At 50.0% G+C, this 57671-nt stretch carries 45 protein-coding genes and 1 pseudogene (1 of these 46 running past the window's edge); 14 read left to right on the top strand and 32 right to left on the bottom strand.

Going from position 1 to position 57671, the window contains the following annotated elements:
- The 7 genes from DQW12_RS07165 to rplU all read right to left on the bottom strand — a co-directional run.
- On the bottom strand, positions 1-497 hold the 5' portion of the coding sequence (locus tag DQW12_RS07165) for an ABC transporter ATP-binding protein (protein ID WP_113907140.1). 238 nt of this gene lie to the left of the window's left edge; the window shows 497 of its 735 coding nt (coding positions 1-497); it begins with the start codon at positions 495-497; its stop codon lies beyond the left edge, outside the window.
- Between the two features lie 9 nt (positions 498-506).
- Positions 507-1955, bottom strand: a complete 1449-nt coding sequence (locus DQW12_RS07160; RefSeq protein ID WP_113907139.1) for an alpha/beta hydrolase — start codon at positions 1953-1955, stop codon at positions 507-509.
- A gap of 174 nt (positions 1956-2129) precedes the next feature.
- Positions 2130-2519 carry a DUF3718 domain-containing protein gene (locus DQW12_RS07155; RefSeq protein ID WP_113907138.1) on the bottom strand — a complete coding sequence of 130 codons (390 nt, stop codon included), beginning with the start codon at positions 2517-2519 and terminating at the stop codon, positions 2130-2132.
- Positions 2520-2622: 103 nt separating this feature from the next.
- Positions 2623-3120, bottom strand: a complete 498-nt coding sequence (folA, locus tag DQW12_RS07150) for a type 3 dihydrofolate reductase (protein ID WP_113907137.1) — start codon at positions 3118-3120, stop codon at positions 2623-2625.
- 13 nt (positions 3121-3133) lie between these two features.
- A complete protein-coding gene (gene cgtA / locus DQW12_RS07145; RefSeq protein ID WP_113907136.1) occupies positions 3134-4300 on the bottom strand; it encodes an Obg family GTPase CgtA in 1167 nt (388 codons plus the stop codon).
- 184 nt (positions 4301-4484) lie between these two features.
- A complete protein-coding gene (rpmA, locus tag DQW12_RS07140) occupies positions 4485-4742 on the bottom strand; it encodes a 50S ribosomal protein L27 (protein ID WP_113907135.1) in 258 nt (85 codons plus the stop codon).
- Between the two features lie 17 nt (positions 4743-4759).
- A complete protein-coding gene (rplU, locus tag DQW12_RS07135) occupies positions 4760-5071 on the bottom strand; it encodes a 50S ribosomal protein L21 (RefSeq protein WP_113907134.1) in 312 nt (103 codons plus the stop codon).
- A 246-nt stretch (positions 5072-5317) separates the two neighbouring features.
- Between rplU and ispB the strand changes: the two genes are divergently transcribed.
- The 4 genes and pseudogenes from ispB (at position 5318) to DQW12_RS07125 (ending at position 8100) form a co-directional block, all read left to right on the top strand.
- Positions 5318-6289 (top strand): octaprenyl diphosphate synthase, encoded by a 972-nt coding sequence (ispB, locus tag DQW12_RS07130; RefSeq protein WP_113907133.1) that lies wholly within the window; start codon positions 5318-5320, stop codon positions 6287-6289.
- A gap of 170 nt (positions 6290-6459) precedes the next feature.
- Entirely contained in the window at positions 6460-6729 is a 270-nt protein-coding gene (locus DQW12_RS13635) for a hypothetical protein (RefSeq protein WP_232819916.1), read from the top strand.
- Between the two features lie 15 nt (positions 6730-6744).
- Positions 6745-7005, top strand: a pseudogene (locus DQW12_RS13700) (cache domain-containing protein); the annotation flags it as partial.
- Positions 7006-7041: 36 nt separating this feature from the next.
- Positions 7042-8100, top strand: a complete 1059-nt coding sequence (locus DQW12_RS07125; protein ID WP_269800930.1) for a methyl-accepting chemotaxis protein — start codon at positions 7042-7044, stop codon at positions 8098-8100.
- 348 nt (positions 8101-8448) lie between these two features.
- On the opposite strand, the gene mdh is transcribed toward DQW12_RS07125, so the two are convergent.
- Positions 8449-9384 (bottom strand): malate dehydrogenase, encoded by a 936-nt coding sequence (gene mdh / locus DQW12_RS07120; RefSeq protein WP_113907132.1) that lies wholly within the window; start codon positions 9382-9384, stop codon positions 8449-8451.
- A 145-nt stretch (positions 9385-9529) separates the two neighbouring features.
- Between mdh and argR the strand changes: the two genes are divergently transcribed.
- Positions 9530-9994, top strand: coding sequence for a transcriptional regulator ArgR (gene argR, locus DQW12_RS07115; protein WP_232819913.1), 465 nt, complete (start codon positions 9530-9532; stop codon positions 9992-9994).
- On the opposite strand, the gene DQW12_RS07110 is transcribed toward argR, so the two are convergent.
- From DQW12_RS07110 to DQW12_RS07095, 4 genes are read right to left on the bottom strand one after another with little or no spacing between them, the layout of a single operon-like run.
- Positions 9991-10932 (bottom strand): Dyp-type peroxidase, encoded by a 942-nt coding sequence (locus DQW12_RS07110; protein ID WP_113907131.1) that lies wholly within the window; start codon positions 10930-10932, stop codon positions 9991-9993. The two genes, argR and DQW12_RS07110, sit on opposite strands and share 4 nt — an antisense overlap.
- Positions 10932-11840 (bottom strand): glycosyltransferase family 2 protein, encoded by a 909-nt coding sequence (locus DQW12_RS07105; protein WP_113907130.1) that lies wholly within the window; start codon positions 11838-11840, stop codon positions 10932-10934. Before DQW12_RS07105 ends, DQW12_RS07110 begins: the two co-directional genes overlap by 1 nt.
- A 43-nt stretch (positions 11841-11883) precedes the next feature.
- A complete protein-coding gene (locus tag DQW12_RS07100; protein ID WP_113907129.1) occupies positions 11884-13149 on the bottom strand; it encodes a nucleotide sugar dehydrogenase in 1266 nt (421 codons plus the stop codon).
- Complete coding sequence (locus DQW12_RS07095) at positions 13139-15118, bottom strand: acyltransferase family protein (protein ID WP_157957870.1); 1980 nt, start codon at positions 15116-15118, stop codon at positions 13139-13141. Before DQW12_RS07095 ends, DQW12_RS07100 begins: the two co-directional genes overlap by 11 nt.
- A gap of 225 nt (positions 15119-15343) precedes the next feature.
- Here DQW12_RS07095 and DQW12_RS07090 point away from each other — a divergent pair, with 225 nt between their 5' ends.
- From DQW12_RS07090 to DQW12_RS07075, 4 genes are all read left to right on the top strand, one after another.
- On the top strand, positions 15344-16018 hold the full coding sequence (locus DQW12_RS07090) for a TetR/AcrR family transcriptional regulator (RefSeq protein ID WP_113907127.1): 675 nt from the start codon (positions 15344-15346) through the stop codon (positions 16016-16018).
- 36 nt (positions 16019-16054) lie between these two features.
- The gene (locus DQW12_RS07085; protein ID WP_113907126.1) at positions 16055-17209 is read left to right on the top strand and encodes an efflux RND transporter periplasmic adaptor subunit; all 1155 of its coding nucleotides are present in this window, start codon (positions 16055-16057) and stop codon (positions 17207-17209) included.
- A 24-nt stretch (positions 17210-17233) separates the two neighbouring features.
- A complete protein-coding gene (locus DQW12_RS07080; protein WP_113907125.1) occupies positions 17234-20344 on the top strand; it encodes an efflux RND transporter permease subunit in 3111 nt (1036 codons plus the stop codon).
- A 180-nt stretch (positions 20345-20524) separates the two neighbouring features.
- On the top strand, positions 20525-22432 hold the full coding sequence (locus tag DQW12_RS07075; protein ID WP_113907124.1) for a propionyl-CoA synthetase: 1908 nt from the start codon (positions 20525-20527) through the stop codon (positions 22430-22432).
- Positions 22433-22501: 69 nt separating this feature from the next.
- Here the strand turns inward: DQW12_RS07075 and DQW12_RS07070 are convergent, their stop codons facing one another.
- From DQW12_RS07070 to DQW12_RS07040, 7 genes are all read right to left on the bottom strand, one after another.
- Complete coding sequence (locus tag DQW12_RS07070) at positions 22502-24004, bottom strand: S10 family peptidase (protein ID WP_232819924.1); 1503 nt, start codon at positions 24002-24004, stop codon at positions 22502-22504.
- Positions 24005-24133: 129 nt separating this feature from the next.
- Positions 24134-24475: a type II toxin-antitoxin system RelE/ParE family toxin gene (locus tag DQW12_RS07065; RefSeq protein WP_113907122.1), complete on the bottom strand. Its 342-nt coding sequence runs from the start codon at positions 24473-24475 to the stop codon at positions 24134-24136.
- A 3-nt stretch (positions 24476-24478) separates the two neighbouring features.
- Entirely contained in the window at positions 24479-24745 is a 267-nt protein-coding gene (locus DQW12_RS07060; protein WP_113907121.1) for a type II toxin-antitoxin system Phd/YefM family antitoxin, read from the bottom strand.
- A 219-nt stretch (positions 24746-24964) separates the two neighbouring features.
- Positions 24965-27553 (bottom strand): bifunctional aconitate hydratase 2/2-methylisocitrate dehydratase, encoded by a 2589-nt coding sequence (gene acnB, locus DQW12_RS07055; protein ID WP_113907120.1) that lies wholly within the window; start codon positions 27551-27553, stop codon positions 24965-24967.
- A gap of 144 nt (positions 27554-27697) precedes the next feature.
- Positions 27698-29506, bottom strand: a complete 1809-nt coding sequence (locus DQW12_RS07050) for a glycerophosphodiester phosphodiesterase family protein (RefSeq protein ID WP_113907119.1) — start codon at positions 29504-29506, stop codon at positions 27698-27700.
- Between the two features lie 25 nt (positions 29507-29531).
- Positions 29532-30014 (bottom strand): alpha/beta fold hydrolase, encoded by a 483-nt coding sequence (locus tag DQW12_RS07045; RefSeq protein WP_113907118.1) that lies wholly within the window; start codon positions 30012-30014, stop codon positions 29532-29534.
- Complete coding sequence (locus DQW12_RS07040) at positions 30015-31556, bottom strand: cation:proton antiporter domain-containing protein (RefSeq protein ID WP_113907117.1); 1542 nt, start codon at positions 31554-31556, stop codon at positions 30015-30017.
- Positions 31557-31665: 109 nt separating this feature from the next.
- Here DQW12_RS07040 and DQW12_RS07035 point away from each other — a divergent pair, with 109 nt between their 5' ends.
- Positions 31666-32127 (top strand): ion channel, encoded by a 462-nt coding sequence (locus DQW12_RS07035; RefSeq protein ID WP_113907116.1) that lies wholly within the window; start codon positions 31666-31668, stop codon positions 32125-32127.
- Between the two features lie 2 nt (positions 32128-32129).
- On the opposite strand, the gene chrA is transcribed toward DQW12_RS07035, so the two are convergent.
- Genes chrA through DQW12_RS07020 form a run of 3 tightly spaced genes read right to left on the bottom strand, consistent with a single transcriptional unit; the run spans position 32130 to position 34766 of the window.
- Positions 32130-33419 carry a chromate efflux transporter gene (gene chrA / locus DQW12_RS07030; protein ID WP_113907115.1) on the bottom strand — a complete coding sequence of 430 codons (1290 nt, stop codon included), beginning with the start codon at positions 33417-33419 and terminating at the stop codon, positions 32130-32132.
- A 28-nt stretch (positions 33420-33447) separates the two neighbouring features.
- On the bottom strand, positions 33448-33813 hold the full coding sequence (locus DQW12_RS07025) for a hypothetical protein (RefSeq protein WP_113907114.1): 366 nt from the start codon (positions 33811-33813) through the stop codon (positions 33448-33450).
- Positions 33814-33872: 59 nt separating this feature from the next.
- Positions 33873-34766, bottom strand: a complete 894-nt coding sequence (locus DQW12_RS07020) for a LysR family transcriptional regulator (RefSeq protein WP_113907113.1) — start codon at positions 34764-34766, stop codon at positions 33873-33875.
- Positions 34767-34868: 102 nt separating this feature from the next.
- On the opposite strand from DQW12_RS07020, the gene DQW12_RS07015 reads away from it, so the two are divergent.
- Positions 34869-36017: an efflux RND transporter periplasmic adaptor subunit gene (locus tag DQW12_RS07015; protein WP_113907112.1), complete on the top strand. Its 1149-nt coding sequence runs from the start codon at positions 34869-34871 to the stop codon at positions 36015-36017.
- Positions 36018-36019: 2 nt separating this feature from the next.
- Positions 36020-39106: an efflux RND transporter permease subunit gene (locus tag DQW12_RS07010; protein ID WP_113907111.1), complete on the top strand. Its 3087-nt coding sequence runs from the start codon at positions 36020-36022 to the stop codon at positions 39104-39106.
- Here DQW12_RS07010 and DQW12_RS07005 read toward each other — a convergent pair.
- A complete protein-coding gene (locus tag DQW12_RS07005; RefSeq protein WP_113907110.1) occupies positions 39103-39675 on the bottom strand; it encodes a hypothetical protein in 573 nt (190 codons plus the stop codon). The genes DQW12_RS07010 and DQW12_RS07005 overlap by 4 nt on opposite strands.
- Positions 39676-39679: 4 nt before the next feature.
- Positions 39680-40159: a methylated-DNA--[protein]-cysteine S-methyltransferase gene (locus tag DQW12_RS07000; RefSeq protein WP_113907109.1), complete on the bottom strand. Its 480-nt coding sequence runs from the start codon at positions 40157-40159 to the stop codon at positions 39680-39682.
- A 182-nt stretch (positions 40160-40341) separates the two neighbouring features.
- Here DQW12_RS07000 and DQW12_RS06995 point away from each other — a divergent pair, with 182 nt between their 5' ends.
- Together DQW12_RS06995 and DQW12_RS06990 are read left to right on the top strand one after the other, a co-directional pair.
- Entirely contained in the window at positions 40342-42855 is a 2514-nt protein-coding gene (locus DQW12_RS06995) for a zinc-dependent metalloprotease (protein ID WP_113907108.1), read from the top strand.
- Between the two features lie 19 nt (positions 42856-42874).
- Positions 42875-44080 carry an Nramp family divalent metal transporter gene (locus DQW12_RS06990; protein WP_113907107.1) on the top strand — a complete coding sequence of 402 codons (1206 nt, stop codon included), beginning with the start codon at positions 42875-42877 and terminating at the stop codon, positions 44078-44080.
- A gap of 93 nt (positions 44081-44173) precedes the next feature.
- Here DQW12_RS06990 and DQW12_RS06985 read toward each other — a convergent pair whose 3' ends face one another.
- The 8 genes from DQW12_RS06985 to pdhR form a co-directional block, all read right to left on the bottom strand.
- Complete coding sequence (locus tag DQW12_RS06985) at positions 44174-46222, bottom strand: M13 family metallopeptidase (RefSeq protein ID WP_113907106.1); 2049 nt, start codon at positions 46220-46222, stop codon at positions 44174-44176.
- A gap of 53 nt (positions 46223-46275) precedes the next feature.
- Positions 46276-46890, bottom strand: coding sequence for a GTP cyclohydrolase II (ribA, locus tag DQW12_RS06980; protein WP_113907105.1), 615 nt, complete (start codon positions 46888-46890; stop codon positions 46276-46278).
- A 77-nt stretch (positions 46891-46967) separates the two neighbouring features.
- Complete coding sequence (locus tag DQW12_RS06975; RefSeq protein ID WP_157957869.1) at positions 46968-49715, bottom strand: putative bifunctional diguanylate cyclase/phosphodiesterase; 2748 nt, start codon at positions 49713-49715, stop codon at positions 46968-46970.
- Between the two features lie 72 nt (positions 49716-49787).
- On the bottom strand, positions 49788-50765 hold the full coding sequence (locus tag DQW12_RS06970) for an aspartyl/asparaginyl beta-hydroxylase domain-containing protein (protein WP_198683919.1): 978 nt from the start codon (positions 50763-50765) through the stop codon (positions 49788-49790).
- A 124-nt stretch (positions 50766-50889) separates the two neighbouring features.
- Positions 50890-52320 (bottom strand): dihydrolipoyl dehydrogenase, encoded by a 1431-nt coding sequence (lpdA, locus tag DQW12_RS06965; RefSeq protein WP_113907102.1) that lies wholly within the window; start codon positions 52318-52320, stop codon positions 50890-50892.
- 158 nt (positions 52321-52478) lie between these two features.
- Entirely contained in the window at positions 52479-54167 is a 1689-nt protein-coding gene (gene aceF / locus DQW12_RS06960) for a dihydrolipoyllysine-residue acetyltransferase (protein ID WP_113907101.1), read from the bottom strand.
- Between the two features lie 10 nt (positions 54168-54177).
- Positions 54178-56844, bottom strand: a complete 2667-nt coding sequence (gene aceE, locus DQW12_RS06955; RefSeq protein WP_113907100.1) for a pyruvate dehydrogenase (acetyl-transferring), homodimeric type — start codon at positions 56842-56844, stop codon at positions 54178-54180.
- Positions 56845-56907: 63 nt separating this feature from the next.
- Positions 56908-57660 carry a pyruvate dehydrogenase complex transcriptional repressor PdhR gene (pdhR, locus tag DQW12_RS06950; RefSeq protein ID WP_113907099.1) on the bottom strand — a complete coding sequence of 251 codons (753 nt, stop codon included), beginning with the start codon at positions 57658-57660 and terminating at the stop codon, positions 56908-56910.
- Positions 57661-57671 lie beyond the last annotated feature (11 nt).

The following is a 57671-nucleotide window of genomic DNA, read 5'->3' as shown; positions in this document are numbered from 1 at the left end:
ATCACATCAAGCCCACGGCTGGGCTCGTCTAAAATAAGGTTCTTAGGTTGATGCACAATCGCCTGTGCTAGCGCAACTTTCATTCGCTGGCCTTGCGAGAAGCCCTTGGTTTTGCGGTCGGCTAAGTCTTCCATACCGAGGTCTTGTAACACTTGATTGACCTTGCGTTCCAAGCTATCGCCTCGCTCTCCATGCAGCTCTGCAATATATTGCACATGTTCCCGCGCTGTCATTCGCTCATAAAGGCCAAACTTGTCGGGAAATATGCCAATGCCACGGCGCACATTAATCGGGTCTGTCGTCGCCGACACTTGATCAATGAGTGCCTCGCCTTGGTCGGGCTTAATGAGGCCATACAAACTCCGCAAGCAGGTTGTTTTACCCGCACCATTGGGGCCCAGTAAGCCGGTAATTTCGCCGTCTTTTGCCCCGAAGCTCAAGCCATTCAGTGCTTTTACGTCGTTGTAGGACTTGTGTAAGTTATTCACTTCAATCATGGTTCACTCCTACATTCCGCTCGCGTTCACATTCAACAAATAAGGCAGTTCCGGTGTTTCGGCTAGGCAGCTTGGGTCGATGGTGCTGTTCGGGTCTTGAATAAACTGAGCAACCAGCCTGTTTGCACAGGTGTGGCTGGCAATAGTATGGCCGCCAGCAGCAGCTACATAATGTTGTGACGCGCTAAGAGTTGTCGCTGTTAGCTCCCCCCATGCCGGCGGAGTTACGGGGTCTAAGCCGCCACTGAGCAGTAAAGTCGGGATATCGCTTACTACCGGTTGGTCAATAGGCTCTTCATTCGCCACCACAGGCCAGCCCGCACACATACGCTCGAAGTTGCTCAACATCATGTTGCCCATAAAGGTCGAGCGTGCTTCAGTTTCACGTTCTTCATCGGTAATCCGCGGAATATCTTCTTGGCACACAACAGAGAGCGTGAGGCCTAAGTAGAGCATCGGCTCTTGTTCAAAACTTCCCACTAAACCGGTTAAAGGTATATAGTTGCCCGCCGCGGCTTCGCTTATCACGAGGGGTAACATTTGCCGCATTCGTGGGCTATAGAGCGCCGGAAACATCATCTGGTTTAATCGGTTTGCTGTCATTCTTACATTAGCCAAGCGGTAGCTACGCGGGTCCCGGAGTTGCAACGTAATGGGCTGGTTTTGCAAGCTGTCAACCAGCGTTCGGTACCGGTCACGCAGGTTGGGGAATGCGTTTGCACATGCCGTTTGTATTTCACAATCGGCGAGCATTTTCTCAAATGCGTGTTGTGAACTGGTGCCGAACAAGCCAATTTTTACCTGGGGAGGCGCCAGGCCATCGAGCACCGCAACTCGCACTGAGTCGGGGAAGTCGCGTAAATAAGCAAGGCCTGTGCGGGTGCCATACGAGCCGCCATATAAGTTAAATTGGCTATACCCGAGCGCTGCACGTACCGCGTCAAAATCTCTTACCGCATTGCGCGTGGTATAAGCTTGGAAGTTTGCTTCGAGTTCCCCTGCACAGCGTACAATTTCGCCGGTTAAGTCGAGCTCTTCATCGGCAACCGCTAAGTGCGCATAAACAAGTTCTAAATCGTCATTGGGGCATTGTAATGGGTTCGACTTGCCGGTGCCGCGCTGGTCAATAAAGATTAAGTCTCGGGTTCTACGCACGTCGCGAAATACATAGGCCATTTGCGCCACAAGTTCAGTGGCAGCTTGTCCGGGACCGCCGGCAAGAAACAGTAGCGGATCATGTTCTTTGGCAGAGGCCACCGCCGGTACACGCACCACATGAATATCAATACGTTTACCGTCTGGGTTTGCGTAATCTTCGGGCACACTCAACATACCGCACTCAACGCGCTCGTCGAAACCGGAAACATGACAAGAGCTCAAAAATGAGCCCTCGGCGATCGGTACGGCACTGGCGGCGAAGGTCACCAAGGCACCGAAAAACCATGCATTTAATTTCATTCTTGCCTCTAGGTTCAGAAAGGATGTGGTTTTGTAACGATTTCGTTAGCAAATTGCAAGGCAAAACGGCTGTTTCACACAGTCTGTAACAATTTCGTTACGTTCTAAACAGCAGGATCAAAAAAGCCTCACTGCAAGCAGTGAGGCTTTTTCGGTTGTTTGCAACCTTAGTGGTTAGCTTCCAATGCGCTCGCGAATGGCCTGTGCAATGGCAGAGTCGCCATGGCCGTTACTTTCTGCCCATTCTAAATCGCCAGACGATTCAAAGGTTGAACCTGGCAACTGCGACACAATAAACTCGCCAATGTCGTCTGAACCTGACACCATCGCAAACTGTAATAAGGTCATCTCATTGCACAGAATAGACTCATAAACACGCCGCAGTTGCACCCGATCTTCCCGCAAGCGTTGGCGCATGCGCAACCGGTCGTTACCCTGCACGTAGGTACAGAGGTTAATGGCTAATGGATCGGCTTGAACCGTACCGGTAACACTCACGTTCGCAACCATTCCTGCTGAAGCTACTGCTGCGGTCGCTGCCACAGCCACTAAAAATTTCTTCATTATTCGCCCCCCACGGACATCATTAACTCACTAGCGATACACTACAAGTGTACAAAACTTTAGCTACTTGAACAATTAAGACATATGTTTAGCTTTTTGGAATTTATGACTCTTTTGTTAATTTTTCGTACAAAAAAGCCTCAAAGCCCGGTTCTCGGCCTGTCGCTTCCTGAGTACGTAAAAGCCGCCCAACCCAATCGTCTGCATTCCAACTTGGGAAATGGGTGTCTCCATCAACCTCAAGATCGATATGCGTTAAATATAAACGCGTTGCTTGCGGTAAAAAAGCAGTGTAAATCTGGCCTCCGCCAATCACCATAATTTCGTCGTACTCAGCGAGCAGCGCTAGCGCCAAGTTGGGCGAAGACACCCCTTCAACACCCGTTGGCAACTGCTCTGGAGTGCGCGTAATCACAACATTACGCCGCCCCGGCAAGGGCCGACCGATCGACTCGAACGTCGTACGGCCCATTACAATCGGCTTACCCATGGTAATGTCTTTGAAGTACTGCAATTCACTAGGCAAGTGCCAAGGCATTTGCCCGTCTTTTCCAATTACATTGTGCTTGGCCATGGCGGCAACCAACGAAATATGTTGCATCGGAGCTCAATCCTTACCGTTCGTAAATAACATGGCCATCGTCGGGCTCGTCATCGTCGAAATCATCTTCGTCTTCATCGTCAAAGTCGTGGTTCAACTGTTCTTCATGGTGTTTGACCCACTTAAACTCAACGGTTTTTTCTTCTTCCGGTTGCTCTTTCGGTTGCTGCGCCCACAAATCTTCAAGGTAGCGCATAATGTCACTCATGAGCTCCTTACAGGCCTTGCCGGTTAATGCCGACAGTTCAAATATGGGGCCCTGCCAGTCCAGCGCTTGAGTAACTCGCTCACGCTGCTCGGCAAGCTGCTCCTCTGTGAGCAAGTCGGTTTTATTCAACACTAACCAACGCGGCTTGGCTGCCAACGCAGGACTGTATTGTTCAAGCTCACGAATAATTTTCACCGCGCTTTCTGCGGGATCAGTTTCATCGTAAGGTGCAATATCCACAAGGTGCAACAACAAGCCACAACGCTCAAGGTGCTTTAAAAACTGAATACCTAAACCGGCACCATCAGCGGCGCCTTCAATCAGGCCTGGAATATCTGCAATAACAAAACTTTGGTGCCCATTCACGCGCACCACACCCAAGTTCGGCGTAAGTGTGGTGAACGGGTAATCCGCTACCTTCGGCCGCGCCGCCGATACCGAACGAATGAGCGTCGATTTGCCCGCATTTGGCATGCCAAGTAAACCCACGTCGGCTAGCAGCATGAGTTCCAGTTCCAGCACCCGATGCTCGCCTGGCGTGCCGTCAGTTTTTTGCCGAGGCGCTCTGTTTGTACTGCTTTTAAAGCGCGTATTTCCTAAGCCATGGAAACCGCCTTTAGCAACCATGATTTTTTCGCCATCTTTGGTCAGATCACCAATCACTTCACCCGTGTCTTTGTCGCGAATACGGGTACCTACAGGAACCGGAAGCGTAATATCGTCGCCTCGTTTACCGGTGCAATTGCGGCTTTGACCGTTCTGCCCGCGGCCAGCACGGTGGGTACGTTCAAAGCGGTAGTCGATTAAGGTGTTTAAGTTCTCTGTGGCTTGCAGATATACATCTCCGCCGTCGCCGCCATCTCCACCGTCGGGGCCACCCTTGGGAATGTATTTTTCACGCCGAAAGCTCACGCAGCCATTGCCGCCGTCGCCTGCTTCCACGCGAATTTCAATTTCATCTACAAATTTCATAATCGAACTACCTGCTGATCCGTAGGAACCGCTATAAACTTACGCTGTGGTGGTATGAGATACAACTGTACCACCGAATTTTTCATCACCAACAATCTTGTAAGAACAACAATGGGGTAATAAGAGTAATCTTGTATAAAAAAACCCCGCTCAAAGGCGGGGTTTTCGTCAAAACCGGTAAAACTTATTCAGCTTCAATGCTAATAAATTTACGGTTTTGTGGTCCGCGTTGGCTGAAGCTTACTTTGCCATCAACTTTTGCGAACAAGGTGTGGTCACGACCAACACCAACGTTATCCCCAGCGTGGAACTTAGTACCACGTTGACGAACTAGGATGTTACCAGCAAGAACTGACTCACCGCCGTAGCGCTTTACACCAAGGCGTTTTGATTCTGAGTCACGACCGTTACGGGTAGAACCACCAGCTTTTTTATGTGCCATTTGTCGCTACTCCTCTATTACGCGCCGATTCCAGTGATCTTCACTTCTGTGAACCACTGACGGTGCCCCATTTGCTTACGTGAATGCTTCCGGCGACGGAACTTCACAATCTTAACTTTCTCACCACGACCGTGGGTAACAACTTCCGCTGTCACTTTGCCGCCAGAAACGAATGGAGCACCAATCGTTACATTTTCACCATCAGAGAGCATGAGCACTTGCTCAAACTCAACGGTATCACCGGTAGCTACTTCTAGCTTTTCCAGGCGAACGGTCTGGCCCTCGGTGACACGGTGTTGCTTACCGCCACTTTGAAATACCGCGTACATAGCTTTTCTCCAAAATACCCTATAAAGGGCGCTTCAATCTAAATTCAGGTCGCGCATTTTACGTAAAACCACCACTCAAGGCAAGCCAAGCGGACGAAAAAAACGCAATTTGAGGATCATTTACGATCAATCTTTGATCACAAGTAACAGAGTATACCTGAATAATGTCGGAAGGGCTGGAAGAATTTGATAATTACGGTAAAATCACCGCTCAATTTGTAAGGAATCCGAAAAGGGTTGGACTCTATGGATCTGCCAGCGATTCGCTCGCTCACCGAACACGACATGAACGCCGTGAATCAGTTGATCACCCAACAACTCCAGTCAGACGTTGTGCTCATTAACCAACTTGGGTTCTACATTATAAACAGCGGTGGCAAGCGCCTGCGCCCTATGCTCGCAGTACTTGCCGCCCGCGCTCTCGGTTACCAAGGGCAGCATCATCATACCGTTGCGGCCATTGTTGAATTTATTCATACCGCTACGTTACTGCACGACGACGTGGTAGACGACTCCCATTTACGCCGCGGGCAAAAAACCGCTAACGCCTTATTTGGCAATGAAGCGTCCGTATTAGTAGGCGACTTTCTTTATACCCGTGCTTTTCAACTCATGGTTACTACCGGCACCATGCGGGTAATGGAAGTGCTTGCAGACGCCACCAATGTCATTGCCGAAGGGGAAGTGATGCAGTTAATGAACTGTAACGATCCCGACACCTCCGAAGCGAGCTACTTCGAAGTAATTTACAGTAAAACAGCGCGTCTTTTTGAAGCGGCGACACAGCTCGGCGCCATTTTAGCAGAACAACCGGAAGAAATTGAAAAAGCCGCCGCAGATTATGGTCGCTATTTGGGCACGGCGTTTCAATTAGTAGACGACTTGCTCGACTATACCGCAACAGCCGAAACCATGGGTAAAGAGGCTGGCGACGACCTTGCCGAAGGAAAGCCGACCCTACCATTGCTTTACGCGATGTGGAATAGCGAACCAGAAGAAGCTGCCCTAATTCGAGCAGCCATTGAAAACGGTGGCGAACGCAACAAACTCGAGCGCATTTTAACCACGATGAATAACACCGGTGCACTCGATTACACCCGCGTCAAAGCTTTAGAGCAGCGCGACCTCGCCATTGCGGCACTGGCACCCTTCCCCGAGTCTGATTTTAAAGAAGCACTCAAAACATTGGCTCATTCTGCGGTAGAGCGCGTTCAGTAATTACTAAAGGGCAACCCCTGTGGTCGGGCTGTTTTGTACTGTTCAATTCAGTCCCATTGCGGCGATACCTGTTACTTTAGAACTTTTCGCAATCAAAAAAGCTCTAGAAATTGCACATTGAGCCGATTCAGTTACTATATCAACAGTCTAGTTTTGATAGGGAAATACCTATGCGCGTGAACTTCTTCAATCGCCTTACCATAAGTGCACGTTTGCTCACCCTCATCGGCATTGCCGCTGGCGGTACTTTTCTGCTTGTCGCCTTTACCATTTTTACCATTCGTGGCGTTATTATTCAGGGCCAAGCACAAAAACTCGACGCTATTAACGACACATCCGTTACGCTCGTGCGCGGCCTGTACGAGCAAGTAACGCGTGGCGAACTCACCGAAACCGAAGCACAGCAACGTGCTATAGCCTTGTTAGATGGCATTCGCTAGGAAGGTCAGGAGTATGTATTTACGCTGAATCGCCAAGGTACGTTGATTCAGCACCCATTTTCAGGCCAGCGTGGCCGCGATGTGCGCAATTTTCAGGACCCTGAAGGTACACAATTGTTCCGCCTCATGCTCGAGCGCACCCGCAACCAACCACGGGCCACAGTGAACTATATTTGGGAACTTCCGAACAGTAACGAACTCGCTCCAAAAATAACGCGTGTAGTGGTTTTTGAACCCTGGGGCTGGGTGATTGGCAGTGGCGTTTATCTAAACCATGTGGGGGAGCAACTGTTCTCCCAGTTTGTGCGTATTATGGGCTTTGCCGTGCTCCTCAGCATTCCGCTTTTGTTGGTATTTTGGTTGATCATTCGTAGCATTGTGGCACCGCTGAATACAACCATTGCCGCAATGGACAACATTGCCTCCGGCGAAGGTGATTTAACACAACGTTTGCATGCAAACGGTCATGATGAAATAGCACGCCTCGGTGCGAGTTTTAATCTGTTTGTGGAGAAGATTCAAAATTTAATTGGCAGCGTTAAAACTTCAGCTGAACATGAAGCGGCTGCTGCAGAGCGGCTCAAAGAGCTGACCGAAAGCAGCCGTTATTTGTCGAACGAACTTGCGGGTCAGGCCTCCTCGGTAGCCACTGCGGTAAATGAACTCAGTGCATCGTCTATGCAAGTTGCCGAAAACGCCCGCGGTGCTGCCGATTCGGCACATAGCGCAGATCAAGACGCAGCCTCTTCTGCGGAAGTTCTCAAGCGCACCGTTCTGCATATTGAGTCACTGGCAGAGCAATTAACCACAGCTTCAGAGCAGTCGGAACGGCTCCAAGGAAGCTCGGACAAGATCGGCAAGATCTTGAACGTTATTGTAAATATTGCCGAGCAAACCAATTTGTTGGCACTGAACGCAGCGATTGAGGCGGCTCGAGCCGGAGAGGCCGGACGAGGGTTCTCTGTGGTGGCCGACGAAGTGCGAACGTTGGCAACCCGAACGCAAGATTCGACTCGCGAAATCAATCAATTAGTGGAAGAAATTCAAGGCGCGATCAGTGGCGTTACCCAGTTGGTATTGAGCTTACAAGAAGAGTCTCGAACCACCCGCGAGGAAGCTATTTCCGCCGAACAAGCATTGCATAAAATTCGCGGTGCGGTTGAAAATATTTCTGAAATGAATGTACAAATTGCGAGCGCTACCGACGAACAAAGTCGAGTCACGACTGACATTAGCCAAAGCATTACGGATATTAGTGATCTCAGTGGCCGAAATGAGGAAAGCAATGTGTCGTTAGGCCAGTTGAGCGAATCGCTGATTCAAAGTAGCCGTGAACTCAACGGTATTGTCAGCCAGTTCAAAACACAGTAGACGCTGCAATGCAGCGTTTCCAAGACTGCCTTTTCGTACGTGTAACCCTACGCTCACCCGTACCGGCAGCGCTAACCAGAATCTGTCGAAGCAGCTGAGCTAGAATTCAAAGGTCGCCTGTGGGCGTTGGAATTTCGGGGGCAGGCCCTGTGGAGGCATGGATGCCGGAAGAGGAGCGCCCATGGATGGCTCGAGCGTGCCTGCACACGAAATCCCAAGGACCGCAGATGAGCGACCGTCTCACTCCTTATCGAAGCAGATCATGCAAACGCTCCGGGAGGCGCAGAAAACAAAAAGGCCAGGTAAATGCCTGACCTTTCTCTATAGGCTAACGGAGCTGTGCGGCATTTAGCCCTGAACGAAATCCACACCCATTTGAATGTCTTTTTTAAGACCGTCGAGCATGTCGGTTTTCGACTTCTCTTCAAATGCAGAGAGCTCGCCGTATGGCAAAATTTCAACCACGCCGTCTTTATTCAAGCGTACCGCCTGCGCAAAGTAGTCTGCGTCGCCGCCGTCGTTTTCAACATAAGCGTATTCAATAACGTCTTCACCTTGAATAGCACGCGCCAAAGAAAAACAGAATCGTGCCGCAGCTTGGCCCATCGACAAGGTTGCAGAGCCACCGCCGGCTTTTGCTTCCACAACTTCGGTTCCTGCATTCTGAATACGGTGCGTTAACGACTCGACTTCTTCTTGGCTAAACTCAACGCCTTCTACCTGAGAAAGTAAAGGCAAAATCGTGGTGCCACTGTGGCCGCCAATCACTGGCACTGTAATTTCTGCCGGGTTCTTGCCTTTCAGTTCAGCAACAAAAGTTTCCGCACGAATAACGTCGAGTGTGGTGACACCGAACAAGCGGTTTTTGTCGTACACGCCTTTTTGCTTCAACACTTCTGCAGCAATAGCAACGGTCGTATTTACAGGGTTGGTGATAATTCCGATAAGTGCTTTCGGACAAGTGTCGGCAATGTTCTCAACCAAGTTGCGAATAATACCGGCATTCATGTTGAACAAATCTGAACGATCCATGCCTGGCTTACGCGGCACACCCGCTGGAATTAAAACAATATCGGCACCTTGCAAGGCGTCGGTTAGGCCGTCTTGGCCATAACCCTTAACGGATACCGCTGTAGGAATATGGCTTAAGTCTACGGCAACTCCTGGGGTAACCGGCGCAATGTCGAACAGCGCTAAATCGGTACCTGCTGGTAATTGGGTTTTCAAAAGAAGAGATAACGCCTGACCAATACCGCCAGCGGCGCCTAACACTGTTACTTTCATATCGCACTCCATTTAGTCAGTTGCGGGGGGCTAAACAGTATACGAAATGGGCAAAAATTACAATGCTGAACGCAGCGCAAAGCTCGCTGAAAGCGAGGATATACGGTACACTGCTACGCATGAATAATCACTATTAATGAATATAATGACAAGTTCACACCAAGACCCACTTACGGAAGCCTTTCGCGCACTGCTGAAAGAAGAGGCCTATTCGTCGCAGGCTGAAATTGTGGAGGTTTTACAGCAGCAGGGATTCCACACCATGAATCAGTCGAAGGTGTCGCGTATGCTCAGTAAGCTTGGCGCAGTTCGGGCACGCAACGGCAAGGAAGAAATGGTGTATTGTTTGCCGCCGGAGTTAGCAATGCCGTCGGCGCGCAGTTCGCTCAAACAGCTAGTGCTGGATGTTGAACACAACGACATGATGATCATTGTGCGCACCACCCCAGGAGCGGCGCAACTCATTGCGCGCTTACTCGACTCGGTAGGCAAAAAGGAAGGCGTTTTGGGCACTATTGCAGGCGACGATACCATATTTATTGCACCGGTCGACATTAAAACGATCGACTTTACCCTCGAGCGCATTCGCGAATTGTTTGAAAATAATTAACGGCCAGCGCTCTCGCTTGCTAAGCGTTCAAACCAATTGCGCGCGGGCGCAAAAAATACCGCATTTTTAATCACCTGTTCATACGCCAGCAACGGATCGGCACTCACCGTTTCTTGTTCGTTCGCTATAGCACCAAAGCGCTGCTGCACATAAGCCTCAATGTCGGCGAGGTCACGGCTCCAATGCAACACCATTTCGCCACCGGTTTGCACGTTCGCTAACGGCATTTGCACGCGCCATAACGCCAACGCACCACGCGCGCTCTTCTCGGCATGATTCGGCAAAGCTGTTGGCCAAGGTTGGCCACTCACTTTTTCTCGCCCCATAATTTCGCGTTGTTGTTCAACACTAAGTTGCTCCCAGCGCTTTAAATTCACTTGAACACGCTGCAAACACAAATAGCTTCCGCCCGCATAGAGTGAATCGTGCCCAGCAACATAAGCAAGTTCGCGGCGTAAATTACCGTGCGGCATATCGGGGTCAATGCGAAAGCCAAAGAGATCGCGCCCGTCTAAATAGCGAAACCCTTGTATGTCGTCTTGTACAATCACCAAGTCGCCGAACCACTCGAGCATTACCCGCACGGCAAAATAATTTGCATCAAGACGATCAGCGCGGCAAATGAGGGCAAAATCCGCATGGGTTTGTGGCAGCGCAAACTCTCCTACGGTGTTGGTTTCTATGCTCTTTAATCCGCTCGGTGGCTCACTATCTGGCGCCAGAATGGGCCAATATTCTGCCCCTATTGCTAACACCACATTCAAGTTTGCTTCGGAAAAACGTGCGCTTAAACTGTCCACTAAACTTGGAAAACGAAGCAACAACCCCTGCAACGCGGCAACGTCGTCTGACACCACGTCGAGCAATAAAGTCCAGCTATGAATAGTTGGCTCTGCACACACGCCTTCTTGAGGTCGAACACTAGGCCGCATTGTCATTACTGTTCGCGCGCTTTGTCTTGCACTTTACGAATGTTTTGGCGCATTGCAGTGCTCGCTTTGCCACCATGGTAGCGCCCTTTTTCAATGTGCCGAATACGGTATACCGACGGCACCTGAATAGGCTCACCATGCGTGCCAATTAACCAACGAAAAGCGCGGTCTTCAAAGGTCTTTTTCCAACGGTCGGTGGGCCGCTGATACGCCGCTACATCGTCGCAATATCCCATTTCACGGCACAAGTCGCCATGTACAATTTGGTAGGCGCCTACCGCGCGCTCTAATGTTCGCAGGGTAAAATCGCTTTCGTTCACTTGTACTACTTTTGGAGCCTTCGCTGCTTTCAGCATTGGGCTGTCGTTACTGAGGAGCGGTGTAATCCGCTCTTGTGCCGGGAAATACAAGTAACCGCTTTTACCTTGCAGTGATTCCGCTAAACCGTCTAAGCAGCCCGCGCCAAAAATAAGGTCGCAGTCGGCGAACCAAACCCAGTCGGCGCTGGTATTTTTTGCCACTCTGTTTCGACCTATCGCGCGCCGAAATAATTCGGGTGGCGGCAATGCTTGGAAGTTCCAACGCACGTTTTCAACCTGTTGCTCAGCAAAGAATTCGAGCAACTGGCTCGTCGCTTCGTCTTCCTTCGCGTAGAACACAGTCATAACTATATTGACGTTTTTTGGCACATGGGTAACCAGCGAACTCAGTTGATACGCATGCAGGTGTGCATAGCGCCAGCAGTGACTTACTATTTCAATCGTCAGTTGGCCTGTTTTCGCCTGCGGCTGCACACGCGGCTTTTTATACAAAAACCGCAGTGGCAATAATTTGCTCACCGCCAAGCGCAGGGCGTGCTCCTGAATTTTCTGGTACCAAGGCATTTTTACATCGTAAACAAGCTTTTCAGTCATTTTCTATCCTTCTGCGCCACCGTGCGCTCGCCGAACTGTGGGCTTACAAGCGCCATGAGGGCTTTGGAATTACGCCTTTAACATCAATCAGCAGGGGCGCGTCTACACACAATGCTTCGAAATCTTGCTGGCTCATTTGATAATACGCTTTATGCCCCACGGCCAAGATCACTGCGTCGTGCTGGCCTTTTTCTGCAGCCAAGTCTGTTACCACGGCTACCGGATACCGGCTTAACTCTTGAGGGTCGACACCCGCGTCATGCACACTCACTTGCACACCGTAGTCGTGCAGCTCGTTCACCATATCAATCACTTTAGTATTGCGAATGTCGGGGCAGTTTTCTTTAAACGAGAAGCCGAGTATCAGTACCTTTGCGCCTTTGATCACCTTGCCAGCTTTGATCATGAGCTTTACGCTCTGCTCGGCAATGTATTTGGCCATGCCGTTATTAATCTGCCGCGACGACAAAATCAAGTTGGGCTTGTAACCTAACTCTTCTGCTTTAAAAGTTAAATAATAAGGGTCAACGCCAATACAATGGCCTCCCACTAAGCCGGGAAAGAGCTTAATAAAGTTCCACTTAGTGGCCGCGGCTTCAATAACTTCGCGCGTATCAATACCCATTTCATGAAAAATCAGCGCTAATTCGTTAATCAGCGCTATGTTCACGTCTCGCTGTGTATTTTCGACCACCTTGGCAGCTTCGGCTACGCGAATACTTGACGCTAAATAGGTGCCAGCGGTCACCACGCTGCGATATAAGCTATCGACTCGCTCTGCTACCTCCGGCGTAGAGCCTGAGGTTACCTTTAAAATGGTTTTAAAGGTGTTTGTTTTGTCGCCCGGATTTATCCGCTCGGGCGAATAACCACAGTGGAAGTCTTGGTTAAAAACTAAGCCAGAAACCTTCTCCAGCTCGGGCACACAAACTTCTTCAGTAACACCAGGGTAAACCGTAGACTCGTAAATCACTAAGTCGTTAGGTTTCAGCACTTGCCCTACCGCGCGCGACGCCATAATGAGAGGGTTTAAGTCGGGCCGGTTCGCACTGTCTATCGGCGTTGGAACGGTAATAATAAAAACCGTACACTGCTGGCATTTTTCAATTTCGCTGGTAAAGCTCAATTGTTCCGAAACCTGCTGTAGTGCTTCAGCTGTAACTTCATGCGTGTCGTCGCGGCCTTGTCGTAATGCGCTTATACGGCTTTCGTTTATATCGAATCCAATCACCGAGTATTGCTCGGCAAACGCCACGGCTAAAGGCAAACCCACATAACCTAGACCAACGACACATATTTTATCGTTCATTGCGCATCTCGCTGTTTAACATACGTTCAAATTCGGGGCGCAAAAAGTCTGCGCCATATTCACTTAAATGGTCGTCATCAAAATACAAAGGACGCCCGTTTTTATCGCCCCAACAAAAGTTATCGTCGCAGAAAGTTGGTTCTACGTCGAGTAACACCACGCCACACTGCTCCGCGGCTTGGTTTTGCGCCTCCACAACATAGCGTTGGCGTTCATAATACTGGTCGAGCGGCAGCCGCACCCGTTCAACGTCCCCCCTAAAGAGTAGGCTACGGGCCATCACTTGCGGCACGCTCACCGGCATTTCTGGAATCGGCCGCAGCATATACACCGGTCTTGTTTGGGCGAAATAGCAGGCCGCCTCCACAATGCCGGCGTTCATCTCGTTATAATAGGCGTCCGATTTCTCTGCAAAAGGTTGGCTTCGATAAGCGGCCGGTGGCGCATTTGGTGCACTCATTTCGCCCTCTATGGTTTGCGCGAACCGACTAACAATGAGCAGCGGCGCCTCACTTGACAAGCTTAAATGTGCGCGTTTGGCGTAGTCGATAAACGCCGCGCACGCGTAGCGATTGGTGTCGCTGCGCTGAATATCGGCAATAACCGGGCAAGCGCTCGCGGTCCAGTCTAGTATGTGATGCGTTTCAACACGGGGGCCTAGGGCGCGCTCTACGGCTCGCACTACCGCGCCAGCATGGCTGTCGCCCAGCACAATGGCGGCAAGTTGCTCGCCGCCGTAGGTACACCCGATTGGTTGGCCGCTTGAACGGCTGGCTTGGCAACGATCGCGCTGTGCATTGTAGTTATTCGTTTCGGCCGCGATTTGGTCAACCTGAGGGTTTACTCGGCCGCCAAAATGGTGCTCCTTCACTACAGCCGCGGGCACGTAGGCTAAGAGTAACACGGCAACTAAGCCTGCACCTGCCCAACGCTTGTTAAAACGCCCAAGCCAACGCCGGCTCGGATTTTCAATCCAGCGATACGAAAGGTCACCCAATATTAAACTGAGTACCAGCATGATCCCCACCCAAAGCCACTGGTTTTGGCTTTGAGTGAAAAACAACAGCACTGCTAACGGCCAGTGCCACAAATAAATACTGTAGGAGCGGCTCCCTAGCCATTGTGCCACTGCTGTTCGCGTAAACAGGCTTTTCTCCCGCGCTGCGAGCATCACCAGCATAGTGCCAAACACAGAGCTCAGCGCCCAAGGTGCTGGCCATTGTGAGCTACCATTAACCGCAAAGAACGGCACAATAATGAGTAGCCAACCCAGGAGAAAACTCCAACGTGGGAGTTTGAGTGGCCGTGTTAACTGCGCAAGAAAAAATACCAACCCGCCTGCCAACATTTCCCACGCCCGAGAAGGAAGTAAGTAAAAAGCTTCATTGGGCGCCGCGATACTTAGCGCCCAACTCCAAGCGAAGGACGCTAGCGTTGCCAACACAAAGGCCACGAACAAAGCGGTTAAGTGGCCACGAACGGCTTTGTAAAGAAGCCAAACGACAACAGGGAAAAGTAAATAAAACTGCCATTCCACCGCTAACGACCATGTATGCAGTAGCCACTTTTCGTGCGCATTACTGTCGAAGTAGCCCTCAGCCCCTGCAAACTCAATATTCGAAATAAAGCCTAAGGCATAGCCGGCTTGCGAACCGAGCGCTTGGTAGTCGGGCGTGGGGAGTACGAACCAGCCGGCGGCGAGCAACAGGAGCACCAAGGCAATTAAGGCGGGAAAAATACGTTTGGCACGGGCAAAGTAAAAACTACCAAACCGAAACTGTTTATTCACCAAACCTCGCACAACAATATCAGTCATGAGAAAGCCGGAGATTACGAAGAAAATATCAACCCCTGAAAACCCACCACTAAAGCCAAAAAGCGAAAAGTGGAATAGCACCACAGACACCACAGCCCAGGCGCGTAAACCGTTGATGTCATTTCGAAAGGAAGATGGTTTTAGTGAAAACAAACTGGCGATCCGTCGGGTTATTGAAGGTTCATATCATAGCGCAGACATGCCGCCGATGCACATTTTCAGTATCAACGATTGCAATTGAAATGCAGCTTGCATAAAATACGGACTGACTGGTCCGTCCCATATATAGCTAGGGTGTAGAAACCATCGTTTTTACTCACATTGAATTTACAAATTTCACTGGAGTGAGTGGCCAGATAAGCAAAACAGGTAAAGAGAATGAGTATGAACGAGGCAACACCAGTACCCACAAACACGGGTGCTGAAGAAAAGAAAAAGCGCGTGCACAAAAGCCCCGAAACACGCAAAGCGGAAATACTTGCGGTTGCAACTCAGGTCTTTGCCGAACGTGGGTATCAGGTTGCAGACACGCAAACCATTGCCGACATGGCAGGGGTAGGAAAAGGAACGCTTTATCGCTACTTCCCAACGAAAGAAACCCTGTTTAAAAGCGCCTTGAGCAGTCAGCTCGACAAACTGCAAAAGCGTATGGCAAAAGCGCGAGAAAGCAGTGCTAATCCATTGTGTGCACTACGCAACGCTATGGGCGAATACTTTTTATTTTTCGACCAAAACCCAGAAATTATCGAATTGTTTGTGCAAGAGCGCGCGGAGTTTGGCGTAGAGAATACACCGCTTTACTTTCAGCGCATGCGTGCTCGCGACCCCGAGTGGGTTGCCTTGTTTCAAGCCATTCGTGATCAATTCCCAGTTCGAGATATGCCTATCGACGCCATGATGGCGCGTGGCAGTGAAGTGATGCATGGCGCCAGCTACTTAAATTGTGCGCCACATCGCAGTCGCTCAGCCTACGAGCAGCTCGACGAAATATTTGAATTTTACTTGCACGGTATTTTGCAAGTTGAGAACCCTTTACGTTTACTTGTTTCTTGAAGTGAGTGTTCACTTCATTTTTAATTGGAGAACTTTATGAAGTCCGTTTCCGTTCAGTCATTACGCAGCACCACTCTTTTTTCTGCTGCTGCGTTGCTGTTAGTTGCATGTAGCGGAGAACCCGAGAGCAATGCGGGCCAGCAGGGCGTGCCCCCTGCTCCAGTTACCGTAAGCACTCTAAAATACGAGGCCGTTGAGCAACGCGCAACTTATCCGGCACGCATTCGTGGCTCACAGGAAGTTGAAGTACGTGCCCAAGTTACCGGCATTTTGCAAGAAAAGCGCTACACCGAAGGTGCCTACATTGAAAAAGGGCAAACGCTATTTCTCATTGAACCCGAACCTTTTGAGCTGGCTCTACAGCGCGCAACGGCAGATTACGAAAATGCAGAAGTCACTTTTGCGCAAGCGGAGCGCGAGTGGCTACGTATCCAAGAACTTTATGAGAATAACACCGTAAGCCAGCGCGACTTCGAGCAAGCACGGTTAGCTGTGCAGCAAGCTGAAGCGATATTTAGCCAGGCCGATGCAGCCAAGCGCGATGCAGAACGCAACCTACGCTACACCCGCGTAGAATCGCCGATTAGCGGCTACACCGGCATTGAAACAGTTTCTGCTGGAAATCTTATCAATAGTGGTGCGGTTTTAACTTCCATCACCCAAACACAGCCGGCTTATGTTCACTTTTCCCTACCGGAAAGCGATGCCATTGCGTTTCGTCGGTTAGCCCGCGGAGAGCCAAAGCAAAGCCAAGTGTATGCGGTTCAAGTTGAAACCCGAGGTTATGAACGGAGTGAGTACCCCGCTACTATTGAATTTATCGATCCGGTAATCGACCCGCAAACTGGTCAAGTGCAGTTTCGTGCTACGGTAGAAAACGCCGAGAACACATTAATTCCGGGACAATTTGTTCGCGTTAGCTTAACACTACGTGAATTTAATAACGCCATTTTAGTGGCTGAAGACGTTATTAGCCAAGGCCCGCAAGGCGCGCAGGTTTATGTGGTAGGTGAAAACAACAGTGCGGAGCCACGCGTTGTTGAGTTAGGGCCGCGTATTCAAGATCAATACGTTATTTTGAGCGGTTTGGCAGAGGGTGAGCAGTTAATCGTCAATGGTCATGCGGCCTTGCAACCCGGTGCACCCATTCAAATTGCTCAAAACACCGACAATGGTAACGAAAGCAACTAAGCAACGCCCAAAAAAGGAATAAACATGTTACGTTTTTTCATAGACCGGCCGTTGTTCGCAGCGGTTATCTCTATCATTATTATGATCGCCGGTGGCGCGGCATTGCGTATTTTGCCCATTGAGCAATATCCAAACGTAGTTCCGCCGCAAGTTGTGGTTACCGCCGTTTACCCTGGCGCATCTGCCGACGTACTGGCAAACTCGGTAGCGGCCCCACTCGAGCAGGAAATCAACGGCGTCGACGACATGCTCTATATGGAGACCACCTCAACCGACGCGGGCTTCTTGCAAATCTCAGTTTCATTTGCAATGGGAACTGATCCCGATCAAGCCACCATTAACGTGAACAACCGCGTGCAAGCAGCAACCTCGCGCCTGCCGCAATTGGTGCGTGATCTCGGTATTCGGGTTGAAGCACGCTCAACGAACATTTTAATGGTTCCGGTCTTGTACTCCGAATCTGGCAGCATGGACCCGCTTGCGATTAGTAACTACGCACTGCTTAATGTTCTCGACGAACTTGTACGTGTTCCGGGCGTGGGCGATGCATCTCTATTTGGTTCACAAGACTATTCCATGCGTATTTGGACCGACCCAGAGCGGCTTGCACAACACCAACTCAACCCCAGCGATGTGGCACAAGCCATTCGTGATCAAAGTGCTCAGTACGCCGCAGGTCGTTTTGGTGCGAACCCTGCACCGGCCGGAAATGCCTTTACTTATAGCGCCACCACAGACACCCAGCTTTCGAACCCCGAAGAGTTTGCCAACGTAATGCTGCGCACTAACTCCGACGGCAGCGCACTGCGCGTGGGAGATGTTGCTCGGGTTGAACTTGGTGCGCAAAGTTACGATTTTTCGGCCATTTATAACAACCAAAGCGCTATTCCCATGGGGATTTATTTGCAGCCCGGCGCCAACGCATTAGAAACTGCACAGCTGGTTCGTGATGCATTAGCCGACATGCAAACCCGTTTTCCAGAAGGGCTGAACTACTACATACCTTATGACACCACAGAGTTCATCGAAATTTCGGTGAAAGAAGTCATTACCACGTTAGTGGTTGCTGTGCTGTTGGTCGTCATTGTTACCTTTTTATTCTTGCAACGCTTCCGTGCCACACTCATTCCGGTTGCAGCCATTCCTGTATCGCTCATTGGTACCTTTGCGGGCATGCAGTTACTCGGCTTTTCAATCAATATGCTTACCCTCTTTGGTTTGGTTTTGGCTATCGGGATTGTGGTCGACAACGCCATTATTGTGATGGAAAACGTCGAGCGGCTCATTTCTGAGAAACGCATTTCTGCTAAGCAAGCCTCTGTAGAAACCATGCAGCAGGTAGCCGGTGCCGTTGTGTCGTCAACCTTGGTGTTGGTAGCAGTGTTTGCGCCAGTGGCGTTCTTGGGTGGTTTAAGCGGCGAGTTGTACCAGCAGTTTGCGGTTACTATTGCGGTATCTGTGGTCGTGTCTGGTGTGGTCGCACTTACGCTGACACCCGCCATGTGTGCATTGCTACTCGACAAGCAAAATCATGACGAAAACCGTTGGTTTGCGTGGTTTAACCGTGGCTTTGAAAAAATAACCAACGGCTTTGTGAGTATTGTTGAGTTTCTTATTCGTCGCGCCTTTATTGGTGTACTCGCCTTTATTGGCTTTTTGGCGCTCACCTTTGTACTGATGACGCGCATGCCAACGGGCTTAGTCCCTGGTGAAGACCAAGGTGTGGCGCTCGCTGTCGGCCAGCTCCCCCCTATTTCGAGCCTAGAACGTACAGAAGCCGTGCGCGACCAGTTCTCAGAGCAAATTCTCGCGCTCGACGGTGTTATCGATTTCACCTCTTTTGCTGGGTTTGACTTGCTTGCAGGTTCATTGCGTACCAATGCCTTCGCTGGCTTTATCAACCTTGACGACTGGGACAACCGCACCGATCCGTCGTTAAGTGCGGAAGCTATCGCTGGCCGAGTGATGGGCATGGGTTTTGGTGTACAAGAAGCAAATATTTTTGTTTTTGTGCCGCCACCCATTCAAGGTTTGTCGTTAACCGGTGGCGTAGAAGGCTATTTGCAAGTACGCGGCACCACCGACGCTCGTGAAATTGAAGCACTGGCTCAGCGGGTTATTGCCAAGGCCAACGAGCGCCCTGAAGTGCAAGGCGCGCGCACTACCTTAAACACCAACCTACCGCGCTACCAGATTCGTGTGGACCGCGAGCAAGCGCGTGCGTTGGGTGTTCAGCTTAGTGATCTGTTTGGTACCTTGCAGGCGTCTATCGGCTCACTTTACGTGAACGACTTCACCTACGAAGGCCGCTTGTGGCAAGTGAATATTCAGTCGGAAGCTGAGTTCCGTGCAACACCGGAAGACTTGAGCCACGTGTTCGTACGGTCTAGCAACGGCGTTATGGTACCCGTTACCACGCTTGTTGAACTTGAGCGTGTATCGGGAGCGGATATCTTGAACCGCTTCAACATGTATGGCGCGGCCAAGTTTACCGGCGACCCAGGCCCCGGCTACACCACCTCGCAAGCGAAAGCCGCATTTGAAGAGATTATTCTCGAACTACAAAGCGAAGCCGACGTGCAAGTAGGTTGGATTGGTGAAGCTTACCAACTCGACGCTGCTGCCGGGGCGGGCTCATCGGCCTTCATTCTCGGTATTATCATGGTTGTGCTTATTCTTATTGCACAGTATGAACGCGTTGGTTTGCCATTTGCGGTTATTACAGCGGTACCCTTTGGTGTACTCGGTGGTGCCATCGGCTCCATGCTCAGTGGCTTCCCTAACGACGTGTACTTCCAAGTTGGGTTGTTGGTGTTGATTGGTTTGGCGGCTAAAAATGCCATTCTCATTGTTGAGTTTGCCGCGCAAAACCGAGCCGAAGGCATGTCGTCGACGGAATCCGCGGTTGCCGCAGCACGTCAGCGCTTCCGCGCCATTATTATGACCGCAGCGACCTTTATTATCGGTTCACTACCGTTAGTATTTGCCAGCGGCGCTGGTGCCGTAAGTCGCCAAGAGATCGGTACCGTAGTGGTAGCGGGCATGCTCGCCGCGAGTTCACTCGCACTGGTGTTCGTGCCACTCGCCTACAAACTCATCGAAGATCTCAAAAAAACCAACACGGGGTCAGAGTAAACAAAGCGGGGTCAGAGTAAACCCAAGTCGCCTCGGTAACCAAATAGCGAGCGTTCTAGCGGTTTACTCTGACCCTAAACTTGGGGGTCTGACCCCCAAGTTGGGCTAAAGTCGAATAGTTTTTCACGCGCCTCTCGGTTACGTTGTTGGTATAACACGTAATCAAGAGGTTTTACTCCGATGAACTATCGCGCTCACTATCAACGCTCTATTCAGCAACCCGATGCGTTCTGGTGCGAACAAGCCCGTGCACTGAATTGGCACACTCCTCCCAGCAGTGGTTTTAAAGAAAATTGGTTCGCTGGAGGTAAGCTGAATCTCAGTTATTTGGCCTTAGATCATCAAGTGAATTCTGGCCGTGGTGACCAAGTCGCCATTTATTACGACTCCCCCGTAACGCGCGAAGACAGCTCCTCGTCAACTCAGGGGGCGACCGAACCACAACACTATACCTATCGCGAATTACGCGATGCAGTTTCCTTATTTGCCGGGGTGCTGAAAAATCATGGTGTAGGTAAGGGCGATCGGGTTGTTATTTATATGCCGATGATTCCACAAGCAGCCATTGCTATGCTCGCGGTAGCACGCCTTGGCGCCATTCATTCGGTGGTATTCGGCGGCTTTGCCGCGCATGAACTCGCTGTTCGCATCGATGACGCAAAACCTAAAGTTATTATTTCGGCCTCCCATGGTATTGAGCCCCAGCGTTTGGTTCCCTATAAGCCTTTGCTCGATAAGGCCATTGAAAAAGCAATGCATAAGCCAACTGCGTCTATTATTTATCAACGCAATAAGCTGCCAAACGATAAACGCGTAGATATTACGCTAAAAGAAGGCTTTGACTACGACTGGGAAGCTGAGCTCACTCACGCTTCGCCAACCGACGCGCTACCCGTAGACTCCGCTCACCCACTCTATGTTCTTTATACGTCCGGCACCACTGGCACCCCTAAAGGCGTAGTACGCGACACCGGTGGCTATGCCACCGCTCTGCACTACAGCATGCAGCATATTTACAATTTGCAGCCTGGCGACACTATGTTTACGGCGTCTGACGTGGGCTGGGTGGTGGGCCATAGCTATATTGTTTATGGCCCATTGCTACTTGGCTGCAGCACTGTATTGTATGAAGGAAAGCCAGTTTTCACCCCCAATGCAGGGGCATTCTGGCGTATTGTAGAACAGTATCAAGCCAAGGTGTTGTTCGCAGCCCCCACCGCATTTCGCGCCATTCGTAAAGAAGACCCCAACGGTGATTTCGTTGCAAAGCATGACCTAAGCTGCCTTGAAACTATTTTTATGGCAGGTGAACGACTTGACCCTGCCACCTATGATTGGACCCGCGAAGTAACCGGCAAACCCGTTGTTGACCACTGGTGGCAAACCGAAAGTGGCTGGCCCATTTGTGCGAACCCTGTAGGCATTGAGTCACTTACGCCGAAACCCGGTTCGTCATCGGTTCCCGTTCCAGGTTATCAAATTGAAGTGTTAGACGACGAAGGCCGACCCGTTGCCGCAAACACCCAAGGCAATATTGCCATTAAACTGCCGCTTCCACCCGGATGCCTGACGGGTATTTGGAACAACCCGGATCGTTATTTCCATGGCTACCTTAAAACCTTCCCCGGCTATTACAGTAGCGGTGATGGCGGTTATATTGACCAAGACGGTTATGTTTACATTATGGGCCGTACCGACGATGTCATTAACGTTGCAGGGCATCGGCTTTCCACCGGCGAAATTGAAGAGGTAGTTGCAAGCCATCCCGCCGTCGCTGAATGCTGTGTTGTGGGCGCGCAAGACGCCCTCAAAGGCCAAGTTCCAATGGGCTTTGTTATTATTAAGAACGGCATAGAGACCGACGCCGACAGCCTGCAAAACGAACTCGCGGCACTGGTTCGTGAAGAAGTAGGTCCATTAGCCTGCTTTAAAACTGCAGTTGCCGTAAAGCGCTTACCCAAAACACGCTCTGGTAAGATTCTACGCAAAATTATTCGGCAAATTGTAGATGGCGAAGACTTTACTATTCCTTCCACCATAGACGACCCAGAAAGCCTGAGCGAAATTGCGGCAGCATTTAGATCGTAAGAAAAAAGCGCGGCTCTTTACATAAAGGCCGCGCTTTTTTATTTGGTATTCATAACTTAATCGCTACAACTAGTACATTGCGGGGACACCTTGGCCCGGCAACGACGCACGAATAAACTCGCGTAAATGCTGATTCGAAAGCTCTAAATCATGGCGGCGCAAGTACATCATGTGTCCACTACGATACCCTTCGAACGACAAGCGGTCGCGCATTTTGCCGCTCGGATCAAGCTGCCACATACTGTATTTGGCGTCAAAATAGTTAGTGGCACCGTCGTAATAGCCGGCTTGGAATAACACATTTAAGTACGGGTTTTGAGCCATGGCTTGGCGCAAGTTCTCGCCGGTATTATTGCCCGACCGATCCCATGGATGAACAGGACCAAACATGTTGTATTTAGTATCCGTTACAAAGCCAAGCTCTTCGCGCAAATAGTAATTAATTGCAGGGGTAAAGGAATGCAACCAAGAGGTCAGCTCCGAATTAAAGTCGGGGCGCACGCCCACATCTTTCCGATCCAAACCTTTATAGCGCGAATCTAACCGACCTACAGTGTGCCCTTCGTCGCGTAATAATTCCTTCCAAAAGAACGCGGTATCTACATCAAGATTACTTTGTAAAACCGACTCCACCGAAATACCCGCGAAGCGCGCGATCTGCTCTGCCACCGCCTGTTTTTCGTCTTCTGGCAACCAAGCGCCTTTCGCTAGCGCCGGCAAATAGGTATTGATGGTAAACGCTTCCACCATCGGCAACAGGTCATATAAATCGCCCTGCTGTAGTTCCTCGTCGAGCTGTCCGTGGTACCACGCTGTAGCTGCAAAGTAAGGCAGGCGATTCGCCGCTTTCACTGGGCCGTCGCGGTCAATCCCCATATCGGTCGGTGACACCAACACCACGCCGTTTAAATACATCCATTGCTGGTTCTGTAACGCCAACGCCAAGCCCGCAACACGAGTAGTGCCGTAACTTTCACCGATTAAGAACTTAGGCGAGCGCCAGCGGTTATAGCGCGTTACAAAAGTATTGAGCCACTCTGATAAATACTGAATGTCTGCATTTACGCCAAAAAACATGCTTCGCTGTTGCTCGCGTGAAGGCATGCGACCGTCTGGGCCAGGAAGCACTCGTGAGTACCCAGTATTTACTGGGTTAACAAACACAATGTCGGTTACGTCGAGCACAGAATAGGGGTTGTCTTGCACACCATAGGGCTGTACCGGATACCCTTCTTCGTCAAGCAGTAATGATTTCGGACCGGTATAAGCAATATGCATCCACACCGAGGCTGAGCCCGGACCACCATTAAAAGAAATAAGTAACGGGCGCTCTTGTTGATTACGCACACCTTGTCGCTCGTAATAGGTGTATTGCAAGGTCGCGGTTGGGTGGCCTTCCTCGTTCCATACCGGTAAGGTGCCGGCATGAACCTTATAATTCACGCGTTCGCCATTTATTTGTGCCCGATGTTCCGTTACATTCACACTTTCAATCGGAATAGTGCGGCGATGTTCATCAGCCATTGCTGTGCTACTCGCAAACGCGAGCGCTACAACTAAACCTTGAATCATACCTTTCATAGCTGTCCTCGTTCTTTTTCTGTCATTTTAGAGTGTCGTTAATGTAGACCTTGAAGTGCAGCAAAAACAGTAAAATGCGGCAAATCGCTATGCCGGTGCTGTCAGCTGAGCAATCTCTAACTATCCGTCCTGCTTCAGAACATAGTCGATCAGTAGTTGTTGCGCGCTTTGCCGTTGACGTAAAAAAGCCATGACAATAACGTTTCCGCTCGTCTCGTCGACCCGAAAAAGAATCTTGTACGCTTGATACGTGATTTGCCGATAATCACTAACGCCCAACATATCGAGCTCAGGACAAACAGGGTATTGCAATGGCAGCGCTCCCAGTTGCTCCACACAGGTTGTAATTAGCGACCTGACCAATTGCTGCGCCTCATTCACACCAAGATACTGAGTCATATAGCGCTGTAATAAGGACAGCGTTGTTTTCCCTACACGCGTAAATCGTACCTGATACGTCATCGTCTATTGACTCGGCGCTTCGTTGGTTCCTCGCTCAATCACTCCTAACTCAGTCAACAAATCAGATTCTGAGTAAAGTCGGTCATCGCGCACATCTCGTTCTGCAATGTTCATGAGCTTGAGTAAGGCGATTGCTTCGTCACGTAATTGAGCCGATCGCTCTGACTCAATCCGGTAAACGGGAGTTCCACCTTGGGTGACTATAATCGGCTCTTCAACGTCTAAACTTGCCGCATGTTGCTTTATGTAACTGATCGTTTTGATTTGCATGGTTGTCCTCTGCCTTTCTGCCTCCCAGTTATAACTACTACTCCGTCGAAACTGCCATTTTTTAGTACCAAGAAAAACAAGACTAAATATAGACCACAAAAAAACCGGGCGCAAATTTTATATCCCATAAGCCCAACAATCTGTAAACCCAACAAAAAAAGCCCCGACACTTTTCAGGGTCGGGGCTTTCGTTTTGCGTAAGGCTAAACTATACGATCATTAGGCAACATTAATGGTCGGGATAATGTTCTCTTTCGCTTTCTTTTCTGCCGCTTGGAAGTCGGGCATTTGGTCAAAGTTTAAGTACTTATAAACTTCACCGGCCATGGCATCGATGTTCTGCGCATATTCCATGTACTCTTCACGCGTTGGAATTTTACCCAGAATCGCACCCACCGCAGAAAGTTCTGCAGAAGCCAAGTACACGTTCGCACCGTCACCTAAGCGGTTCGGGAAGTTACGCGTAGAGGTAGAAAGCACAGTAGCACCTGCTTTCACCCGTGCTTGGTTACCCATACACAGTGAACAACCTGGCATTTCCGTACGTACACCGTTACGACCGTAAATATTGTAGTATCCTTCTTCCATCAACTGCGCTTCGTCCATTTTAGTCGGTGGCGCAATCCACAGCTGAGTGTTCAGTGGTTTGGTATTTTGCTCGAGCAATTTACCCGCGGCACGGAAGTGACCAATGTTAGTCATACACGAGCCGATAAACACTTCGTCTACTTTGTCGCCGGCTACGTCCGACAAAGTTTTTGCGTCGTCTGGGTCGTTCGGGCAGCACAAAATAGGCTCAACAATTTCGTTTAAGTCGATTTCTATCACTTCCGCGTATTCCGCGTCTTTGTCGGCTTCCATCAACTCTGGGTTCGCTAACCACTCTTCCATCTTCTGCGCGCGACGCTCAAGGGTACGCACATCGCCGTAACCTTCTGCAATCATCCAGCGCAACATGGTGATGTTTGAACGTAAGTATTCGGCAATCGATTCTTCCGAAAGCTTGATGGTACAACCGGCTGCTGAACGCTCTGCTGACGCGTCAGAAAGCTCAAAGGCTTGCTCAACCGTTAAGTTATCCAAACCTTCAATTTCTAAAATACGACCAGAGAATGCGTTTTTCTTGCCACGCTTCTCAACTGTCAGTAAACCTTGCTTGATGGCATACAACGGAATGGCGTGTACCAAGTCGCGTAGCGTAACACCCGGCTGCATTTCACCTTTAAAGCGCACCAAGACCGACTCAGGCATGTCCAATGGCATAACACCGGTTGCAGCAGCGAATGCGACTAAACCAGAACCCGCTGGGAATGAAATACCTAATGGGAAACGGGTGTGTGAATCGCCACCGGTACCCACAGTGTCTGGCAACAACATACGGTTCAACCAACTGTGAATAATACCGTCACCAGGGCGCAGCGATACGCCGCCACGATTCATAATGAAGTCTGGCAAGGTGTGCTGGGTGTCGATGTCGACTGGCTTCGGATAAGCAGCAGTGTGACAGAACGACTGCATCACCAAGTCGGCGTTAAAGCCCAAACACGCCAGGTCTTTGAGCTCGTCACGAGTCATTGGCCCTGTGGTGTCTTGTGAGCCCACAGTGGTCATGCGCGGCTCGCAATAAGTTCCTGGGCGAACGCCTTCCATACCACAAGCTTTACCCACCATTTTCTGTGCCAAGGTGAAGCCCTTGCCACTGTCAGAAGGTTGTTCTGGCGTGCGGAATAAATCAGAGTGACCTAACCCAAGCGATTCGCGCGCTTTGGTGGTTAAACCGCGACCGATGATCAGGTTAATACGGCCACCGGCACGTACTTCGTCGATGATCACGTCAGAAGCATACTGGTACTCAGCAATTACTTCGCCCGCTTCGTTTTCAATTTTACCCGCCAATGGATAAATATGAATCACGTCGCCCATGTTCATTTTGTCGACATCGGCTTCGAAAACTAAGGTTCCCGTGTCTTTCATGGTATTGAAGAAGATTGGCGCCACTTTGCCACCAATACAAATACCGCCCGAACGCTTGTTCGGTGTACCTGGCATGTCGTCACCAATGAACCACAACACCGAGTTGGTTGCCGATTTACGTGAAGAGCCGGTACCTACTACGTCACCAACGAAAGCTATTGGGTTACCTTTCTCTTTCAACTCAGCAATTTGCTCTGCCGCATTGGTAATGCCTTCGCGTGGCATTTTGTACATGGCTTTGGCATGCAGTGGAATGTCTGGGCGTGACCATGCGTCTGGTGCAGGCGACAAATCATCGGTGTTCGTTTCACCCGTTACTTTAAATACAGTAGCGGTAATTTTTTCTGGCATTTCTGGGCGGCTGGTAAACCATTCCGCGTTTGCCCATGACTCCACCACAGCTTTCGCTACGGCATTGCCGTTCTTCATACGCTCTTCCACATCATGGAACGCGTCGAACATTAAAATAGTGTGCTTGAGCTCTTCACCGGCAAGCTCTGCTAATTCAGCATCATCTAATAGTTCAACCAAGGTCACGATGTTGTAACCACCGTGCATGTTGCCGAGTAATTTTACGGCACGGGCTTTGTCGATAACTGGGCTGCTCACTTCACCTTTGGTAATGGCGGCGAGGAAGCCTGCTTTAACGTACGCGGCTTCGTCCACACCCGGTGGAACACGTTCGCTTAACAGCTCAAGTAAAAACTCTTCTTCGCCAGCCGGTGGGTTTTTCAGCAACTCAACGAGTTCTGATACTTGTTCTGGGCTTAAAGGCTTGGGTGGAATTCCTTCTGCGGCACGCTCGGCCACATGTGCGCGATATTGTTCTAACACAAATGATTCCTCATGTTGGACGCCCCACAGCGTTCTCCCTGCAGGGGGTATAAAAAAGACACGCGAATTATACGTGAATTTAATGGTGATTTGAATTTATACAGAGATAACAAGGGCTATGGTAGGTATTCACAGCACTTATAATCAATACCAAATCCAGTCGCGCAAGCGCAGTAAGAATAATTCGGCCCTATTCAGCCCTTTACGCTGCTCTAAAACCGCACGCACGGCGTCTGGAACGTCAGTAATAATGCCGTCAACGCCCACATCTAAGTAACGGTGAACCAAATAATCATTGTTAATGGTCCAAGCATGAAGTTCGGTATCAGCTTGGCGCGCTAAACGGCGAACGCGAGGTGTTATTGTGGACTCTCGTAGCGCTAATATTGAATAGTCTTCGTACGGCAGTTCTCCGAGCGCGCTATGCACCAACAGGCTCGTGCGCAATGCCGGCTCATGCTGTTGCACCTGCTCCAGCACACGCGGGCTCAACGCGGCAATAACCGTGTGCTCCACCTTGTCCATTTGCTGCAGCAACGCCACCGTTTGCTCAACGATGCCGGGCATAAACGGCGCATTCTTAATTTCTAAATAAAGCTCTGCTCGACCCGCTATGTGCGTTATTGCCGATGCCAAAGACGGCACTTTCACGCCCTTAAATTCCGGTGCAAACCATGCGCCAGCGTCTAGCTGTTGCAACTCGTCATAAGTAACCTCCCAAATACGGCGCGGATCGCAAGCTAACCTCAATAAATCGCGATCATGCTTAAGCACCAATACACCGTCGGCGGTGCGTTGCACATCGAGCTCTAGGTAATCCGCCCCCTGTTCGATAGCTAACTCGATAGCCGCGAGCGAATTTTCTGGTGCTTGCCACGACGCTCCTCGGTGGGCAATGACCACCACGTTTTCAGCGGGCGTTACCGACGCTGCCAAACCGTTCATCTGATAGAGTGCAAGCAAAACCAAAACAACCTCAAAACTCCACGCGAACACCACAGTGTTTCTCGGTTCCTGCTCATTAAAACAAACAGGTTCGTGCTGAACAGCCCGACGATAGAGTTTCAGCAACAGCAAGCTGTTGGTATTAATTGCTATAAAACTCAGTGCTATACCAATAACTGCAGAAACAACAATGATGATCAGGCTCGCGCTAATTTGTAGAAAAAGAGTGTCTGGAATCGTACTCAGCACCAAGCGCCCCATACTCTGCATGAGTAGGTTAAACGCAAGAATAGGCAGCAATACACTGAGGGCCACGAACAACGACAGCCGCAAAACTTTAACCTTGCTCGCACGCACCAGTACCGCACTTCGCTTCATGGCGTCTATCGGCCCTCGGCCTTCAATTAACAGCAGCGGCAGCGATAAGCTCCAGCGCGCATACAGGCGACCGTTCATTAAAATAATAACCAGCAAGCCAAGGGCCAAGGTAGCCAGAAAAGCAAACAACTCAGGGGGGCGATTATTCAATACATAATAAATGTCGTATTCGCCGAGCAACCACACAAAGACCGCTCGGAGCACAAACAACATCGGAATAAGTAACACGCCATGGGCCAATACTTGCAGCACCGCTAATTTTATCAACGATGGCAGCCGAATAATAACCGCCCACAGCGCATTAATTGAAGTGGGGTAGCCCCCTTGGCTGGAGCGTGTTGCCAGTAAAATAATACCCGCGACTTGAAGAAAAACTAAAACCGCAAATAGCACGCCCGAAATAGCCAGCCAAAAGTTTCCAGTCGTGGTAAAAGCAAAACGAACCAGTTGATCGTTACTAATTAAGGTAGCGCCGGTGAGCGTTACCAAGGCATTTAACAGCCAACCCACAAAAGGGCCGATCAAGAACAAACCGAGCAGCGAAAAATAGAGGTGAAAACCCAATAATGGTTTTCGATGATAACGAAGGGTTGCGCGAATAGTACGCAGAAGCTCCATGTTCCGTTTCATGATGAAGCCTCCTTGTACACCGCCATTAACTACTTTTTAATAAACTCTCTAGTGCCTCAAGTATCGCCTTTTGCGATGTTTCCGCACCGAGCCGATGACCGTCGTTGAGGGTGTGCAGGGGTAAATCAAAACGTTGGCAAAAAGTTTGAACGGCGCTCCAAGGCACTACGTCATCCGCACTTCCGTGCAAAACCCGAACATGACTAGCAGTTGGCATCCGCTCAACCTTGTCGCCTTCCTCGGTATGCACCGCTGGCGCCAACAAAACAAGCCCACGGAATCGCTCCGGATAAAGGCTATACATACGAGCAGCCAGCAGCCCGCCAAAAGACGAGCCGACAACTATAGCGTTGCTCATTGTTGTCGTTACCTCTGTTGCTTTGGTAATGCGTTGCTGCAAATCCATACCTTGGAAGTCCGGCGAAATAAGCTCAGGATAAACCGCACTCAACAGCCTGTACTTTGAACCATGAGGACCACTCTCTAAGCCGTGAAAGAATAACAACATTTACGTCTCCAGTTTCAATCGCACATGTTCTGCGAGACCCGCACCCGCTTCTGCCATAGTTAGGTAAGCCTGGTCAGCACCTGCGCGCAATACACGGTCTGCTTCATCTTCATGCAGGCTGTGCGCGACAATTAAGCCCTCAAACCCGTATTTTCTCAATTTTGTCACCGCGGTTACATTTGCATCACAGTCGCTCAAACAGAGTATTGCCGCTTTAATATCACCAAAGTCTAAGCTTTGCCAAAACACTCGGTCTTCTGCATCTGCGTAAAAAATATTCAGCTCTGCGGAGCGATGCTTTTCAACCTTTGTGGGGTCGGAATCCATTGCCACCACTTTATGTTTCTTCGCCAAATAGGCATAGGCGGCCGTACCTGTTCGCCCCATTCCCATAATCAGTACTTCTGCATCACCCAACTCCACGGGTTGTTCGTCTGGGTGTCGTGTGTCTCGTTCAAACTTAGTAAGATAATCACAAACATACTCATAAAGGTTGTGAGCCATTGCATTTAAAGGCGCAGAAATCACAAAAGATAAGGCAACCAACAATGCCAGTGGAATTAAATATTGTGGTAACACCACACTCGCGACGATAAGTCCAAACTCCGAGTAATTTCCCAAACTTAATCCAGTTAAAAAGGCACTTCTGGATCTCAGCTTGAAGAGTATCAGTAGAACAAAGAAGAGCACGATTTTAAGCGGTAACAGAGCAAGCATTACTCCAGCAAAAATCCAGTCTTGTGCCTGCGGTAGTCCACCCATACCAATACTTAAGAAAAAACCGACTAAAAAGAACTCTTTAATACCCCAAAGAGCTTTCGATAGCTCGCCCGCTCTTGGGTGTTTTGACAATAGCGCACCAAAAGCCAAGGCACCCAATTCTGAGCTTAGGCCTAATAGCTCAAATCCATAACCACCCACCACTAACGCCAACAAGAGACCAAACAAAATGAGTAAATCTTCGTGGCCTGAAATGTCGAGTAGTTTGTACAAAATGGGGCGCAGCAGCGGGAGCGCGAAAATTGATAAAGCCCATAAAGAAGGTGTTTCACCATTGGCAATTGTCATCACCACAAGCGCAATTAGATCTTGCACAATCAATATGCCGATGGCTACGCGGCCATGAAACGCCCCTAACTCTCTTTTCCCTTCCAAAACTTTTGCAGCAAGAACAGTACTTGAAAACGCTAATGCAACAGCAATCAGCAAGGCTTCTGTGGAAGCTGTCGCGAAAATGAAACGCGTAGCCGCATACATAAAGAGTGTGGTGACTATGAAATGAACGAGCCCTACTCCCGCAACTTCAGGCTTGGCCAAGCTTTTAACGTTGAGCTTTAGTCCAACAGTGAACAGAAGCAGCAATACCCCTAAATGTGCAACATGGTCGATTACATATTGTCCATTGTCAGGGAGGCTTAACAACGGGGACACCGCAGCGACAATAAAACCGGCAGCGAGATAGCCGACAAGCGTAGGCAAACCGATACGACGAACGAGTAAACCCACTATAAAAGCAAAACCTATCCATACGGCTTCTAACATGCTTAACTTCCCGTACTCTGAATTTTAGCGTAAATTTGACTACTGATTCACTTTGCGAGCCAGTGGTTTTTAGTTTAACCCGTATACGGCTTAATAGGTCAACTTAACAATGCAACTAACGCCCGTCGACTTTCTCATTGTTGCCGTTACTATTGTAACGGTTATCCTCACTGTTGTACTGCACCACGAAGTGAGTTCAAAAGTTATTTTTCATATTGAAAACAAGCACTACAGCAAGCGTAAACGAATGTTCACCTTGGTTTTTTCCATGATTTGCACTCATATTGCTCAAATATGGATGTTCGCGGTGGCTAGTTTTCTGCTTCTTAAAGCTCCTGATGCCGGCAGTATTGTTTACCACGCAAAGGTAGAGTTTCTCGACCTTGTTTATTTATCTGCTTCATCGTTCACTACTATGGGCTACGGCGATATTATTCCAGAAGGCAGCATTAGGTTTCTTTATGGTACGGAAGCAGTTACTGGTTTCACTCTGATCACATGGTCCGCGTCGTTAACCTTTCTCGAAATGCAAAAACACTGGCTTAGCTACATTCGGCCGTCACAAGACTGAGTTCAAACAAATAAGTTCACGCCAATACCCAACGTTGCCATTATTGCAATTACACTGAGCACTCCAAGGCGCACGGCGAATAAACAGAGCATCGCAATAAGCGTCATCAATGCCGCGGTCATATCTAGGCTTGCCAGTTCAGGGACTTCAAGCTCCACCGCTCCAAATTGAATAGACTGCTGTGCTGCAAACAAATAATTAAAAGCAAACCACAGCGCGAGATTTGCAATCACGCCCACTACTGCCGCTGTTATTGCCCGCAGTGCGGCTGCGAGTTTGGCGTTCTCACGCAACTTTTCCACGTAGGGTGCACCGGCAAATATCCATACAAAGCACGGCAAAAAAGTGACCCAAAGTGTGAGGAGCGCGGCGAGTGTCGCGCCAAGCATTGGCGCCATTCCGCTAGCTTCACGAAAACCTGCAAGGAAACCAACAAATTGAGTCACCAAAATGAGTGGTCCAGGCGTTGTTTCCGCCAGACCAAGCCCGTCTAACATCTCGCCAGGCAGCAACCAGCCATACGTTTCTACGGCTTGCTGTGCCACATAGGCCAGTACCGCATAGGCGCCGCCAAAGGTGGTTACCGCCAATTTTGAAAAGAACAGCGCAATCTGAGTCCACACGGAGTCGCCACCGAACAGGATGAAAAGTACACCTATGGTCGCCAGCCAGAGACCTGCACAAACAAATGCAGCGCGTTTCGTACCAGGCCGCACAACAACGTCGGTGTTTACACGCGGAGGATGCTGAACCTTAAAATAAGAAACGCAAAGCGCGCCGATTAAAGCAGCAGCCAACACAACAATAGGAAACGGAATTGAGAAGGCGAACAGAGCAAGGAAACCGCCGACTGCCAACGCAACCGACAGCCAACCGTGCAATGCCTTTTGCGAAAGGCGCCACATGGCTTGCGCCACAATCGCCAGTACCGCGGCTTTCAAACCAAACAACAAGCCTTCAATAGCGGACACGTCACCAAGCAACACATACGCCCATGACAGCCCGAGCAATACCAAGGCCCCGGGTATAATAAATAGCGTTCCTGCAACTAATCCGCCTTTCACCCCGTGGAGTAGCCAACCCACGTAAGTAGCGAGTTGCTGTGCTTCCGGCCCCGGCAACAGCATGCAGTAATTGAGAGCATGCATAAAGCGACCTTCGTCCAGCCATTTGCGCTCTTCCACGATCATGCGGTGCATTAATGCGATTTGCCCGGCAGGACCACCAAAGCTTAACAAGCCGATACGCAGCCACACCCAGAATGCGTCGCGAAAAGAAATACTTGGTGCCATGCCCAGCGCTCTTTTTTAAAAGTGAGTGCTAGAGTCTATCAATTTGTACATATAAATTCATGGCTCTTTGTTTTGCAGTGTAGCCATTCACTTGCGCACTCAGTTGCGACCAATTTGGCGCTCGGCTGGTGCTTTCTGGCGCCGAGCCATTCGTTTTCATTGCCGACTTGGAGGCTACTGCGGCGACAGAATTCTGTCGTTCTGTGCCTTTGGTTGGTGTCGATTCGTTGGCACTCGCTTGTTGGCGCGCAAGTTCCGCAATCATTTTTTCTTCTTTAAAAACGGCTTGCTGCTCTGGAGTATTTTGCCCCTCTGCGTTCTGTTTTAACTGCGATCCAGCAGCATTCGTGGCAGCACGTGGCAAACTAATGTCGGGGGTAAACGAGGTATCCATGCGCTTTACTTCACACTTGTTAACGAAACACAGCCCTGAACAAGCAATTACTGTGCCAGTTAAGCAATAAACTCGCGCTCCACAAAGTGGTTCCAAACCAACTGGCCAGACGGCCCTAACACTCGGGTAGCGAGCTTAATAATGTGAAACTCCGCGCTCATATGGTCGAGAAAGCCAGGCACGTTAATTTCAATAATAGACCCTCGCTCTAATTCCTCGGCAATCATTTGCCGCGGCGCTACGCCCCAGCCCATGCCAGCCTGAATAAGCTCTACTGAAGTGCGTAAGTCATTCACGCGAATTTGTGAGCGCCCCGGCATGCGATAGATCTGCTCCGGATTAATCCCCACGTTCATTTGTTGCGGCAGTATATAAGGCAACGCACCTAAGGCTTCTCGGGTCTTCGGCAAGCCCACTCGTGCTACCAAGTCTGCAGAAATTGCTGCAATGAGCTCGTATCGGCCGATGCGCAGGCTTTCAAAGTCGGCCATTTGCTGAAAGGTGGGCAACCATGGGGCGATGGCCAAATCTTCATTACCTTGTGCTATTTCGCGTAAAGAGCTGAGTTGAGAGTAACTACTCACTCTCACCTGCGTTGCCGGGTACTGATGTTGAATGGCAATAAGTACGTCGTGTAACACCACACCACTAATACCTGCGTCGAGGCCTATTCGCAGCTGCGGCTCAACGCCCTCTTTAAGCTGTTCAACCACAGATTCGAGGCGTTCATGCTGACGTAAAATTTCCCGCGCATGGTGCATAAACAGCTCACCTCGCGCCGTAAGCTTAAGCCTGTAGCCCGTGCGCTCAACCAAAGCGAAGCCAACAGACTGCTCAAGCTTAGCAATAGTCATGCTCAGTGCCGGTGGAGTTCTATGCAAGTTGGCGGCAGCGGCTTGCAAACTTCCCGCCTCGATTACGCAATGCAAAACCTGGAGTGCCCAATGATTCATTCGCTGCCTATTTAACTTTTCTTAATATGTTGAATAGTTTTATTCAATATATCTTTGCACATGGACTCACTATAATACAAATCAGTTTATTTGGAGGTAATTATGGTTTCCTGTCGTCGGTCCCCTGTTGGTTTGCAGCGTTTCTTCAGTAAGCTGCTATTCGGCGTACTTTTTGTATCCGCTACGCTCGCTCTGAGTGGTTGTTCTAAGCCCGCTTCAGAGTCGATAGACAATGACGAAACCTTGCTACGCCCAGTGAAGGTTGCACAAGTAGCAGCAGGTCATCCTGATCGTCTTCGGCGCTTCCCCGCTGTTGTTGAAGCCACTCAGTCGGCCGAACTTACCTTTCGAGTAGGAGGAGAAATAACCGAGCTGTCTGTAAGACCCGGCCAAATTGTAAATGAAGGCCATGTTATCGCTAAGCTCGATCCGACCGACTTTAAACTTGCAGTTGAACAAGCCGAGGCACGCGCAGATCTTGCGAATGCGCAATTCAACCGAAGTGAACGCTTACTAGCTGAGCGCATTGTGTCGCAAGCCGACTTTGATCAGGCGCGCGCCGAACGACAAATTGCGCAAGCCAACTTAAATACAGCGAATACAAATTTAAGCTATACCGAACTGCGCGCTCCCTTTTTAGGAACGGTAGCTAATTTACACGTGGATTTGTATGAAAACGTCGCGCCGCAACAGCCTATCATTACCTTACAAACCGACGATTTGATCGACGTAGCCATTCAAGTACCCGAGCGCCTTTTCGCCCATGTTCGTCGCGACACCAACTACAAGCCGGAAATTCGTTTCGACAGCATGCCCGAACACAAATTCTTGGGTACATTGCGCGAGTGGGATCGCATTGCCGATCCCGCCACCAACACGTACCGCGTTGTTTTTTCTCTGCCAAAACCTGAGTCGATTAACGTGCTACCGGGAATGACCGCACAAGTGATTATCGACAGTAGCCAATTGCTCTCACAAAGTGCCGACGCGATCAAAATTCCAATGCATGCTATTTTTTCGCCTACCGAGAGTGGCCTAGAACAACAACAATACGCAGTGTGGGTGTATACCCCGAACGATCAACAGTCGGGTACTGTGAACTTGCGTGAAGTGACTATTGGCGAGGCGAGTACCGAAGAGGTTGTGGTAACGCAAGGGCTTCAAGCCGGAGAATGGGTAGTGGTGGCCGGCGTACACCAACTGCATGAAAACCAAAGGGTAAGCAAGTGGACCCGGGAGCGAGGGCTGTAAGCATGAACATAGCGCGTTACAGCATTGAGCAGCGCACAACCAGTTGGATTGTGCTGATGGTTCTGTTGATTGGCGGTTTTTTTGCGCTCAACCAACTGGGTCGACTCGAAGACCCAGAGTTCACTATTAAACAAGCCATGGTGATCACCCCCTATCCGGGGGCTTCGGCGCAGCAAGTTGAAGAAGAAGTTACGGTTCCGCTTGAGAACGCGCTGCAAGAGCTTGCTTATGTAAAACATATTATTTCCAGCTCTATGCCCGGTCAGTCGCAAATTACCGTGGAAATGAAAGACACCTTTCGCGCTGAAGCACTCGCACAAATTTGGGACGAACTGCGCCGCAAGGTCAATGATAGCAGCCATCGTTTACCTCCAGGCGCGGGTCCAGTACTGGTTAAAGACGATTTTGCCGACGTGTTTGGCGTATTACTCGCCCTCTCGGGTGAAGGCTATTCGCCGCCCGCTTTGCTCGACCACGCAAAGCTACTTCGCCGCGAACTTTCGCTCGTTGACGGCGTGGCGAAAGTTGTTATTGAAGGCCAACAAGACGAACAAGTGATGGTGGAAGTATCGCGGGCACGCTTAGCAAACTTAGGCATTCCACCGGATCGTATCTATCAGTTGCTGGGTACGCAAAACACCGTATCAAACGCTGGCCGCATTCGGCTTGGCAACGACGCGGTGCGCTTTTCCACAACCGGCGAATTTTCCTCGGTTGAGCAGCTCGAATCTTTAATTATTAGTAACCCAGGCGCGCGTGCCCAACTTTACCTTGGCGACGTTGCCGACATTAGCCGTCAGTTAGCGCCAATACCCGCCCACCTGCTACGCTACAACGGAGAAAGCGCGCTGTGGATCGGTATTTCCTTTAGCTCGGGCGTTAACGTGGTTGAAGTCGGTGAGCGTTTACAGGCGCGAATTAACGAGCTTGTTTATGCCACTCCCGTAGGCATGAATTTGGACATTATTTACGACCAGCCCGCAGCGGTCGATAAGTCGGTAACGGGCTTCTTGTGGAGCCTTGTTCAAGCCGTGGTTATCGTGGTTATTGCGTTATTGCTGACCATGGGCTTGCGTAGTGGTTTCCTGATTGGCTTTGTACTGCTCATTACCGTGCTCGGTACTTTTATTTTCATGAAGTTAGGAAATATTCAGCTCCACCGGGTATCACTCGGCGCTCTTATTATTGCCCTCGGTATGTTAGTCGATAACGCCATTGTAATTACCGAAGGCATGTTAGTCGGCGTGCAGCGCGGAAAGTCTCGGTTGCGCGCCGCACAAGACGTGCTCAAACAAAATCAATGGCCGTTGCTCGGAGCTACACTGATTGCCATTATCGCCTTTGCGCCGATTGGGTTGTCGTCCGATGCAACCGGGGAGTTTGCCGGCTCACTTTTTTGGGTACTGCTTATCTCTTTGTTATTAAGTTGGTTTACTGCGCTCATGCTCATTCCTTTTCTGGGTGACTTGTTATTTCGGCGCGGTTTTAAAATATCACGTAGCGACGACGATCTTTACAGCAAAACGCCCTATCGCGTGTATCGCTCTCTGTTAGGTGGCGCATTGAAATTTCGGGTGTTCACCATGGTATTGATGACCGCTTTGTTGGTGGCTGCGGTTTTCGGTTTCGGCTGGGTCAAGCAAAGTTTCTTCCCCAGCTCCAACACACCCGTTTACTTTGCCAGTCTCTGGTACCCGCAAGGCACCGACATTCGTGCTACGGCTGAGGATATGGAGCGCGCAGAGCTTTATTTACTTGCTCAGCCAGAAGTCCATTCCGTGTCAACAACCATTGGCAAGGGTGCGCCCCGCTTTACCTTGCCTTATTTGGTTGAAAAGTCTTATGAGAACTACGGCCAGTTGATCGTTGAAACCAAGTCGCACGAGCAACTGCCGATGCTCATTGCGCGTACCCGCGACTACTTAAATTCAGAGCATCCGGATGTGCGCGCGCGCATGAGCCGGATGGAAATTGGTCCGCCCGTAAAGGCAGCCGTTGAAGCTCGATTTATAGGCCCGAACCCCGACCAACTCCGCAGGCTCGCTGCCGAAGCCAAGCTCATTTTCGAACAAGATCAAGGTTTAAGTACCGTGTGGGACGACTGGCGCGAACGTGCCAAAGTATTGCGCCCGCAATTTAATGAAACTCACGCCCGTCGCGTTGGCATTACCAAACAAGATGTTGACGACCTACTGTTAGCCAACTTTCGCGGCCGTAACGTTGGCGTGTACCGCGACGGTACAAACTTGCTGCCGATCGTGGTGCGTGCTCCGGAGCACGAACGTATTTACCTCGAGCAGTGGCGGGATATTCTTGCTCATAGCCCGACCTTAAATCGCTATGTACCCTTAACTCAGGTCGTTGACGACATGCCACTGGCATGGGAAGACGCACTTATTCAACGCCGCGACCGGAAACGCACACTAACGGTAATGGCTGATCCGGACCCACTCCACGACGAAACACCCGCGCAAATTTTTGCCCGCGTGCGTCCACTTATCGAGTCGATTGAATTGCCGGCCGGCTACGAATTGCAATGGGGAGGTGAATACGAGGCCTCAACAAGAGCCAAGTCTGCAGTGTTCAAGTCGTTACCGCTGGGTTACTTAGCCATGTTTATTATTACTGCATTGTTGTTCAGTTCGGCACGTAAAGCATTAGTGATCTGGACCACGGTTCCCCTTTCTATTATTGGTGTAACCCTTGGTTTAGTGCTAACCCAGCAAGCCTTTAGCTTTATGGCTTTACTTGGCATTCTGAGTTTGTCGGGAATGTTAATTAAAAACGGTATTGTTTTGCTTGAGCAAATTAAAACCGAGGAAGACGAAGGCAAGAAGGGCTACCGCGCGTTAATCGACGCGTCTGTGAAACGGGTGCGCCCTGTTACCATGGCTGCTATTACCACCATTTTAGGCATGATCCCGCTGTTGTTCGACGAGTTCTTCGCCAGTATGGCGGTAACCATTATGTTTGGGCTTGGCTTTGCAACCTTGCTTACCCTTATTGTGGTGCCCGTGATGTACAGCTTTTTACTCCGTATCGGGCACCCCGAAGAGAAAACACCACCGCCCACTCAAACGAGTAGTTAGTCGGGATTACGCACCCTCAAGGTGCTAAATGCTGAGCTTGGGTAATTATGCGCAAGCTCGAGCATGCGACCGTCTGACAAGCGAGCAACAGGGCGGAAGTCCGGGGTACGGGGGTTCGAAGAAATAATTCCGCTTAGCTGCGAGCGTAAGTCGAAGCGTTCGCTCTCGCTTTGTATGCCCTGCATGCGTAAATAGTAGCGCAACAGGGCATAGAAACTTTCGTTGTGTCCGCGTTTGTATTCAAGCTCAGTGTAGCGAATTTCGGTGCCATTCGGTTCAGCTACAATGCGAATTTCGTACGGATACTCGTTGTAAAAGACACCGCGGCAATTCCAAAACGGATAGGGCGTGTCGTCATAGCCCATGTCTTCGAGCTGCTCACCATGCTCCACACCAAGGTCACAAGCACGCCACCCGCTTTTTGAAAATTCATCTAGAATTGCCAACGACTCTTCTACATTGAGTTCTTCTGCAGGAATGATAACTTCTGGCTCGCTACAGGCGGTTAACACTACGCTCGCAGCGCCGAATATCGCAAAAGCAACGAATAACTTAGACCCTTTCTTCACTTTATTACCCTTCCCCTTTCAGTCCTTCAATAGCCAGTAATGCACGTTTCATAGCAAGCCCACCCGCATAACCGCCCAATGTTCCATCGGCAGCAATAACCCGATGACACGGAATAATAATCGCAATCGGATTGCGGCCATTGGCCTGACCCACCGCTTGAAACCCTTTCGGTCTGTCTACGCGTTCTGCCAGCTCTTTATAAGACCACGTTTGCCCGTATGGAATTTGCTGCAAAGCCTGCCACACGCGCTGCTGAAATGGCGTGCCATGCGGTAAAACCGGCACGGTAAATTGCTTTCGCTGCCCGGCCAAGTACTCTTCCAGCTGCTGCACTGCCGCCTCTATGTGTGCATTGTCGCTTTTCGTTACGCCATTGCTTTTGCCAACAGCTGCGTCGCTAGCAAACGAAAGTGCGGTTAACCCTTGCGTATTCGCACTTAGGCGAATAGGGCCTATGCTCGACTGAAAAACCAAACTTTGCATGCACCACCTAGCTCTGGCTGTTTCTGCTCGTCGTCGCAGTATGCCAGTATTAGAGCTCGACTTCTATTGCCAAGCCAGCCAAACAAGGCTAGTTTCGTTACACTTTGTTACCGCTTGGGTTTGAGTGTTTACTAAAAAAGCGGATAGAATCAGAAATGACAACATTCTAAAGGGGAAATTACATGTTTAAGCGTCTCGCTGTTGCCAGTGCAATTGCTTTTGCACTTGGTGTGTCCGGTTACTCCGCACCTACTTTTGCGCAGGAAGCCGAAGAAAAAGAAGAAATGACCTACGCCAAGCTCACCGAAGAGCTGAGCAAAAAAGAAGGGTTGTTTAACCTTTACCAGAACGAAGAAACCGGCGAAATGATGTTTTCGCTTACCGAAGAGCAGTTAAACACACCTTTCCTGCACTTTGTTGTAACCGCAGACGGCGTGCTTGAAGCCGGCCATTTCCGTGGCAGTTACCGCGACTCAAAACTCATTGAATTCCGTCGTTACTTCGACCGAATCGACGTGATTACGCGCCCGAATCGTTACCAATTCGACGAAAACAGCGCTCTGAGCCGCGCGGCAGAGGCGAACATGAGTACGTCTGTGCTGGCGAGTTTGAAAATTAAGCATGAAGAAGACGGGCGCATTGTACTGGCTGCCGACGACTTATTCCTCAGCGAAGCCCTTCACAAAGTGTCTCCGTGGCAGCGCCCTGGTGGTAACGGTGGCGGCTTCAGTGTTGGTCAACTAAATAAAGCCAGCTCTCGGGTTGTCAACGATCGAGTTTATCCAGAAAACATCGATGTAGTTGTTGATTATGTATTTAGTAATCCGAATCCTACTTCTGGCGGTACCGGCGCAATAGCAGACCCTCGCTCAACCTCTGTAACGGTGCAGCATTCGCTTATTGCACTGCCAGAAAATGATTATCAACCACGCCGTGACGACGCTCGTGTGGGTTATTTCACACAAGAATTCGACAACATGACGTCGGCCGATTGGGCCCCTTACAACGACGTCATTAACCGTTGGAATTTGGTTAAAAAAGACCCGTCTGCTGCCATTTCAGACCCAATAGAACCTATTGTATTTTGGCTTGAAAACACCACACCTGTTGAGTGGCGCGATGTTATCACCGAAGGTGTACTCGGCTGGAACAAAGCCTTTGAAGCTGCAGGCTTTAGTAACGCCCTTGAGGTTCGCATTCAGCCCGACGACGCAGACTGGGACGCAGGCGATATTCGCTATAACACCATTCGTTGGACCTCCTCACCGAACCCACCATTTGGTGGCTACGGCCCTTCGTTGGCGCACCCTGAAACAGGGCAAATTATTGCGGCCGACATTATGATGGAATACGTGTACATGACCAACCGCTGGATCGAAGGTGAAATTTTCGATGCCAATGGTATGCAAAAAACAGAAGGTGAAGGCCTTTACTGCAGCCAAGGTCATTTAGTACACGAAGGTCTGGTAACCGGTCAGGCGATGGCTGGACTGCTCGGTAACGAGTCGGTCGACGACAATGAGTTACTGCGCCAAGGTATGATTCACGTCATTCTTCACGAAGTGGGCCACACCCTCGGTTTAAACCACAACATGAAAGCGTCAATTTTGTGGGATCATGAGCAAATTCATAACCAAGAGCTCACGCAAGGCGTATTAACCGGCTCAGTAATGGATTATTCACCTGTGAATATTGCGCCTCCCGGCAAGCAACAAGGTGACTTCTATCAATGGGTTGTTGGACCATACGACACTTGGGCCATTGAATACGGATATAGCCCTGCCGCGAGTAACGCGGAAGCAGAAGAAGCCCGCTTGGAAGAAATTCTTAGCCGTTCGCATGAGCATGAACTTGCCTTTGGTAACGACGCCGATGACATGCGCGCTCCAGGTCGCCACATTGACCCACGCGTAATGATTGGCGATGCCTCTTCAAACCCAGTGGCTTACGCCCGCGACCGCTTTGCCTTGGTCAACCAAACCTTTGGTAACCTCTTAAACGACGCTCGCGTTGAAGGTCAGTCGCATCAGCAACTTACAACCATTGCAAGTCGCTTATTTGGTGCCTACTTTACTCAGGCGGGCGTAATTTCTCGCCAAATTGGTGGTGTATACGTAGAGCGTGCCGTGGTAGGACAAGCCGACGTAACGCCGTTCACACCGGTGCCAAAAGAAACCCAAAAAGACGCTATGGAAACCCTAGCGAATCATGTCTTTGCTCCAAACGTATTGGAGTCGATGGAGCCTGTTCTGGCCTACATGCAGCGCCAGCGCCGTGGCTTTAATCACTACGGTAACAACGAAGATCCGAAGTTCCACGACATGGTTTACATGATGCAGCAGAACGTATTGAACCACGTGATGCACCCTGCAACCACCAAGCGTATTACCGACTCAACCCGCTATGGCAACACCTACAACTTACACGAGGTGATGACTGACTTGACTGACGCTATCTTCCCGTCGGGAACCGAAATCAGTACCACCAGCCGTAACTTGCAAGTGAACTATGTGCAGCGCCTCATTAGCGCTACGGGATTAGACGGTGACACGCCTTACGATCATATTAGCCGCACCTCTGCTTATGCTCAGCTCGAGCGTATTCGCAGCATGCGCGCGCCGCGCCGTTCAAGCTTTGAATTGGTTGCGCATTATGATTACTTGAAGCGTTTAATCGACTCTGCACTTGAGTCGTAAGTACCCTTGAGTACATAACATGAAACTGGGTCCTGCCACCCTCGTTGCCGCGGCCTTTATAGGCCCCGGCACAGTGGTTACCGCGTCGGTGGCAGGTGCTCATTACGGATACGCCCTCGTTTGGGCACTTGCATTCGCCACCATTGCTACCCTGATATTACAAGAAATGGCCGCCCGCATTGGTGTGGTTACTCAACAAGGTCTCGGCGAAAACCTTCGCCATTTAGTGCAACACCCTCTGCTTCGTTTGCCTTTTTACACACTGGTTATAGCGGCTGTTGTGGTGGGTAACGCTGCCTACCAAGGGGGCAATTTAACCGGCGCGAGTATTGGCGCTGAAACACTCTTTCAGTATCGCCACAGTGAATTCAACCTGTGGGCCCTTGTTATTGGCGTTGTCGCCGCTCTGGTGTTGTGGCAAGGCCATTATAAAACCGTTGAGCGAACCTTAATTGGCTTGGTTGCGCTCATGAGCATTGCCTTTCTAATTACTTTTGTACTTACCAAGCCTAATCTTTTTGCGCTACTACAGGGCTTTATACCGCGCCTGCCCGACGGCGCAGCCCTTACCATGATGGCGCTTATCGGCACTACTGTTGTGCCCTATGCACTTTTTCTGCACGCCGACAGCGCACGTGAACGTTGGCATTCTCTCTCTTCCAACCAAGACATTACGCAAGCCTTGCAAGAAGCACGGCAAGATATCGTTATTTCAATTCCACTCGGCGGGTTAATTACCCTCGCCATTTTGTCGACCGCAGCCTCTGCCTTTTTTGTTCATCAACTCACTATACAAGGCCCCGCCGACTTAGCCTTATCCATGGAGCCCATCTTCGGCTCTTTTGCCAGCGTACTGATGGGTGCCGGGCTTTTTGCTGCCGGCATTTCTTCCGCAATTACCGCGCCGCTCGCCTCCGCTTATGCGCTCACTGGGCTGTTAGGCTGGTCGCAGAACCTTCGCGGTAGCGCTTTTCGGGCTGTTTGGGCCACTATTTTAGTTATCGGTGTGGTGTTAGCATCACTCAGCATCAAGCCACTGAGCCTGATCGCCTTCGCGCAGGTGACGAACGGTATTTTGCTGCCCTTAATCACGCTGTTTCTACTCTTCGCGGTCAACCATAAACGCATGGGGCCGTTTAAAAACTCTCGCATGCAAAATGTACGCGGCGTGCTTGTGTTTATGTTCGCTTTGTTCCTTTGTGTTCGCACCTTAGTTCTACTTTAAATCCATTAACGCGTTTAAAGCTTTACTCTGCCCCCAGAATTAAAAAACCCCGCATGAATGCGGGGTTTTTATCTGGCTTTTACTTAAGAGCGCTTACCAAAGAACTACGCGCTCTTCAGGTGCGAGGTACATTCCGTCGCCTTCTTTCACGTCAAAGGCTTGGTAGAAGCCTGGAATATTGCGTGGTGCGCCGAGTGCGCGGTATTGGCCTGGCGAGTGCGGGCCACGTGCTAACTGCGCGCGCATGGCGTCGTCGCGGAACTTGATTTTCCAAATTTGCGCCCAGCTCAAGAAGAAACGCTGCTCGCCTGTAAAGCCGTCAAGTACCGGTGACGCGTCATCGCCGAGTGACTTCTGATAAGCACGGTAAGCACTTAACAAGCCCACATGGTCACCAATGTTTTCACCCAATGAAATACGGCCGTCGATATTCATACCCGGCAGTGGTTCAAACTGTGAATATTGTTCAACAAGCACGTTCGCTAACGCTTCAAACTGCTGACGATCTTGGTCAGTCCACCAGTTGCGTAAGTTTCCGCTGCCGTCATAACGCGAGCCTTGGTCGTCGAACCCATGGCCAATTTCATGACCAATTACCGCACCAATACCACCGTAGTTAACAGCGTCGTCGGCATACATGTCGAAGAATGGCGGCTGCAAAATACCCGCTGGGAACACAATTTCGTTCGCCGTTGGGCTGTAGTAAGCGTTTACTGTTTGCGGCGACATACCCCAGCGCGTGCGATCTACAGGCTGACCGAGGTCTGCAATATTTTCGTCGTAGCTAAAGTTGGCCAAACGAATGGTATTGCCAATCAGGTCGTCTGCAGAAATCTCCAGCGCAGAGTAATCCTTCCACTTGTCTGGGTAGCCAATTTTCGGCGTAAAGTTAGCGAGTTTTTCCAACGCTTGTACTTTAGTGTCGTCCGTCATCCACTCGAGTTCATTGATCGACTCTTCCATGGCTTCAAGCAGGTTATCAATCAACTCACCCATGCGCGCTTTTGCTTCTGGTGGGAAGTAACGTGCTACGTATTCTTGCCCCAATACTTCGCCTAACGCACCGTTCGTCGCTTGCACACCACGCTTCCAGCGCTCTTGCTGTTCTGGCGTACCGCTTAATGTAGTGGAGTAAAAGTCAAACTGTAGATCAGCAAAATTACTGCTCAAACGCGAAGCGAAGCCACCGAGTAAACGCATTTGCAGGTAGTCTTTCCACGTTGCTAGGTCGGTGTCGTTGTACATTTGGCCTAAAGCCTCAATGTACGAAGGTGTATTCACAATCACATACTCTGCCGCTTCAATACCTGCAATACTCGCCATTGCGTCGTAATCGATATCACCCATCAGTGCGCGAACTTCGTCAATGGTCATTTTGTTGTAACGCGCTTCCGCGTCACGAATTTCTAACCGTGTCCAGTGGTGGCCGGCAAGCGTGTATTCAAGGTCGTAAACGCTTTGCGCAGCAGCGGCTGGGTTCGCATGCCCCATTTCAGTAAACATCGCGGTTAAATATTCAACGTACTTAGTACGAATATTTTCAAACTGTTCGCCGTCACGGAAGTAGTAATCGCGATCAGGAAGGCCAAGACCCGACTGACTCAAGTGCAGTGCATAAATTTCTGGGTTCTTCGCGTCGGTCGAAATATAGAAGCCAAAAGGTCCACCTAGGCCGTCACGGCGCATTTCTGCCATTGTGGTGGTGAGCTGTTGGTGGCTGTCAATGGCTGCAATGCGGTCAAGCATCGGCTGGATCGGGCTCAAACCCAACTCTTCAATGCGGTCTTCGTTCATAAAGCTCGCGTAGAAGTCGCCAATTTTCTGTTCATTGCTGCCAACGGGGGCATCTTTTTGCGCCGCGTCTTCAATAATACTGCGCAAACGACGCTCGTTTTCTTGGGCGAGCAGGTCGAATGCGCCGTAACGCGCGCGGTCACTTGGAATTTCAGTGTTTTCGTACCAAGTACCGTTTACGAACATAAATAGGTCGTCTTGCGGACGCACGCTGGTATCAAAATCTTCGAGCATAAGCCCTGAACGTAATTCAGTTTCTGCTTGTGTGTTCGTTTCTTCAACATTTGCGCAGCCAATTAGGCCTAAAGCCATAACCACGCCTGCTGCTGCTAATTTCACTTTTAACATGCACTTGCCTCGTTGTTGTCTATTCAAAATTGAAACAATTCGTTATCTATCAGTTAAAACATGTGTCCGAATTTCGCGCTCTTGGTCGCCAAATAATGCTGGTTATGTGGCGTGCCTTCGGTAATGTGAGCAATACGTTCTACTATTTGTAACCCTTGTTCCGCTAGTGCTTCCAGCTTTTTGGGATTATTGGTCATTAATTTGAGTTGTGTCACGCCAAGGTCGGCAAAAATGCCCGCCGCAATGTCGTATTCTCGAGCGTCCGCTGCGAAACCAAGAATTTCATTCGCTTCAACCGTATCCAATCCTTTGTCTTGTTCGGCGTAAGCGCGGATTTTATTTATTAAGCCAATGCCTCGCCCTTCTTGGCGTAAATACACCAAAACACCGCGCCCTTCTTTTGCTATTTTTTCCAGTGCGGCATGCAGCTGTGGACCACAGTCACAACGTTGGCTAAACAACGCGTCACCCGTTAGGCATTCAGAGTGCACGCGTGCGAGCACAGGCTCTCCGTTTGCAACGTCGCCAAGCACCATAGCCACATGCTCTTTGCCACGCTTGTCGGTATAGCCTACTAACGTAAACTCAGCAAACGGGGTAGGTAATTTTGTGCTGGCAGCACGGGTAATCACGGAACTACTCGACGGGGAGGAAAACGGCTTAGGCATAGGACTTCATTCATTTCACTAAGGGAACCCCTTATATGGGGCTCGTTGCTATCAGGATCAAGCTTAATCGCTCTAGTTTACTCTTCGTCTGCCAAGAAGTCGATCAAGGCAGCGAGCGGCATGGGTTTGGCAAAATAATAGCCTTGCATGGCCTTCGCACCGCATGTTTCGACAAAACGGGCTTGCACCTCGGTCTCAACGCCCTCGGCAATCACATCAATCCCTAACTCGTTGGCCATGGCAATAATACCGCGCACAATAGCACCGTCTCGATTTGGGTCTTGAATATCGGCAATAAAACTGCGGTCGATTTTTAACTGATTCGCAGGGAGGTCTTTCAAATACGACAAACTTGAAAAGCCGGTGCCAAAGTCGTCAATCGAAATACCGAGCTCACGTTGGCGCAGCGACTTCAAAATTTGAATGGCTTCGCGCTGGTCCTCCACGAGAATACTCTCGGTAAGCTCTAAACGCAGCTTATTGGCGGGGAACTTCGAGCGGCGAATATGGTGCTCGAGCGACTCGACAAAATTTGCCCTCTGAAACTGCACTGCCGACAAATTCACGGCTAGGGTAATATCTCGCATTGTACGAATGGTTAATCCATCTTCACAGGCTTGCTGCAATACCCACGCGCTCATGGGAATAATTTGTCCGCTGTCTTCTGCCAGCGGAATAAACTCAGCAGGTGACACAAATCGGCCCGGCTCGATTTCCCAGCGCAGTAGCGCTTCAACCCCAACCACTTTACGCGAGCCACAGGCGACCACCGGTTGGTAATAGAGCATCAATTCATTTTTATCGATCGCCTGCTGAAGTTGGTTACGCAAAACCACCGCTTCGTGGAAGCGTTCAATTAAATTCTTTGCAAAAAACTGGTAATGGTTGCGGCCTTGTCGTTTCGCTTGGTACATCGCCATGTCGGCGTGCTGAATCAGCAGTTTCGGGTCTGCTGGCGATTCAGATGTGGTTGTTATGCCAACACTGGCAGTAATATACAAACGGTAGTCGTCAATATGAAAGGGCTGTGCAATGGCGCTGAGAATATGGTTTACCAATGCTTCTAAACGAGCGGCACTGGTGTCGCCGGTTACCACAATAACAAACTCGTCACTGCCAAAACGCGACGCCAGTACGCCCTCAGTGCAGCAACGCTCTAGCCGCTTTGCCGTTTCCACCAAAAGCTTGTCGCCAACAATTAAGCCGAGGCTATCGTTAATAGGTTTAAAGCCGTCGAGGTCAATAAACATTACCGCCACGCGCTGCTGACTTCGGCTCACCTGCTCACAGGCGTTAAGTAACGTGCGTTCAATTACCGCCCGGTTTGCTAATCCGGTTAGCTTATCTTGCGTGGCCTGCGCGCGCAGCAATACCCTTTGACGCCGCAATATTTGCCCATTCTCGGTACTAATCACCAAAAATACCGCTAACAAGTAACCGCCTAACAACACGAGCGTGTGAATATTCGCCATAAAGCGCAGTTCGCTCGTGTCGGCTAAATACACATTTAGCAGCGTCGGTGGCGAATACGGCAAATAAAGTGGTGCTTGGGTGTAAAACAGGCTTCGATCCCGCGCAACTTCAGTCGAGAGTATTTCGGTAAAGTGCCCGCGACTACTCAATAAGACTTCACCAAACTGCGCATAGGTTTTGAATGAAGAGTTGAGCTCCGAGAGTGTCGGGTTTACTAAACTGGCAAAGTCAAACACGGTGACAACAAAAGCATACAATTCTCCGTGGCGGAAAACCGGCAAGCGCAGTACCACAACGGGTACACTTTCTCGAATAGAAAAGCGCGGAATTAAAATTGCAGCATAGGGTTCGGGTTTGCTTAACCACGCCTGTAATTCAGCATCGGTTTGTTCTCCTGCACTAAAACGAGGCGCAAAAGCAGGGCCACCGGTTCGGTTTCGTTCCCAAAGTAGATCACTGTTAGGCGCAAATAATAAAATGGAGCGAATATGAGTTTCATCATTTAAATAGCGCGTAATATCGAGCTCTTGTAAGCGCGCGAGCTCGTCGTCGCTGGCACTAGACCAACGCTCAACCAAGCGCGACATGAGGTTTACACTTCGCCATGAAGTTTCTTGTCGCTGTTTTGCAGCTTCACTGCTCATTGCAGTGCCTTCGCGCATCATGCTCTGTGCTTCGTGCACCGACAACGCAAACCAAATAAAGGTTGGAATTAAAATACCCCCAGCACCTACCATCATGCCAAACCGACTCGGTAAACGGGCCAGCTTAGTACCATGTTCACCACCAAACCAAATGGCGATAGCGATAGTTACCGTATAGAGAATAGAAATACTCACCACCATAGGGTGTGGGCCGAACAGCACATAGCCCGACTGCAACCACGACAGTCCAAAGTACAAGGTGCCGACAGCAAAAATAAAAACCGCACTATAGCGCCACGCCAAACGCTGCCAAGTCTGTTTAAAACCAAGCGTAATGAGCACGCCAATCAACACATACATAACCGACAGAGGCCAATGAATACTGGTGCTAATGAGCCCCGCTTGGATTGAAAAGATACTGCTGCCGTAGAGTAGGCTTTTACCAATGGAATAGCTGGCAAACCCTGCCACCAACAAGCCCACAATAACCCGTGGAATGGCATATTTGCGGGGGACTAAATAGAGGCCAAGACCACTTGCGAAGGCGGTGAGCGCGGCGGTCATAGAAATAACACGTTCGAGCGGTTGTGGGTTGGAGAGCGTTAAATTATAGGTAATGCCGCACACGCCGATCATGATTCCAATAAAGAGAATCGTGTAATAAGAAACACCGGCGGGAGACGGGTGGGTGCGCAGCGAAAAACTCAAGTTTAAACCTCAACGCTAGATTTAAACTTGAGCATAAAGAATGCACGCAGAAAGTTCAAAGACAAAATAAATTTAAAACATAAGTTCGAGCGGAACATACACCAACAAGGCCAACACCGTTAAGGTGATCGCCAATAATAAGGTATTGACCGAGTATTTGAGCACTCGGTACATGCCTACATTGGTTTCTTTCAGCGCCTTGCTGCGCGCCAGCAGGGGCGACACGCTGGAAAAAATAGCATTGCCTAAACCACGTTTATCTTGCGCTTCGTTGGGCACAATGGTGAATTTCATCAGTTGGCAATACAATGCATTGAACAAACGACCAAAGATATTCATCGGCCGAGCTACATCGAGCATCAGTATAAGCCGATGCTGATCCGTATTGTTGGCCACATGGTGCACATAGGTTTCGTCGAATAATATGGCTTCGCCGTCCCGCCACGAAAGCTTTTTGTCGTCTACGCTAATCCAGCAGTCGTCTGAATTTGGGGTGGCTAAGCCCAAATGGTAGCGAAATGAGCAGGCAAAAGGGTCGGAATGCGGGGTGAGTTTTGAGCCGGGCGGTAATAGGGTAAACATTGCGCCCTTAATATGTTTATTCTTAGCCACCAACGCCGACGTTTTAGGACACCGTTGCTTGCCCGAGTCGTGAGTATAGCCATACCATTTTAAGTAGAACTTGCTCCAGCCATATTTAAAAAAGGTACGAAAACCAACGTCGTAATAAGCGGGGGAGTCTTTACTTTTGGCCTGTTCGAACGATTGATTCGCCTGCAGCGCTAATGCTTCATCACGAATGTCCTGCCAGTTCTCTTGAATTTCTTTTAGTTCGGGGAAATCGTTTAAATTAAGCACGGGCTTACGTGCGTACTTGCGCGTATTCATGTACAACATGCAGTTGAGCGGCGCAAAAATAGGCCAGCATTTGCGCAAATAATGGCTAACATTCGGGTGTCGATAATCCCCTCGAAAGGCATACACATACACCATTGCGGCTAAGCTTCCCGCCAGCAATATCCCCATAACAATGAATAGAACGTTCCCCACAGCAAACCCCAGCATTTACTTATTGTTTACAAACATAGGCATACTGTACTGAAGGTCGGTGAAAAATCAAGTATAAAAAAACGGCTCCAAGGAGCCGTTTTTAGCGTATAACCGGAGAAGTGTATTACTTCCCTTTTTTAACTGCCTTTTTATTTGGCAAGTCGGTAATTGACCCTTCATAAATTTCTGCGGCTAAGCCGACCGATTCATGCAAAGTTGGGTGTGCGTGTACTGTAAGTGCGATATCTTCTGCGTCGCTACCCATTTCAATCGCTAAACATACTTCACCAAGTAATTCGCCCGCGTGAGCACCTACCATTGCACCACCAATAATGCGGTCGTTCTCTTTGTCGAAGATCAACTTGGTGAAACCGTCGGTAGCGCCGGAAGCAATCGCACGACCCGAGGCTGACCACGGGAAGGTAACCGCTTCGTATTTAATGCCCTGCTCTTTCGCTTCTTTCTCTGTTACACCAGCCCACGCTACTTCTGGGTCTGTGTACGCAATAGAAGGAATCACTTTCGGGTCGAAGAAATGTTTCTTACCTGAAATTACTTCTGCCGCCACATGGCCTTCATGCACCGCTTTATGCGCCAGCATAGGTTGACCCACAATGTCGCCAATCGCGAAAATATGCTTCACGTTGGTGCGCATTTGTTTATCTACTTCGATAAAGCCGCGGTCGGTAACCTTCACGCCTGCTTTGTCCGCACCAACCTTGCCACCGTTTGGTGTACGCCCAACGGCCACCAACACCGCGTCGTATTTCACCGGTTTTTCAGGCGCGTTTTTGCCTTCGAAAGTTACGTGAATACCGTCTTTTCTCGCTTCTACTTTAGTAACCTTGGTTTCCAGCATAATGTTGTCGAACTTCTTCGACATCGCTTTAGTAAACACTTTAATCAGGTCTTTGTCGGCTGCTGGAATAAGCTGGTCCATAAATTCAACCACGTCTAGGCTTGAACCCAACGCTTTGTATACACAGCCCATTTCCAAACCAATAATGCCGCCGCCAAGTACCAGCATTTTCTTCGGTACAAATGGCAATTCGAGCGCGTCGGTAGAATCCCAAATACGTTCGTCGTCATGTGGAATGAAGGGTAATTCAACCGGCTGAGAGCCCGCGGCAATAATCGCATGCTCAAATTTAATGGTCGTTTCTTCGTCGCCCACTACTTTCAGCTCATTTGCGCCAGTGAACTCACCTTTTCCGGTTACCACTTTCACTTTACGCATTTTCGACATCTGGCCTAGGCCACCGGTCAGCTGACCCACAACTTTTTCTTTGTGGGCGCGAATTTTGTCGAGGTCAATCTTAGGCTTGCCGAAATCAACACCTGCGTCGCTCATGTGCGCCGCGTCTTCAATATGTTTGGCAACGTGTAACAATGCTTTTGAAGGAATACACCCCACGTTCAAGCACACACCACCTAATACGTTGTAGCGTTCAACAATAACTACATCCAAACCTAGGTCGGCGGCACGGAATGCTGCAGAGTAACCGCCTGGGCCTCCGCCTAATACCACAACCTGTGTTTTCACTTCGTTGCTCATGATCACCCCTTAATTTATTCAATTGCTGCAGTGGTGTGTTGCCACCGCGTATCCCCAGTTTACTGGGGCACATTGTATCGAGAATTTAACGGCGCGTCTTGTGCAAATCCGCGACCATTGCCGCAGTTCATCCAAGCCGCACCTACATAACTTAATCGTTAAAGTATGATTTTTCGAATATCAGACAGCACTTGGCTCAAATACACAGAGAACCGTGCGGCAACCGCGCCGTCGATTACCCGGTGGTCATACGATAAGCTCAGCGGCAGCATAAGCCGTGGCTCGAACTCTTTGCCATTCCAAACCGGTTTCATATCGCTCTTCGACACCCCTAAAATTGCCACTTCGGGGGCGTTCACAATCGGCGTAAACGCCGTGCCGCCAATACCGCCTAAGCTGGAAATAGAGAAACACCCACCTTGCATATCTGCGGCTTTCAATTTGCCGTCTCGAGCGCGCAAGCTTACGTCTGTGAGTTCCCGCGAAAGTTCCACAATACCCTTCTTGTCTACGTCGCGAATCACCGGTACTACAAGCCCATTTGGCGTGTCCACCGCTATGCCAATATGAATGTACTTTTTCATAATCAAATGTTCACCGTCTGGGTGCAACGATGAATTGAATACAGGGTATTCCTGCATGGCTTTCGCTACGGCCTTCATGATGAATACCAGCGGCGTAAACTTCACGTCTGTTTTGCGCTTGGCTAGCTGTTCGTTTTCCGCTTTACGGAAGGCCTCAAGCTCAGTAATGTCGGCTTCGTCAAACTGCGTAACATGCGGAATGGTTACCCAGTTGCGGTGTAAGTTCGGCCCTGAAATTCGCTGAATACGGGTGAGTTCAACTTCTTCAACTTCACCAAACTTACTAAAGTCGACTTTCGGCTGCGCAATAACCTGCAAGCCACCTTCACCGCCGGTGTTGGGCGCCGCCGACGCTTTCGGTCTGGAGAGTTCATACTTCACAAAGTCTTGCACGTCTTCTTTTAAAATTCGCGCTTTCGGCCCACTGCCTTTTACTTTATTTAAGTCGACACCAAATTCCCGTGCAACACGGCGCACTGCTGGCGAAGCGTGTGGAATTTTATCGCCCTTGTCTTTGCGGCCAAGCGGATGGTCTGGCACCGGCGGTTCGCGGCGGCTACTGCTGTCGGTTTTCGAAGCCTCAGCATTCGACTCCGCATCGCTGCTTTGATCTTCGCTTGTTTCGCTGTGGTCAGTCGATTCAGCCTCTGCTTCCGCGGCACCCTCGCTTTCCACTTCAAGCTCGAGCACTAGCGAGCCTTCGCTCACTTTATCGCCCACTTTCACTTTCAGGCTCTTTACCACACCCGCCTGCGGGCTCGGTACATCCATCGTCGCTTTGTCGGTTTCGAGAGTAATTAAACCGTCTTCCGCGGCAATCTCGTCTCCTTCGGCAACCAACACATCGATTACATCAACTTCACCGTCAGAACCAATATCGGGAACCTTCACCTCAATGACTGAAGTGCCCGCCGACGCTTTTTCTTTCGCCTGCTTAGGCTCTTGCTTAGGCGCTTCCTTGGGTTCTTCTTTAGCTTCTTGCTTCGTGTCTTGCTCAGGCTCGTGTTCCGCGTCGCTATCGCTATTCGCTGCTTCAATGAGTGCGAGTAAATCGCCCTCATTTATTTTATCGCCCACACTTACTTTTAAGTCGGCAATCTTGCCCGCAAAGGGTGCAGGAATATCCATGGTCGCTTTGTCGGTTTCAACCGTGACCAAAGCGTCTTCCGCCTCAACCGAGTCGCCTGTAGCCACCAGTACTTCGATAACTTCTACCGCTTCCCCACCGACGTCGGGAACGCGCACTTCTTTTGCATCTGCCATGTTCTGCTCCTTATGCGTACAGTGGGTTCATTTTGTCGGTATCAAGACCAAAGTCTTTGATCGCCTTCACCACAACTTGCTTGTCGATATCGCCCGCCTTCGCTAATTCAGCCAGCGCGGCCACCACAATATACTCCGCATTTACTTCAAAATGACGGCGCAAGTTTTCACGACTGTCGGAGCGACCAAAACCGTCGGTGCCCAGCACTCGATAAGGCCCTGGAACCCATGCCCGCACTTGATCTGCATAGAGTTTCACATAATCGGTTGCCGCAATAACGGGTCCTTTCCCACTTTCTAAAACGCTCGTAATAAAAGCCTGCTTCTCTTTCTTAGTCGGGTTCAGCATGTTGTAGCGCTCTGTATCTAAGCCGTCGCGCGCTAACTCGTTGAAAGACGTTGCACTGTAAACCGTTGCACTGACCTTGAAATCCTTTTTCAGAATTTCTGCCGCACGGCGTACTTCCTGCAAAATCGTACCCGAGCCCATTAAGCGCACTTCGCCTGCGGCCTTACTGGCTTTTACCTGATCAAGCTGATAAATACCGCGCAATATGCCTTCTTCCACACCTTCCGGCATTTCCGGCTGCTTGTAGTTCTCGTTCATTACCGTAATGTAATAGAACACATTTTCCTGCTCGCCAAACATCCGGCGCATACCGTCTTGCACAATTACCGCCACTTCATAGCCATACGTTGGGTCGTAAGTGACACAGTTCGGCACGGTACCAAAGTGCAAGTGGCTATGCCCGTCTTGGTGTTGTAAACCTTCGCCATTCAGCGTTGTGCGCCCAGCTGTACCGCCAATCAAGAAACCACGCGTTTGACTGTCGCCAGCCGCCCACACCAAGTCCCCAACACGTTGGAAACCAAACATGGAGTAATAAATGTAAACGGGGATCATCGGCTCGTTATTGGTCGAATAGCTGGTACCCGCAGCTACCCAAGATGCCATCGCGCCAAGTTCGTTAATCCCTTCTTGAAGCACTTGGCCCTTTTTGTCTTCCCGATAATAGGCCACTTGGTCGGCGTCTTGCGGGGTATATTTCTGCCCTTGGCTCGAATAAATTCCAACTTGACGGAACAGACCTTCCATGCCGAACGTGCGCGCTTCATCAGGAATAATAGGAACCACACGCTGACCCACTTTCTTGTCTTTCAACATCGCGGTCAGCACTCGAACAAACGCCATAGTGGTTGAAATTTCACGGTCACCCGAGCCTTTCAATACCGCCTCAAACGCTTTGAGCGAGGGAACCTCAAGCTCTTTGTCGGTTTCCGCTCTACGCACCGGCATAAAGCCACCGAGCTTCTCACGGCGTTCGCGCATATATTTCAGCTCGTCGCTGTCTTCTGGAAAACGGTAGTATGGAATGTCTTCCAATTCTGCGTCTTTAATTGGAATGTTAAAGCGGTCACGGAAATGCTTAATGGCGTCCATTTCCATTTTTTTCACTTGGTGGGCAACGTTTTTGCCTTCACCCGCAGCGCCCATGCCGTAGCCTTTCACGGTTTTCGCCAGAATAACTTGTGGCCGGCCTTTAGTGTTCACTGCTTTGTGATAAGCCGCATACACTTTTACTGGGTCGTGGCCACCACGGTTTAAGCGCCAAATATCTTCGTCGGAAAGGTTTGCCACCATGGCTTTGGTTTCTTCCGTTTTGCCAAAGAAGTTGTCGCGCGTGTACGCACCGCCTTTCGCTTTGTAGTTTTGATACTCGCCATCTACGCTGGTTTGCATAATTTCGGCAAGCTTGCCTTCGGTATCGCGATACAATAGCGGGTCCCAATAGCGGCCCCAAATCACTTTAATTACTTCCCAGCCAGCGCCACGGAAAGTACCTTCCAGTTCCTGAATAATCTTACCGTTACCGCGCACAGGGCCGTCGAGGCGCTGCAAGTTACAGTTAATAATAAACGTAAGGTTGTCGAGCCCTTCACGACTGGCTAAACCAATGGCACCTAAGCTTTCTGGCTCATCCACTTCGCCGTCGCCCAAGAAGCAATACACGCGCTGGTTCGAACAGTCTTTAATGCCTCGATCGGTGAGGTACTTTAAGAAGCGCGCTGTGTAAATCGCCTGCATTGGCCCCAAGCCCATGGAAACCGTCGGAAATTGCCAGAATTCAGGCATGAGTTTGGGGTGCGGGTAACTCGACAGCCCACCGCCTTCCACTTCTTGGCGGAATCCGTCAAGTTGTTCTTCAGTAATACGCCCCTCAAGGAAGGCTCGCGCATAAATACCCGGCGAGGCATGCCCTTGAATAAACAGAAAATCGCCGCCGTCTTCGCCCGGGGCACGGAAAAAGTGATTAAAACCAATGTCGTACAGCATAGCCGAGGAGGCGAAACTTGAAATGTGACCGCCCAGCTCGAGCTCTTTCTTAGAAGCGCGCAGAACCATGGCAAGCGCATTCCAACGTATCGCAGCACGAATTCGAGCTTCTAAGGTTTGATCACCCGGCATTACCGGCTCTTGGCTCACCGGAATGGTATTTAAATAAGCGGTGGTCGGTTGATAAGGTAAATAAGCACCACTGCGGCGCGCTTTGTCGATCAGTTGCTCTAACAGAAAGTGCGCTCGTTCAGGGCCTTCCTCGTCCAGCACTGCTTCAAGCGAGTCTAGCCATTCCAGTGTTTCTTGCGGATCAATATCGTTACGTTCTTGCTCTGCCATAACGGCTCCTTCTACCTTCAACGTGTCGCTACCTTATTCACTTTGGCAGCGACTGAATCGGAATTAAAGCTCACTGCGCCGAAGTACACGCTGCACTCGGCTGAGCTCTCGGTTTAATTGCAATAATACATGTTCGATGTAGGCTAAATGGGCGTGACAAGCTTCACGTGCTTGCTCTGGCTCCCGCGCAATAATAGCCTCCACTAAGGCTTTACGATGTTCGTTTAACTGGTCAAGTACATGGCTACGGTCATGCAGTTGTTCTAAGTTCTTACGAATATTGTCTTCGAGTAGGTCTTTCATGCCGCGCACTAAGTGCAGCAACACCACATTATGCGACGCTTCGGTTACGGCAATATAAAAATCAACCAATGCTTTGGCCTGTTGCGCAACGCTAAACTCCTGCTCTGTTGCCGCCCTAAACATGGCTTCGATACGCTCAAGGTCAGCGTCTGTGCCGCGTAACGCAGCAAAGTAAGCGGAAACGCTCTCGAGCGCATGTCGAAATTCGAGTAAGTCGAACTGCGATTCTGGATGGCGCGCCAGCAAGTCAAACAAGGGATCGGCAACCTGTTGGTCTAAAGCTCCAGCAATATAGGTACCACCGCCTTGCCGACGAGACACTAACCCGCGCACTTCTAACTTTTGAATGGCTTCGCGCAACGACGGCCGCGAGACATGAAACTGCTTGGCCAAATCGCGCTCAGAGGGCAGGCGCTCACCGGCCGCCCACGTGCCATTGACAATCAGCGATTCAACCTGACTGACAATAACATCGGACAACTTCGTATGTTGAATACGGCCAATGTCGCTCATTGTTATTCAAT

It is taken from the genome of Aliidiomarina celeris (genome assembly GCF_003316875.1).
GTDB lineage: Bacteria > Pseudomonadota > Gammaproteobacteria > Enterobacterales > Alteromonadaceae > Aliidiomarina > Aliidiomarina celeris.
The sequence above is the reverse complement of the archived record's forward strand: the minus strand, read 5'-3'. Positions and strand labels throughout refer to the sequence as shown.

Coding starts and splice junctions, on each gene's coding strand:
- DQW12_RS07160 (WP_113907139.1), bottom strand. CDS start 1,955: ATGAAATTAAATGCATGGTTTTTCGGTGCCTTGGTGACCTTCGCCGCC.
- DQW12_RS07155 (WP_113907138.1), bottom strand. CDS start 2,519: ATGAAGAAATTTTTAGTGGCTGTGGCAGCGACCGCAGCAGTAGCTTCA.
- folA (WP_113907137.1), bottom strand. CDS start 3,120: ATGCAACATATTTCGTTGGTTGCCGCCATGGCCAAGCACAATGTAATT.
- cgtA (WP_113907136.1), bottom strand. CDS start 4,300: ATGAAATTTGTAGATGAAATTGAAATTCGCGTGGAAGCAGGCGACGGC.
- rpmA (WP_113907135.1), bottom strand. CDS start 4,742: ATGGCACATAAAAAAGCTGGTGGTTCTACCCGTAACGGTCGTGACTCA.
- rplU (WP_113907134.1), bottom strand. CDS start 5,071: ATGTACGCGGTATTTCAAAGTGGCGGTAAGCAACACCGTGTCACCGAG.
- ispB (WP_113907133.1), top strand. CDS start 5,318: ATGGATCTGCCAGCGATTCGCTCGCTCACCGAACACGACATGAACGCC.
- DQW12_RS13635 (WP_232819916.1), top strand. CDS start 6,460: ATGCGCGTGAACTTCTTCAATCGCCTTACCATAAGTGCACGTTTGCTC.
- DQW12_RS07125 (WP_269800930.1), top strand. CDS start 7,042: ATGGGCTTTGCCGTGCTCCTCAGCATTCCGCTTTTGTTGGTATTTTGG.
- mdh (WP_113907132.1), bottom strand. CDS start 9,384: ATGAAAGTAACAGTGTTAGGCGCCGCTGGCGGTATTGGTCAGGCGTTA.
- argR (WP_232819913.1), top strand. CDS start 9,530: ATGACAAGTTCACACCAAGACCCACTTACGGAAGCCTTTCGCGCACTG.
- DQW12_RS07110 (WP_113907131.1), bottom strand. CDS start 10,932: ATGACAATGCGGCCTAGTGTTCGACCTCAAGAAGGCGTGTGTGCAGAG.
- DQW12_RS07105 (WP_113907130.1), bottom strand. CDS start 11,840: ATGACTGAAAAGCTTGTTTACGATGTAAAAATGCCTTGGTACCAGAAA.
- DQW12_RS07100 (WP_113907129.1), bottom strand. CDS start 13,149: ATGAACGATAAAATATGTGTCGTTGGTCTAGGTTATGTGGGTTTGCCT.
- DQW12_RS07090 (WP_113907127.1), top strand. CDS start 15,344: ATGAGTATGAACGAGGCAACACCAGTACCCACAAACACGGGTGCTGAA.
- DQW12_RS07085 (WP_113907126.1), top strand. CDS start 16,055: ATGAAGTCCGTTTCCGTTCAGTCATTACGCAGCACCACTCTTTTTTCT.
- DQW12_RS07080 (WP_113907125.1), top strand. CDS start 17,234: ATGTTACGTTTTTTCATAGACCGGCCGTTGTTCGCAGCGGTTATCTCT.
- DQW12_RS07075 (WP_113907124.1), top strand. CDS start 20,525: ATGAACTATCGCGCTCACTATCAACGCTCTATTCAGCAACCCGATGCG.
- DQW12_RS07070 (WP_232819924.1), bottom strand. CDS start 24,004: ATGATTCAAGGTTTAGTTGTAGCGCTCGCGTTTGCGAGTAGCACAGCA.
- DQW12_RS07065 (WP_113907122.1), bottom strand. CDS start 24,475: ATGACGTATCAGGTACGATTTACGCGTGTAGGGAAAACAACGCTGTCC.
- DQW12_RS07060 (WP_113907121.1), bottom strand. CDS start 24,745: ATGCAAATCAAAACGATCAGTTACATAAAGCAACATGCGGCAAGTTTA.
- DQW12_RS07050 (WP_113907119.1), bottom strand. CDS start 29,506: ATGAAACGGAACATGGAGCTTCTGCGTACTATTCGCGCAACCCTTCGT.
- DQW12_RS07045 (WP_113907118.1), bottom strand. CDS start 30,014: ATGTTGTTATTCTTTCACGGCTTAGAGAGTGGTCCTCATGGTTCAAAG.
- DQW12_RS07040 (WP_113907117.1), bottom strand. CDS start 31,556: ATGTTAGAAGCCGTATGGATAGGTTTTGCTTTTATAGTGGGTTTACTC.
- DQW12_RS07035 (WP_113907116.1), top strand. CDS start 31,666: ATGCAACTAACGCCCGTCGACTTTCTCATTGTTGCCGTTACTATTGTA.
- chrA (WP_113907115.1), bottom strand. CDS start 33,419: ATGGCACCAAGTATTTCTTTTCGCGACGCATTCTGGGTGTGGCTGCGT.
- DQW12_RS07025 (WP_113907114.1), bottom strand. CDS start 33,813: ATGGATACCTCGTTTACCCCCGACATTAGTTTGCCACGTGCTGCCACG.
- DQW12_RS07020 (WP_113907113.1), bottom strand. CDS start 34,766: ATGAATCATTGGGCACTCCAGGTTTTGCATTGCGTAATCGAGGCGGGA.
- DQW12_RS07015 (WP_113907112.1), top strand. CDS start 34,869: ATGGTTTCCTGTCGTCGGTCCCCTGTTGGTTTGCAGCGTTTCTTCAGT.
- DQW12_RS07010 (WP_113907111.1), top strand. CDS start 36,020: ATGAACATAGCGCGTTACAGCATTGAGCAGCGCACAACCAGTTGGATT.
- DQW12_RS07000 (WP_113907109.1), bottom strand. CDS start 40,159: ATGCAAAGTTTGGTTTTTCAGTCGAGCATAGGCCCTATTCGCCTAAGT.
- DQW12_RS06995 (WP_113907108.1), top strand. CDS start 40,342: ATGTTTAAGCGTCTCGCTGTTGCCAGTGCAATTGCTTTTGCACTTGGT.
- DQW12_RS06990 (WP_113907107.1), top strand. CDS start 42,875: ATGAAACTGGGTCCTGCCACCCTCGTTGCCGCGGCCTTTATAGGCCCC.
- DQW12_RS06985 (WP_113907106.1), bottom strand. CDS start 46,222: ATGTTAAAAGTGAAATTAGCAGCAGCAGGCGTGGTTATGGCTTTAGGC.
- ribA (WP_113907105.1), bottom strand. CDS start 46,890: ATGCCTAAGCCGTTTTCCTCCCCGTCGAGTAGTTCCGTGATTACCCGT.
- lpdA (WP_113907102.1), bottom strand. CDS start 52,320: ATGAGCAACGAAGTGAAAACACAGGTTGTGGTATTAGGCGGAGGCCCA.
- aceF (WP_113907101.1), bottom strand. CDS start 54,167: ATGGCAGATGCAAAAGAAGTGCGCGTTCCCGACGTCGGTGGGGAAGCG.
- aceE (WP_113907100.1), bottom strand. CDS start 56,844: ATGGCAGAGCAAGAACGTAACGATATTGATCCGCAAGAAACACTGGAA.
- pdhR (WP_113907099.1), bottom strand. CDS start 57,660: ATGAGCGACATTGGCCGTATTCAACATACGAAGTTGTCCGATGTTATT.